This is a genomic window from Acinetobacter sp. ANC 4169 (assembly GCF_002135355.1).
Taxonomy (GTDB): Bacteria; Pseudomonadota; Gammaproteobacteria; order Pseudomonadales; family Moraxellaceae; genus Acinetobacter.
The window spans coordinates 1-57,671 of sequence record NZ_NEGE01000010.1; the positions used below are offsets into that span (position 1 = coordinate 1).

Below are 57,671 nucleotides of genomic sequence, written 5' to 3' on the forward strand. Positions count from 1 at the left end.
AACAGCAATCAATTTTAGCTTTAGCAACATCAATACCAAGATAAAACATAATCTTTACCTGCTTTATTTATTTAATTATTCTTACAGCATAACCACCGTCTTTTCTTGTGAATACAGCATCAAAGTGCTTAGTTACCGTCCAGAGTTGTGCAAGTGGTTAGGGCAAATAGCAGGTTTTATCTCTTTCACAGACTAGAAGTCTTAGGTCTATTACAAACTCTACTATTTGCATATAGTGGAAGCTAATCACTACATGCTCCAAGATACAAGGTCTATTAGTTATTTCGTGCATTGCCATCTTGCTGAATCAGCTCGATTTTGTAACCATCCGGATCTTCAACAAAAGCAATAACCGTTACACCACCTTTCATTGGCCCTGCTTCACGCACCACCTTACCGCCACGTGCCTTGATCTCTTCACAGGCTTTGTAGGCATCATCTACAGCGATAGCAATATGGCCATAAGCATTACCCAGCTCGTAATTCTCTGTGTCCCAGTTATGAGTCAATTCCAGTACCGTATGATCTTTTTCATCGCCATAACCTACAAAAGCTAAAGTGAATCGACCTTGTTCATAATCGCGTTTACGAAGCAAAGTCATACCGAGTACTTCAGTATAGAACTTTAAAGATTGTTCCAGATTGCCTACACGTAACATGGTATGCAGCATGCGCATGATTCATTTTCCTGAGTTTTCAATTTTTACAGACACTATAGGGATTTAGCCTGGAAAATTCAATTTAACAAACTGATTATAACTGTCACTTATTGTGCTACTTCCCCTCATTGTTTATGCATTTTTAAATCGATTCAAAGCTGAGCCGCAGAATTCATCATGATGATGGCGTATTCTTTGCTTAGGCTATTTAAAAAAGTAATACTGAACGCTTGCCTCGACTTTCGTCCAAAGAAAAACCCATTTCATCCGCTAGATAAAATGGGTTATTGATACAGTTTTAAAATGTGGGCTTAGTTGGACTGTTGCTGATGTTCGCGCAATAACTTCGCCACCCAAACCACCAAGATTAAAATTGGAATACCAATCAGCGTAGTCATCAGGAAGAACTTCGGATAACCAATATTGGTCACGATGGTACCCGAATAGCCACCTAAAATCTTCGGCGTTAAAGTCATCAGTGAACTAAAAATAGCATATTGTACGGCTGTGAAAGATACGCTGGTCAAACTGGACAAGAATGCGATGAATGCTGCACCCGCCAAGCCAGAGGCCAGGTTATCGACAATAATGGCAAAATATAGCCACAGTGAACTATAAGGTTTAATCACTTTACCTTTCAGCTCAACCTGACCATGATCCGCAGCCGCTAAATTAATGGGCTGAATATCAATATCAAGCACACCTGCCATATTTGCAGAGGTATTTACCTCATAATCACGCGCTTGACTCGATTGAACCTGCATACCATTTAACAGTTGTGCGGTGACTTTTTTAGACGCAGAAGCCGCCAAATCTTCACCCGGAATCACAGCACTAAAAATCCCTTCTTTATCCAGTTTGGCATCAAATACTTTGCCGTCCAGTAGCACTTGTAACTTTTGACCTTCATTCAATTGCTGAGCAAATTGGCCCCGTATCACTATACTATTTTGGCTTTCATTGGCATTAATTAAATTATCAGCAGTCACAGGTAACAACAGCAGCTCATTTGCAGTCGCTCCGTTCAAATACGGCATGCTGACACTAATCGGCGCTGATGCATCATTTAAATAACTCGCACTGGCCAGAATAGTTTGTTCTGATTTCAAGTTTGCTGTTGGCACACTGACTTTCCAAGCCCCTGTTTCATCAGGATGCACGGTATATTTTTGTCCGCCAGCAGTAACTTCAACCTCACTTAAAGGCTGACCAGATTTGACCAAACCGATAAAGATCAGGTTGGTTGAACTCGCCAGAACCGCACCAACAAACATCAGTTTCATAATGTTCATACGCTGTGCCAGCAAACCACCCAAGAAACCGCCAATCAGACTAAAAATCACCCCGTAAATTTTTACCGCTTCCGCAATCTGCTCTTTGCTAAAGTTTAAATCCTGATAGAACACATTGGAGATGACCCCGGCAATAATATCCGAGATGCGATAAAAACCGATAAGCAATAACAAGACCAAAGCAAGCTTTACGCCATAGCGTTTAAAGAAATCGGCAATCGGATTGATCCAGGTTTCAACCGCCATATGCTTGTTGACTGCACCCATTTTCACCAATAATGTGCCTAGTAATACGGCTACCGCAGCAGATCCAATAAAACGTAAAGCTTCAAAACAGAACAATAACAATGAATCGGTAATTTCAAATTGTGCTTTAACAGATTCGGTTAAATTTCCAGAAAAAATATAGCTCATGACAAAGCCAATTACGGCCACAAAAAACACTGCCACCAGGCGATAATAATCGCTACGTTTATAATCTTTATAGCTACGTTCGACCTGCGGTTCACGAATCACTAAAGTAGTCATGATTCCGACCAGCATGACTGCTGCCATAACCAGATAAGTGATTTTCCAGGCACTATAAATATAGTTTCCCTTGGCTGTTCCCAGTGATGCTGCAAGGAACAATGCACCTGCACCGGCCACAATCATCCCGATGCGATAACCTGCATTGTAAGTCGATGCGAGCACTGTTTGCATTTCAGTTTCTGCAAGCTCAATACGATAGGCATCAATCACAATATCTTGAGTCGCTGCAGAGAAACCCAGTAACACCGCTCCTACGGCCATCTGATACAAATACCCCTGACCGAGTGCCGGATCAGAAAAAGCCATAATGCAGATGGCGCTGATAATTAAAACTTGCGCAATCAGCAACCAGGCCCGACGTCGCCCCAGCGTCTTGGTCAAGAATGGCACCGGCAATTCATCTACCAAAGGCGCCCAGACAAATTTGAATGAATAACCTAGGGCTGCCCAGCTAAAAAATGTCACTGCACTTTTTTCAATGCCCGCTTCACCCAGCCATAAAGACAAACTGGAAAAGATCAAAAGAATGGGGATACCGGCTGAAAAACCTAAAAACAGCATGATCAGTGCACGACGATCGAGAAAAGCAGTAAAGGCAGATTTCCACCCTGTAGATTGTGTTGTCATTGCGTTGTTTTTTTCTGCAAAACTGAATGCTGCTATTCAAACGCTTAATAGGTTCAGTTTCAACAATAATTATGAAATCATTATTTTATTTTATCGATAAAAACGAGCTGCCTGCTTGAATTTTTCAACTAAACCTGTATACCTTTAAATCTCTATTGCAATATTTTAGTTTTGGATTTAAACAGTGCCCCAAAAACTCGATCAAATGAATTCCACATTATCTGCAACCATTACAGTAAATCAACCAGCCCCTATACAAAGCAGCTTAATTTCAGCATTCGATCAACCGGAAATTCAAAACACCCTGACCAAAACACAGCTTCAACCCAAGCAACTGACGCACACGCCTAATCTTGAAAAAATTCCTGCGTCAACACGAAGAATAAAACCGCTCAATGATTTTCTTGGGCAAGACCGCGCACGTGCCTCTGTTGAAGCCGGTATCGCCTTGCCTTACTCGGGCTATAATATTTTTGCAGTAGGTACAGCAGGCTTAGGTAAACGCACCATGATCAAGCGTTTACTGCAACAGCATGCCAAGACCATGCAAACGCCAAATGACTGGGTCTATGTCAATAATTTCAAGTTTCCCCGTCAGCCAATTGCACTTGAACTTCCTGCGGGACAAGGCCCTAAATTTCAGGCCTTACTGCATCAAACCTGGCAAACCATTTTAAAACAACTGGAACGACGCTTTACTGCGGAAACCTATCACAACCGTATTGAAATGATTCGCGAGCAAACTGGCGATGAACAACAATCGGCATTGGTCGAACTAACCAAAGAAGGTGCAGATTTTGATTTAAAACTGATTTCACAAGATGACGAGCACTGCTTCGTACCGGTTCATCTGAAAGACAATGAATATCAGGAAATGTCCAAAGAAGACATTAATGCCCTAAATAGCAAACAGCGCGCAGAAATTGCCTCCAACATTCGTTACATGAATAAAAAACTGGAGCGTTTGGGCTTACATTTAGGTGATCTGGAAGATGATGCACGGGATCAGGTACAACACCTGAACCGTGACATTGCCAAGCAGGTGGTGATGCCACGCATTGATGTGATTCAGAACAAATATCCCGATGTCGATGGCCTAACTGAATATCTGCAATATTATGCTGAAGATATTATCAATAATGTCGAAATTATTCTTGAGCAAGAAGAAGATGACTTTTCTCCAGGAAGCTTCAGCCGCGTACCTTCACGTTATCAAGCCAATATCATCGTTAGCTATAAGCCGAATAGCGGTGCACCAGTCATTTTTGAAGATTTCCCTACCCACTATAACCTGTTGGGTCATGTGGAACAGCTTACCCAGAATGGCACCATCACCACTGACTTTACATTGATCCGTCCAGGTTCACTGCATAGAGCCAATGGCGGTTTTCTTATGCTTGAAGCGGAACAACTGCTGGAACAGCCTTATGCATGGCAAGGTTTAAAACGTGCATTAAAATCTGGAAAATTAAAGCTGTCCTCACTAGAACATATGATAACGCTCACCGGCAGCATCTCCATAGAACCACAGGCGATTCCATTAAATATCAAAGTAATTTTACTGGCAGAACCTGAAATCTATTATGAAATTCTAGAACTGGAACCTGAACTCGGCAGCATATTTAAAATTCGCGCCGATTTCACCGACACATTACAACGTAATGACATTAATGAACAAGCCTATATGCAATTGATTGCAGACTATGTTCAGGCCGATAAATTATTGCCTTTTGACCGTTCTGCGCTGGCTGCATTGCTCACTGATTCAAGCCGTCAGGCTGAAGATCAAAGCTCATTGTCATTACATGCCCTCACTTTGGGTGATCTAATCCGGGAAGCACATCATCATGCGGCCCAAGCCGGTGATAAATCCGTTTCAGAAAAGCATATCAACACCGCACTTGATCATCGCAAATATCGTTTAGGTTATTTACGTGAATTGTACTGGCAAGATTTAACCCGTGGCACTCAGTTAATCGAGACCAAAGGTCACCGCCTAGGTCAGATCAATGCCCTATCGGTGATTCAATATGCCGATGTTGAATTTGGCTTACCTTCACGTTTAACCGCATCGGTGTATCAGGGTGGCGGTGACATTCTGGATATTGAACGTAGTGTTGAACTGGGCGGCTCATTGCATGCCAAAGGCGTATTGCTGATGTCGAGCTTTCTGAAAGCTCACTTTGGCCGTGAACAGATGCTGCATTTCTCTGCTGCCCTGGCCTTTGAACAAAGTTATGGCCAAATTGATGGCGACAGTGCAACCGTAGCTGAACTTTCGGCACTTATTTCTGCGATTAGCCAGTTACCGATTGATCAGTCCTGGGCTATTACCGGCTCTATGAACCAATTGGGTCAGGTTCAACCAATTGGCGGGGTCAATGCCAAAATTGAAGGTTTCTATGATGCCTGCAAGTTACAAGGCCTGACCGGAAAACAAGGGGTGATTATTCCACGTCAAAATATGGAACATCTGATGTTGCGCCATGACGTGATTGAAGCGGTAGCCAAAGGTCAGTTCCATATTCATGCCATTGAAACCATTGACCAGGCTTTAGAACTTTTAATGGCACGCCCTGTAGGAACACTCAATAAAAAAGGTCGTTACAGTAAAGGTTCAATTTATGCTGGAGTCATGGCGCAATTAGAATACTGGCAGGCGCTGGAAGATGGTGCCGAACTTGAAGAAGAACCAAAGAAAAAGAAAAAAAAGAAGAAAGACAAGAAAAAGGCCAAAACTGAAACAACACCTGATGAAACGGTAACAGCAACATCCGTTGAAGCTATAGCAAATGATCAGGACAACAGCTCAAAAGATGCCTGACATTTTCTGAGACATAAAAAAGCGCCCCTTCAAGGCGCTTTTTTATTATTCCATGCTATGTATAATTAAATGAATTAAAAACAGTCAATTAGGATAAATAATGCCTCTTATACCTTGTCGTAGTTGTAATAAACCTCTTAGTCCAGATGCGAAAATTTGTCCAAATTGTGGTGCTAAAAAACCAACAAAGTATAAAAAGCCAACGGATTTCAAAAGATTAGCGAAATTATTTTTAATTTTAATAGCTGTTTATTTTATAGCTTTGTTTCTTTCAAAAGCTTTAAACCTCAACTCTGAAAAAACAAACGCTGCATCAAATGAAAAAAATGAAGAAAATTTGCGTAGTGATAAATGCCTTTCATTAGAGGAGTCACGAGAAATATATTTAAAGATGCAGGAAATGGTTTCTTGGGATGAAAATGCTGCAGAACCTATTATTGCAACTTTTAAATCTAATTATTGGAATGATAGTTTTCCCACTAAAGCATTTGAACGACAGCAACTTATTGATGCTATTGCGAACACTGATTCCTGTCTAAAAAATAGAAAACGTACCATTTATATATTCGATTCAAAAGGCAAAATGGTTGGTCGAGCTTCTCCTAAATTTGGAATTGAATATTTATATCTTCAATAAAATACTTATGTATTCGATGTATTATCTACATAAAAAAAGCGCTTTATAAAAAACGCTTTTTTTAACATCTGAATCATATAAGCTTTTAAATCATCGAATTAAGCTTCAGGCGCTGGGCTATACTGCTCTACCAAAGGTTTTAACTCACCTTTTTGGAACATATCAAGCATGATATCGCTACCACCGATTAATTCGCCATTGATCCACAATTGTGGGAATGTAGGCCAATTTGCAATTTGCGGTAAAGTTGCACGAATGTCCGGGTTTTCCAAAATGTTTACATAAGCAAATGGACGACCAATTTGACTGAGTGCTTCTACCGCACGTGCAGAGAAACCACATTGTGGAAATTGTGGTGTACCTTTCATGTAAAGTAATACTGCATGTTTAGCAATTTGGTCACGAATTAACGCTTCAGTATCGCGTGCTTGTTCAGTCATTGATAAATCCTCAACTAATCTGCCTCGCATTATACCCAAAACTTAGCAAAACAGTATCTCTAAAGCAATAATTCCATTTTTATTTACATTTGGGCTTTTAATCTGCGTTGGATTTTGCTTATATAAACTTTTATTTTTCCTTCCTAACAGATAAGAGTTAGTCATGAATAACATTACCCTTGCTCCTGTGCAAACTGATCAACCATCTCATTTGATGCCGGTATTTGGCCGTCAGCCGATCAGCTTTGTCCGAGGACGAGGTTCTTATCTTTATACTGAAGATGGCACAGAATATTTTGATGCATTAACAGGGATTGCTGTATGTGGTCTGGGTCATTCACACCCTGCGGTGACTGAAGCAATTGCCGAACAAGCCGCTACCCTGATTCATACCAGCAACATTTTTGAAGTGCCTTGGCAAATTGCTGCTGCACAAAAACTTGCTGAAGTTTCTGGCATGGAAGAAATTTTCTTCTCGAATAGTGGTGCAGAATCCAATGAAGGTGCAATTAAAATTGCCCGTAAATTTGGCCATATGCAAGGTATTAAGACACCCAAAATCATTGTCGCAGACCATTCTTTCCACGGCCGTACCCTAGCGACTCTTTCCGCGACCGGTAACAAAAAAGTTCAGGAAGGTTTTGCACCGTTGGTAGAAGGTTTTATCCGTGTGCCATTCGGCGATATTGAAGCGATTGAAGAAGCTGCCATCAACCACCCCGATATCGTGGCAATTCTGGTTGAACCAATTCAGGGTGAAGGTGGTGTCAATACCGCACCTCAAGGTTTTAGCTATCTTGAAGACATTCGCCAAATCTGTAATCAGCATAACTGGTTGATGATGCTGGATGAAGTTCAAACAGGTAATGGCCGTACCGGTAAATACTTTGCTTACCAACATACCAGTATTGTTCCAGATGTACTCACCACTGCCAAAGGTTTAGGTAATGGCTTTCCGATTGGTGCTGTTATGACCCAAGGTCGTGGCGTAGGTGTGTTAACAGCTGGCAACCATGGTTCGACTTATAGTGGTACTGCGCTGGGTTCACGTGTGGTTTATACCGTGATTGATACCATTCAAAAAGAAAATCTGGTTGAAAATTCAGCAAAAATGGGTGCTTATATTGTTGAACAATTCAAACAGCAATTAGCCGATCAAAACGTGACTGTACGTGGTTTTGGTCTCATGATTGGTATTGAATTGCCAAAAGCTTGTGGTGAATTGGTCAATATTGCACGTGATGACTATCATTTGATTATCAATGTGACGGCGGGNTTCAGTTGTACGTTTATTACCGCCGCTAAACATTGACCAACAACAGGCTGATCAATTGATTGAGCGTTTGGTTAAAATGATCACAGCTTTTTTGGCTTAATTATTTTAATCCTGCATAAAAAAGCCGCTCTATGCGGCTTTTTTATTCGCTCATGTTATGAAGCTACTTGATAAATTCTTCCGCCCGGTAATTGGCTAAAGTATTGTTTTAAAGCATCCAAACAACGATGAACTTTCGTTGATTGCTGATCTTTTTTTGCCGTGATGGCATATAAAGTGAAATTTTCCAGTTTCCACTCAGGTAAAACTTCCACCAGCGAGCCATTGACTAAATCTTTTTGTACATCCAGATATAAAATTCGTGCAATACCATGTCCTTGCAAACATAATGACTTTGCAACCAGAACGTTATTGGTACTTAAACGTGATTTCATTTCCAGATTAACTGTTTCACCCAACGCAGCTTGTTGAAATGAAAAATGTTGATAATTTTTCATAATATTGACTGGAATCAGATCATGATTGTTTAGATCTTCAGGTCTTGATACAGGCGCAGACTGATTCAAATAACTCGGTGACGCCACTAAAACCTGCTCCACCAGAGCCAGTGGCACGACATTCAAATTATGATCTTCTATTTTTGGACTCATGCGTAAAGCAATATCAATCCGCCCTTCGATTAAATCAATGTATTGATTATCTGCCTCTATATGTACAGCGAGACCACGGTGTGCCTGCATCCAATGAGACAATGCAGGAATCACATGATTAGCACCAAGTTCCGGGGTTGTGGCAATGCGTAAATCCCCCACCAAGTCATCACGCAACTCGTTGATACGGATTTTCCCGCGCTTAGCAGCGGCAAGCATTTCTTGACAGCTGTGGAAAAAAGCTTGTCCAGCTTCAGTCAGGCTTAATTTTCTAGTAGATCGATGCAGAAGTGTAACTTCCATTTCATTTTCTAATGAACGAATTTGCTGACTCACGGCACTGGTGGTAATTCCTAACTCACGTGCAGCACCGCTAAACGAGCTTTTTTCAACAACACAAGCAAATACACCCATTGCTCGAAGTTGATCTAACATAAATTTCCCTCTGAACTTATGAGTGCTCTTATCTTTTTGATAAAAGCAACTCATTGTATTATACGGTGAAATTTATGTTTTGTATTTGAAATATTTAATTTATTGGTAAAACATTAATCGGATTGATTGGTTTTCCATTTAGGCGCACCTGAAACTCGAGCATGGTGCGATTAGCGCCTGTTGAACCCATTTCAGCAATTTTCTGTCCTGCTGTCACATTCTGACCACTACTCACATTCATTTTACTGTTATGAGCATAAGCAGTAATGTAACCATCGATATGTTTAATCAGAATTAAATTGCCATATTCTTTCAAACCATCTGCTGCATACACCACTTGCCCATCAGCAGCAGCAAAAATTGCATCGCCAGTATTACCGCTATAGCGAATACCCTTCACATTTGCAGCAACATTAAAGTTTGCAATAACTGCGCCATTACTTGGTTTTACCCAGCGCAAGGCAGAAACCTGAGAAGATGCCACAGGTGCAGTCGTGGTGGTTACCGGAGCAGTGCTTGTAGCCGGTGTAGTTGGAAGTTGAACCGTTTGACGTTGAATTGGTGCAGCTTGTGCCACAGCTTGTGTTGTTGTGGTACGGCGTGATCCGGAATTTTTTAAACGCAAAGATTGCCCGACATAAATACGGTACGGGACATCTATATCATTCATCTCGGCAACGCTGAGATAACTTAAACCGTAACGTGCGGCGATCCCGCTTAAGGTATCCCCAGAACGAACCGTATAGTAATCCGGTGCAGTCGCATAACGTGTTGCATTTTGAATTTGCGGCTTTGAAGCACAGCCACTCAAAATAGCAATTGAAACAACAGCTGTAGACAACACAATGGTCTTCAACAATGCTGTAGGCGCAGCAAATAAGCGATATTGTGACACCAAGTGCATTAATCTTCCTCTTTACACATAAATGTATTTATTGATTTGCGCTAAGATTAGCAAAAAAGTACCTGAAAAATATGTCCAATTCTGCTTTTTCACAAAGTTATAACACTATTCGGCACTATTTAGAAAACTGTGCATGTAATGTGTGCAAAATCTCATAATTTGTGGCATCCATTTGAATCGGAGTAATGCTGACATAACCATTTGCCACAGCAAAAAAGTCCGACTCTATTTCAGTTAAACCCTTTTTAGGTTCAGCCACAGCCTCACCGGACAAGCCAATCCAATACACTTGACGTCCCCGCGGGTCTACATGACTAGTGATGGGTTTAGATTGACTGCGACGTCCCTGATAGGTAATTTTTGAACCTTGCAATTCAGATATATCTGGAATATTCACATTAAAAATATGACGTGGAGGTAATGTCGGCAAACCCTGTGCAATAAAATCATGCACCCATTGTGCTGCGACCGCATAATCGTTCGGACTGTCATAAGAACGCACATTTGGCCCTGCCATGGATACGGCAATGGCAGGCTGTTTCATTAAGCGCCCTTCAAATGCTGCGCCGACAGTTCCTGAATAAAGCACATCATCGCCCAGATTTGCCCCGCTATTAATGCCGCTGACCACCAGATCAAATTCAAAATCGAATAAACCATTCATGGACAGATAGACACAATCTGCAGGTGTGCCATTGACGGCCCATACATCGGCTGAAATCTGAATCGGTCGTAAAGGGCGGTCTAAAGTAAGGGCACTGGAAAAACCACTGCGTTCACTTTCAGGGGCAACAATGACGACACGACCAAGAGGAGCCAGGGCTTGAGCCAATGCCTGAAGACCGGGAGCAAAAACGCCATCATCATTGGCAATTAATATATTCACTTAAACATCTCGTAACGGTTAAAAATGACTGATCAGAACATTTGATTGAATTGTATAGAAAATTATATATATTTGACGCTCAACATCCATTCAAAAAGTGTGATTTAAAAATGATTAAAAGCATATCATTTCGTGGCTTATTGGGGTTAGGCATTGCAGCATTGTTATCTTCCACTGTTTTAGCCGATGAAGGTTTAACGCTGGAAGAAGCCAATACTATTGTGAAAGAAGATATTGCTTCAACTCAAGTGATGACAGAAGTATGCCCTGCCATTATTGGTAAAAATGCAAAATTTGATCAAAACATTCAGCTATTGATTCAATCTTATCTACAAGATTATTCAGATAAATCGATGACTTTCGATAAAATTCAGGCAGATACAGAATATAAATCTGTACTGGACGAAGCCCGTCAGGCTGCAAAAGAAACCGCTAAAGACGAACAAAAATCGGTTTGTGAAGATGTTGTAAATTATCAGGTTTAATATACAACTCTTAAATTTATATAGAATACTTATAATATTCAGTATTTTATAATAAAAGGCATAAAGAAAATCCATCTTTATGCCTTTTTTAATACTTCGCTATTTTAAAATACTCTTGATTGATGCCCTCATTTTCAACAGCTTCAATACATTTGTGTACTTACAATTACCAAAAATATGGTTAAGCTTATTTTTATCGTGATGTTTATAAATAGTTTAGGTCTGTTTCAATGAAATTATCTCTGTTCAAATCTGTTTCCTTAGGTCTATTCACCACTGCACTCATGACACTTTCCGTGACCTATGCAGCCACGCAAAAAGATGAAAATATTGAAGTTACTCCGCTACAAAAAGTCACTCAGCAGGAACTGGCAGCTATTTATGTCCTTTCAGAAGTATGCCCAGGATTAGTGAAAGATCATGCTAAATTTGAACAAGGTTATGCAAAGCTGGCACAGGAATATTTACCGGCAGAAAAAAATGCAGTTTCCAGCTTGGCCAAACTGAGTAAAGAGAAAAAATTCAAACCTATTTTAACCGAAGCACGCACAGATGCGAAAAAAGCGGGTGACGCAAAAAACCAGGAAATTTGCCAAGAACTCACCACATATAGCAAATAACACAAATTGGTTACAATACTTTTGAAAATAAGCTGATTTCCCCCATAGAAGTCAGCTTTGCTTTGTCCTAAAATGCAAAGCTCTTTGTGCTTATTATTAAGATATTGGAACCACCCAGAATGACCCACAAAAGCGCCCTTGCTGCATTATTACTATTGCCGAGCTTCACATACGCAGCAACTGTCTTATCTGCACCACCAGAACTCAATAATAAATCTTATGTTTTAATGGATTATGAGACAGGGCAAATCCTCGCATCAAAAAATGAAAACGAAAAATTAGCACCTGCTTCAATGACCAAGATGATGACTAGTTATCTCATCGAGCAAAAGTTATTGAGTGGCGATCTCACTGAAAATGAAAAAGTTCGTATGAACGAATCTGCGTGGTGTCGTGGTAGCAGTACAGAATCATGTATGTATGTACCGCTGAACGGCACTGCAACAGCACTGGAAATGCTGCGCGGAATTATCATTCAGTCGGGTAATGATGCCTCTAAAGCCATGGCAGAACATATTGCCGGCAATGAAGGCACTTTTGCCCACATGATGAATGAAGAAGCAAAACGTATTGGCATGACCAATACCAGCTTTATCAATGCAACAGGTATGCCTGCTGAAGGTCACTACTCTACTGCTAAAGATATGGCGACTCTTGCGCAACATATCATTCATGACAGCTCAAAGTACTATCCAATCTATTCTGAAAAAGAATTCACTTTTAACGGTATTAAGCAAGGTAACCGTAATGCCTTACTTTATACTGACCCAAGTGTGGATGGTTTAAAAACCGGTCATACTGACGAAGCCGGTTATTGCTTAACGACTTCAGCTAAACGTGGTCCAATGCGTTTAATTTCAGTGATTTTTGGTGCACCGAGCATGAACGAGCGTGCATCACAAACACGTGAACTTTTAGCATGGGGTTATGCAAGCTTTGAAACCGTAAAAGTTCAACCTGCAAATCAGGTTTTGGCTAAATCCAAAGTTTGGTATGGTAAAACTAACGATGTTCAAATTGGCTTGGCTGAAAACTTTAACGTGACTATGCCTAAAGGCGAAGCCAATGCCATTAAAACTCAACTGGTTGTACAACCTAAATTGACAGCACCACTTAAAAAAGGTCAAGTGGTTGGTAAATATGTTGCAACTTTAAATGGTAAAGTGATTGCTGAAAAACCACTGGTTGCCCTTCAAGCTGTTGAAGAAGCAGGTTTCTTTGCAAAAATGATTGACCACATCAAGCAATTCTTTAGCAACCTATTCTAAGTTTAGTTTTTTAAGCTTAGACCAAAGCATCCCTACCTCGGTTTGGATGCTTTTTTATTTTATAATGTTTGAAAATTGACAGATTGAAACGTTCACATGGCTAAAAACATTCGCCCTTATTTAGATACCACCCCACAAATTGATGACTCATGTTATGTCGATGACATGTCAGTGGTGATTGGCGATGTGACTTTGGCTGAAAATGTTTCGGTGTGGCCTTTTGCCGTGATTCGTGGCGATGTCAATCATATCCGTATTGGCAAGAACTCCAATGTGCAAGATCATGCCATGCTGCATGTCAGTCATAAAAAAGCCGATAAACCTGAAGGTTCGCCGCTGATTATTGGTGAAGATGTGACTATTGGTCATCATGTGAAATTACATGGATGTACCATTGGTAATCGTGTATTGGTTGGCATCAGCAGCATCGTTTTAGACGATGTCATTATTGAAGATGATGTGATGATTGGCGCAGGCAGCTTGGTACCACCACGCAAGCGTCTGGAAAGTGGTTATTTATATGTCGGTAGCCCTGTACAAAAAGTTCGTCCTTTAACCGATAAAGAAAAAGAATTTTTACCGTATTCAGCTAGGCATTATGTGAAGGTAGCGGGGAATTATAAATAATCCCAAAATCAGGTTTGTCCCTCGATTGAATCTTCTGTATTTTAGGAGGTTAAAAATATCAATAATGAATTCCTATGCAACATACAGAAGATCATCAATGCCCTGATCGAAATGAATTATTAAAACGAACAAAAATCAATATCGAAAAATTTGGCTTGCAGGTGATGTCGATTGATCATACTGATTATTCACCACCTTTTAGCTATAGCATTGGTCTTTATGAAAGTTATGGACATCCTGAAATTATTTGTTTTGGGTTGTCAGTAAAACTCTGTCACACCATCCTCAATCACATTGCTGAAATGATTCAAAGCGGTGAAGTGATTCAATTAGAGCATGAATATTCAGAAATATTTTTTAAAGCTAGTCGCTGTCAATTCTTAAAAGTTGATGCTGAAAATATGAATGATTATTTTGGGATTGCTCAAAGTTATTATACAAATGGCGAATTCCCTGCACTTCAACTGATATGGACAGATCGCAACGATAAGTTTCCATGGGAAGCGGGTTTTCAAGCAGAATTTTTATATGATCAGCCTCTACTCGATCGCAATATGAATTTTAAGTTTCGCGAACCAACCAATTTAGGAATATTTACCACACGACAATGGATTGAATCACAACAGCCCATATTGACCGTACTTCATGAAAAAAATGGCGATTGGCAATTTTTAACTGAAGAACCTTTAGTTGATGATGATTATAAGCTGATTGGCTTAAAGCATTTGATTGATCGAGATCCGACTTTGAATGAAATGTTTGATCTGCAATATGGCCAAGCAGCTGATCGGAAATTTATCGGTGATGAATGGGTGATTACTGAATTGGAAGATGAGGATGAATAAGTTTTTTAAAGGAATAGTACCGAAAAGAAAGCCAGTCCACTGACGAAAAAGGAAAAGCACATATTCTAAAAGCGGACATTTTTACTTTGGAAAAACCGGACATTTCTACTTTGGACTTACAAATGAATTTCGTATAACAGCCATTATGTTAAATAGCCGAGAAATACTGTACTTTAATGGCTGTTCAAAACAGCTATAAGTCATAAAATGAAATGGTCTAAATTAATTGATTTCAATGAACAATATTTACAACGTGGTTATCTTTTAAAATTCAAAGCTCATTATCCATTTGAAGAAGAAGTAATCATGATGGTATGTGAAGGTGGATATTCACAAAAAGGGTTAATAACTATAAGTGGATATAAAGCGGGCATTAATATGTATGTTTTATTCCCTGAAGAGGCAAATCCTGATGGTCTATCAACTGAATGGTTTATAAAGAATTGGACTAAATGGGTTTGGCCAGAAGGTGACGTAAATTCTGTATTAGTACGCCCTGCATTAACTTACGATGAAATATAGTTTAGTTACGCTAAAATTAACATAATACACGTTATACGAAATAATATTTTTTATTCCTTTTAAATCATATTTTTAACGTGTAATAAAAAGCCCAGATCTACCGATCTGGACTTTTTTAATGATTTATCATGTTCCACGCTTATTATTTAAACAATGTTCCACGACTTTGATTAGCTCATATTAATAACGTTTGAGCCAATAAAATCAATATTCAATAATTATAAATTTTTAACAGCAATATAAAGTCATAAACATTTTTTTAAACAATCAAAGAAAAAACTTTCAGCATAGCCACCACGCCCTAAATTTTGTAGAATAGCGGTTTTCCCTCATGGTGCTTTTTTATGACCGCCTGGACTGCTCACGTTACTGTCGCCACCGTTATTGAAAAAAACGGGAAATTCCTGTTTGTTGAAGAACATACAGCAGGTGTAACGCACACGGTCTATAATCAGCCAGCAGGTCATGTCGAGTGTGGGGAAACCTTAATCGATGCGGCTATTCGCGAAACCATGGAAGAAACAGGACATGTCATAGCAGTAGATTCCCTGCTGGGCATTTACACCTATACCCCGCCCATGTTTCCAGACCGTACCTATTTCAGATTTTGCTTTTTAGCACATGTACTGGAATATTTTCCAGAAGCTGAACTGGACAAAGGCATTGTCGGCCCACAATGGATGACACTGGATGAATTGCTCGAAACTGGTCGTGCACGTAGTCCCCTAGTCATTAAAGCCGTCAAAGATGCCCTTTCAGGTCAGAAATATCCTTTATCGCTCGTTTATGAGCACCAAAATTCTCCCTTAATTTCAAATTTGGATGCTTAATCCTATGCAACAACGTGTCATCGTCGGTATGTCTGGTGGTGTAGATTCTTCTGTTTCTGCAGCACTTCTTCTTCAACAGGGTTATCAGGTTGAAGGACTTTTCATGAAAAACTGGGAAGAAGATGACGGCACGGAATACTGCACGGCTATGGAAGATCTGGCCGATGCCCAAGCCGTGTGCGACAAGATTGGAATTAAACTGCATACCGCCAACTTTGCCATGGAATACTGGGATCGTGTATTTGAGCACTTTCTGGCTGAATATGCGGCTGGCCGTACACCAAACCCAGATATTTTATGTAATAAAGAAATCAAATTCCGTGCCTTCTTAGACCATGCCGTGAACTTGGGTGCAGACTTTATTGCAACCGGTCATTACTGCCGTCGTGGTGAAACCATGACCAACTCGCGCGGTGAAGAATACGCGCCTTTGTTACGTGGTTTTGACAATAACAAAGACCAAACTTATTTCCTGCATGCAGTCCATGGTCGTGAAATTAACAAAACCTTGTTCCCTGTGGGTGAAATTGAAAAACCTGAAGTTCGTCGTATTGCTGAAGAATTAGGTCTGGCGACTGCAAAGAAAAAAGACTCCACCGGGATCTGTTTTATTGGTGAACGTCGTTTTAATGACTTCTTAAAGCAATATTTGCCTGCTCAACCTGGAAAAATCCTGCTAGATAATGGTAAAGAGGTTGGTGAACATCACGGCTTAATGTACTATACGCTCGGTCAACGCGGTGGTATCGGTTTGGGTGGCCTTAAAGGTGCAGCCGAAGGTGCCTGGTTTGTGCTTTATAAAGATATTGAAAACAACCGCCTTGTTATTGGTCAGGGTCATGAACATCCACTGATGCAAAGTACTATACTTTGGAGTGAAGCGATTGACTGGGTGGCGGGTGAGCAGGATATTCCGGAAACAGGTTTCCGTTGTACCGCCAAAACCCGTTATCGCCAGCCCGATCAAGCTTGTGTCATTTATAAAGACAGCGATATGCCAAATGGTGTACGGGTTGAATTTGACGAACCGCAACGTGCGGTGACTCCAGGACAAAGTGTAGTGTTCTACGCAGATGAAGTTTGTTTAGGTGGTGGTGTGATTCATCATACCAATGCCCCTAAACCTGATTTTATTTAAAAGGAAGCGACAGGCATGGCTGAATTACCCTTTCAACAGCCTCAGACTTTGAATGTACGTCAGAACCGTGCTTTGGCGTTGGCAGCTGTGTTTCAATCGACACAGCTGACCCATATGACGGCCATGTCTGGGCAGCAGAGTATTGGCGAAAATGGGAGCTTCTATCTGGAGCAACTGATTAAAGCCAGCCTGAACATCCGCCCTACCGCCAATGAATCCTGTCAAACCTTAGACTTCTTTAATCAACTTGCCGATATCTCCCTCGGTTTAAAAACCTTAGAAAGCAGTATTACCCAGCCCTTTAATAGCTCTCCCAAATCCCGCTTACCCAAACTCTCGAACGCCAAGCTGCCGATGAGCTATGCCATGGCATTGTTACAATTAGAGAAAAAAGTCTATAGTAATCCCAAATTTGTTGAAATCATTGAACAATCACAACAAAAAATTCTAAAACAGCTGTCTTTTTTCGATAATAACTATCTGCATCCCAGCATTATTGCCAACCTTGCCCAAACCTATATCGACACCGCGGGACAAATTAACCCCCGCATTATGGTCAAGGGCAATGCCGAAGCTTTTAAAGATAGTGCCCATACCAACCGAATTCGCGCTTCCCTGTTTACTGGCCTGCAACTGGCGCACTTGTGGCGTCAGCTCGGAGGTAGCTCATGGGGTATGATTTTCAGTAAGCGTAAGCTACTCCAGGATATTCAAGATCTTGCTCGTTTACAGTATCAGGTGGTTTAACCTGATTATGAGTGAGTTCATATTTTTTCGCTTTACGTTTAATTCCAAAGTTTAAGGAATCGCTATGAACGCTTTAACCGCACTTTCTCCATTAGATGGACGTTACGCTAGCAAATGTGATGCTCTACGTCCTTTCCTCTCTGAGTTTGGTTTGATCCATGCTCGTGTGACTGTTGAAGTGCGTTGGTTACAAGCGCTTGCAAACCGTCCTGAAATCACTGAAGTTCCAGCGTTTAGCGCAGAAACAAATGCAGCGCTTGATGCGATTGTTGCAAACTTCTCTGAAGACAATGCAAACCGTATTAAAGAAATTGAACGTACGACTAACCACGATGTAAAAGCGGTTGAGTACTTCCTGAAAGAACAAATTGCTCACATTGATGAACTTAAAAATGCTGGTGAATTCATTCACTTTGCATGTACGTCTGAAGACATCAACAACTTGTCTCATGCATTAATGTTGAAAAATGGTCGTGAAGTTTTAGTTGCAGCTATGCAACAAATCATCGATTCAATCGTTGCACTTGCTGAACAACACGCAGAACAACCAATGTTGTCTCGTACTCACGGTCAAACTGCAAGCCCAACCACTTTGGGTAAAGAAATGGCAAACGTGGCTTACCGCCTTGCACGCCAAATCAAGCAATTCAAACAAGTTGAGCTGCTAGGCAAAATCAACGGTGCTGTAGGTAACTACAACGCGCACTACTCTGCTTACCCAGAAATCAACTGGCCTGCGCATTCACAAGCATTTGTTGAATCTTTAGGTTTAACTTTTAACCCGTACACCACTCAAATCGAACCACATGACTACATGGCGGAACTTTTTGATGCGTTACGTCGTTTCAACACAATTTTGATCGACTTTAACCGTGACGTTTGGGGTTATATCTCTCTTGGTTTCTTCAAACAACGTTTGAAAGAAGGTGAAGTTGGCTCTTCAACTATGCCGCATAAAGTTAACCCGATCGACTTCGAAAACTCTGAAGGTAACTTGGGTATTGCAAATGCAGTATTGGCTCACTTGGGCGAAAAACTTCCTGTATCTCGCTGGCAGCGTGACTTAACTGACTCTACTGTGCTTCGTAACATGGGTGTTGGTTTTGCGCAAAGCTTGATTGCTTTTGAAGCTTGCTCTAAAGGTATTGGGAAACTTGAATTGAATGCTGCACGCATTCTTGAAGATCTTGACCATGCTCAAGAAGTTCTTGCTGAGCCAATTCAAACGGTTATGCGTCGTTATGCAGTTGAAAAACCATACGAAAAATTAAAAGCCCTGACTCGTGGCCAAGCAATGACTCGTGAGATGATGGTTGATTTCGTAAACGGTAACGAGCTTGAAGCTGTTCCTGCTGCTGATCGTGCACGTCTTGCGACAATGACACCTGCAACTTATACAGGTAATGCTTCAACTCAAGCGAAACAAATTAAAGATTTGATTGCTAAAATCTAAGCTTTTTATGTAAGGCTTCTTCCATCATCTTTCTAGTTTCTCCCTCTGGGAGAAATACAAAGAGGGTGTAAAAATGGAAGAAGCCCAATATAAGCTAGATTATAAAAAAGCGAAGCCTAGTGCTTCGCTTTTTTAATTCTATAATTATGCTTACTCAGCCAATGGACAATAACGTGCCCAATCGTCTTTCATTTTTTCTAATTCTGCACCAGTTAATATATCGCTAAAATAAATATAGTAAGTGGTGTCTGGATATTGAATTTCATGACGGTACAACATGCCGCGCAAAGACACAGTAAGCTCTTCCGGAAAATCATCTGCTAGATACAATTCTTCAAAGTCATAATTAAAATAGCAATTCTGTTTTGCTTCGAATGCTTCTGCAACAGCCATGTACACTACCTAGAAATCATCAAATATATAAATGCAGTTTAACGGATTCACGCATGAAAAGCCTTTGCATATAATCAAATCATGATTCATAAATTTAAAATTGATTTAAAAAATAACCATGAGCATTAAACTTTTTTAACTGCCAATTCCGCCAACTGAATAGCCACGCAATCCCATAGCAAACACATCATTGCAAATAAGCACATCAAAGATGGCATTGCTTAAATCTCATTTGCCATTACACTTAAACAGCAAAGCTTCTGCCTCACCTTTTGCCTTATTGATATCTAGATTGAACATAATAAATGATTGAAACACAGCTTAGCCTTAAACATTGGATTTGCCTTGCCGTACTCTTACTGGCTGTCGCAATCGCCAGCATCCACCCGCTCGAGTTTGAGTCCTATTTACTGCATCAAGCTGGCACCGCATTTATGCTCGTGGCACTTTTGTGCTGCCAAAAAAAGATTGGCTTCACTTTTTACAGTTTTGCCTTATATATTGGTTTTCTGCTCATTCATATTTTAGGCGCGCATTATCTATATTCTTATGTGCCTTATAATGAATGGCTAATTCAGTATTTTCATTTTGATTTAAATCAAACTATGGGCTGGCCGCGCAACATGTACGACCGGCTGGTGCATCTGGCTTCAGGCTTATTGCTCTACCCAGTCTTTCTACGGCTGTTTCAAGTGTGGCTGCCATCAGTGAAACCCTTTTCGTTATTTCTTCTAGTCATTCAATTTGTCATGGCGACCGGCCTAATCTATGAATGGATTGAATGGTGGATTGCCATGGGCTTATCACCAGAAGATGCAGAAAATTATAATGGTCAGCAAGGTGATATTTGGGATGCGCATATGGATATGCTATTAGCGACCCTTGCAGCAATCATTGCAGGCTCCATTTGTTTACTCAAAGCGCCGAAGTAAACAGTGCCAATTCAATCAAGCCATTTGATGATTTTAGAATCATTCATTTGAGGATTAAGCTTTCGGTCATAAAACTGGAAACAGACATGCTTGCCTGTATCTTTTTTAATGAGATTACCATCAATGCGTAAATGCCGTGAATATTTTGCGCCATCAAACAATAACTCTACCCGCTCAAACGGCTTTCTTTTATGTACATTCCCTGCCGTCATATATGTTTGATAAGCTTGTACAACACCACAGGCTTTAGAATGACTATCCTTCTGCTGAACAGAAAACATCAAGTAAATGCCTAACAAAATTGAAGCCGGTGACAAAAGCATCATGTATAACTTAAAGGCATTTGTATTTTGTTTTTGATAATGTAATAAATAGATCAAAGGCCAAACAACCAAACACAGTAAAGCAGCTAGAATAAATAATAATTTAAACATCCCTTAGATCCTACCTACAGGATAACTATGGCGAATCGCGATCATTCATTGATCCATTTCAATATTTTAGATTCAGACAATTGCTTGTTTTTACTGCGATCATGAAACTCAAAGCATACATACTCGCCTTTTTGCTTTCGCGCTAGCTTTTCATCAAAACGAAAATGACGAAAATATTTTGAATCATCTAATTGCAAGGTTATACGCTCAAAGTAGTGATGACTATAACGTCTGCCTGTCGAATAGCTTTTATAATATTGCACGGTTCCACACGCTTGATAAACATCAATCGGTTTTTGAGTGTATAAATGAAAGCCAATGCCCACCATCACAAAACCCGGTATGGCTAACAACATCGGTGCAGCTGCTTTCCAATCTTGCGGATCTACACGCGGGACAATATACAGGACGGCCAGCATCGGCAGCACTACAGTCAGAATTAACCCAAAGATAACAAGAAAATTTGCCATTATTTCTATTTATATTGTTGATATTTCAAGCGTTATATTAACACCAATCTTATTCTGAATATCTGAAAATAAAAAAACGTGCCGAAGCACGTTTTAAAAATCATTGAGGAAGTCAAATCAAAGCTTTGGATCACGCAGCTGCACCAGACTTGCATTGGCTTTAGTCAATGATTCCATCACCTTATTCATCACAGCAGGCACTAGACCATCGGCCATTTGTGCTGCCTGCAAGCCTAACTTTTCACCCAAAGTCGGTTTACGGCGGGTTTCAATTACAAATACTTCATGCTGCGCTAATAAACCCAATAGATATTCATCTGAGGTTTGCAGTTTATCGACCAAGTTGAGTTCAAGCGCATCTTTACCATACCAATGCTCGCCTGTTGCCACTTTTTCAATGTTAAGTTGTGGACGGTATTTTTCCACAAAGTGCTTAAACAATTCATGAGTTTGCTGTAACTCTTCTTCAAACTTGGCTTTACCTTCTGCGGTATTTTCACCAAACATGGTCACGGTACGTTTAAACTGACCTGCAGTATAAAGTTCAAAGTCGATATGCTTTTCTTTAAGCAAGCGGTTAAAGTTTGGCACTTGCGCAACCACGCCAATTGATCCGACCACAGCAAAAGGTGCAGAGACAATTTCATTGGCAATACAGGCCATCATATAACCGCCACTGGCTGCAACCTTATCGACACAAATGGTCAGATTAAAACCAGCATCTCGCAAACGCACCAGTTGTGCCGCAGCCAGACCATAACCATGTACCATGCCACCCGGACTTTCCAGACGCACCACTACGCGATCGCGGCCTGCTTTTGCAGTGGACAAGATCAGGGTAATTTCTTCACGTAAATTTTCTACTGCAGATGCAGCAGTATCGCCCTTAAAGTCGAGTACATAAATTTTTTGATTATTTTTTTTACGTAACCGTGCTTCTTTGGAAAGCTGTTGAGTCAGTTGCAATAGTTCAAATTTAGATGCCGTGGCTTGTGCAATTTTTTTACGTTGTTCGTTTACACGGGCATTTAAATGGCTGATACGGATTTCAGCAGGCAATTTGGGGTTGTGAAATAACATACAGATATAAGCTCATTTAATTCATATTTATATTGAATAAGATGTGGGCATTGATGCAAAAATTCAATTTATATTTTGCAAATAATTATCATTGATTAAAAATGACAATGAAATAGCTCTAGCTGTATAAATCCATACTTCAGTGTAACCATAAAAAAAGAGCCTGACGGCCCTTTTTATGCACATAAAGATTAACCAAAGCGACCGGTAATATAAGCTTCAGTCAATTGATGATCCGGCTGAGTGAAGACTTTTTCAGTCGAGTTCACTTCAATCAGATCACCTAAATGGAAGTATGCGGTACGGTCAGATACACGCGCTGCCTGTTGCATCGAGTGAGTGACAATCGCAATGGTGTACTGAGTAGAAAGCTCAGAAATCAGTTCTTCAATTTTTGCTGTTGCAATCGGATCCAGTGCGGAACATGGTTCATCCATCAAGATGACTTCCGGACTCACCGCAATGGTACGCGCAATACATAAACGCTGCTGCTGACCACCTGAAAGACCTGTACCCGGCTGGTTTAAACGGTCTTTGACTTCATCCCAAAGTCCGGCTTTATGCAGGCTATTTTCCACAATTTCTTCCAGATCGTATTTATCGCGTGCCAGGCCATGCAGCTTTGGACCATACGCCACGTTGTCAAAAATGGATTTCGGAAAAGGGTTTGGCTTTTGGAATACCATGCCAACCTGAGCACGGAGCAATACCACATCCAGATTCGGGTCATAGATATCCTGATTATCCAACATAACCTTACCGGTTACCCGGCAGCTATCAATCGTGTCATTCATACGGTTTAAGGTACGCAGGAAAGTCGATTTACCACAGCCCGATGGACCAATAAAGGCGATCACTTCATTTTCATAAATCTTCAGGTCAATGCCTTTAATGGCTTCTGCTTCACCATAATAAACATGCACATCCGAAGTACTCAGTTTCACATTCGACGTTTCATTTTCTTTCTTTGTAGAGGTGTGAGTGTCGAATTGAGAAACAAAAGCAGTACCTGAACGCTTTTGCTCTATTTCAGGAGAGGTAAATTGTTTCTGTTCTGGATTCACGGATTCATCCTGTTCTAATGAATTTGTTGTTGCTGTAGCTGTTACTGTATTCATATATTGTCCTCACTTACCAGCGCACTTCGAATTTCTTACGTAACCAGATGGCCAGGCTATTCAAACCCACCATCATGACAAGTAAGACAATAATTGCTGCAGCGGTACGTCCTTCAAAGAAGTTACGTAATTCATTGCCCTGCCATAAGAAAATTTGTACAGGTAATGCTGTGGATTGATCAAATGGCGTAGTCGGTACACTGGCAACAAAGGCACTCATACCAATCAGTAGTAACGGTGCGGTTTCACCCAAGGCCTGTGCCACACCAATAATAGCACCGGTCAAAATACCCGGGATTGCCAGCGGCAAGACATGGTGAAATACCGTTTGTACACGAGAAGCACCCAATCCCAACGCTGCCTGACGAATTGACGGTGGCACGGCTTTGAGTGATGCACGGGTAGTAATAATGACCGTAGGTAGTGTCATCAGGCTTAAAACCAGACCACCAACCAAGGGTGCAGAAATTGGCAAATGCATCCAGCCAATAAAAATGGCAGCACCGAGCAAACCAAACACAATCGAAGGCACGGCTGCGAGGTTATTGATATTCACTTCAACAACATCTGTAATCCAGTTTTTAGGTGCAAATTCTTCAAGATAGATGGCTGATGCCACACCAATTGGAATCGAGATAAAAATCACGATCAGCATCATGAACAATGAGCCCATGAATGCACCTGCCAAACCGGAAGTCGCTGGAGAGCTGCGCGAGTCTGGATTGGTAAAGATATTGGTATTGAATGTATTTTCAAGCACGCCTTTGGCTTTAAGCTGATCGGCAAGCTGACGAATTTCAGGGCTAAGCTGTTGCTGATCATCAGGCAAACTGCGATCAATATTGCCTGCCAGCCAGACATCGACATTGGCATCCGCCAAAATATTCATCTCTTTTTTCTGACCGATGAGTGCCGGATCTGCAAGCACCATATCACGTAAGCGGTAGGCTTCAGAACTGGTATACAAGCTGCCAAGCTCGTCTCGTTTTGCGGCAACGCTTGGATCTTTGGCAATGAGACCATTTACGATTAAAGCATCCCAATCCACCATGCCCATTTCAGTTTGCCAGGCAACATAACGCTCTTGAAAATGCGCCGGAGATTCGTCTGCTTTTTTAACCGGCTTCGCGCCCACATTAATTACAGTTGGATCAAAATAAACTGGAACAGTCATGCTGCTTTGCCAGAATGCCGGCAAGCCTTTCGCCAGAATGCTGCCAAATAACAGCACGACAAAAAACAGACCGGTAATGACCGCAGAAAAACCAAAAATGCGGAAGGTTTTTTCTTTACGATGTCGCTTTGCCAAAGAGCTGCTGATCTTTTGTTTACGTTTTTCACGTAATTCCGCGGCAACGCGTGGATCAAGTACCTGATCCATGGAAGATGTCTTAGAAGTACTCATTCGTATTGCTCGCGATATTTACGCACGATATACAGTGCAACAATGTTCAGACCTAAAGTAATCACAAACAGGGTCAGACCTAAGGCAAATGCCACCAAAGCCTGTGGGCTGGCAAAGTCGGTATCCCCTGTCAGCTGATTGACAATGGTAATGGTCACGGTTGAAATGGCTTCAAGCGGATTGACATGCAGTAATGGACTGTTGCCTGCAGCCAAAACCACAATCATGGTTTCACCAATGGCACGTGAAGCGGCAAGTAAGAATGCACCAATGATCCCCGGCAATGCTGCGGGTAAAACCACTTGGCGAATGGTTTCCGACTTGGTCGCACCTAGCCCTAAAGAACCATCACGCAGCGCACGAGGCACCTGGGTAATAATGTCATCTGAAAGTGATGAAACAAACGGGATAATCATAATCCCCATCACAAAACCGGCTGTTAAGGCACTGGTCGCATTAATTTCCAAACCTACCGCGGCACCCAGCATTTTAAAAAACGGGCCAATCACCATCAGGGCAAATACGCCATACACAATCGTAGGAATACCGGCCAACACTTCAATCGTGGGTTTTGCCCAAGAGCGAAAGCCAGAGGATGCATATTCAGCCAGATAGATGGCAATCATCAGTCCTACAGGCACTGCGACCAAGAGTGCAATACCACTGACCATGAGCGTGCCCCAGAGCAGTGGCAGCAAACCATAACTTCCTTCGGCATTTCCTGATGTACTAAAACCGGGATTCCATTCTGTACCCAAGAAGAAATCGAGTGGGCTGACGAAGTGAAAGAAGCGCATCGCTTCACTAAACATCGACATGACAATACCGATGGTGGTTAAAATTGCCACCCCAGAACACAGAGCCAAGGCCACATTGATGGTTTTTTCAACCTGATTACGGGCGCGATATTGTTGGGATACCCGTTTTTTGGCCCATACCAGCCCTATTAAGGCTGCGCAAATCACTACTGCCAATTTGGCAAAAGCACTAATGCTCTCAATTTTGGATAATTGTTGTGCAGCTGCAAGCTCATAGGCTGCTGCCTGATCACTGACACCAAAACCAGAGGCAATGTCTTGTACCCGGTCAATTAAAACTTCTACTCCGGCCTGGTCTAATGTAGCTGCAATATTTGCAGGGACATTACTTAATACCACGTGCCGCAAGATATTCGGTTCGACAATGTTCCAAACAAGTAAAATTAAAAGCGCAGGGATACCACACCATAAAGCCACCAATGCACCGTAATATCCCGGACGAGAGTGCAGATTCGCGGTATTGTTGCCCTTACCTGCCAGCTTACGACTTTTAGATAATCCGATTTGATAAGCTACGGCAATCAAGGCCAATAACACACCTATGAGTAGCAGATTCATGTATTCTCCGGCATTTTTTCAATTTTCATGTTTTGAAAAATCCTTGTCTTTGCAAAAAGACTGATGCTAGGAATCATCCTAGCACCAGCTTCTATCATTATGATTACTTAACCGCTTTACCAGCTTTTAATGCTGCAAGAACTTTTGCACGTTCTTTATCAGACATTGAAATTAGGCCAGCTTTTTCTAGCTTAGAACCTTTACCAGATACTTTTTTATTGATGAAGTATTCAGAGTACTGTTGTAAACCTTTGATTGATTTAAGGTGTTCACCTTTCACATAGAAGAACAATGGACGTGATACCGGATAAGAACCATTAAGAATGGTTTTCTCTGATGGAATTACATTGTTCACGCTAGCTACACGTAATTTGTCGCGGTTCTGGTCATAGAAACCTAAACCGAATACGCCAATGGCACTTGGAGAGGTCTTTAAGCGGGCAAGCGTTTCAGTATAATCACCTGCGATTTCAATCACTTTACCGTCTTTACGGAAATTAGCGCATGCTTTCTTCTGTGCATCTTTGTCTAAATTCTTGAAATATTCATAAGATTCACAACCGGCTTCAACCATTTTTTCCTGGAACACTTCACGCGTACCATGGTTAGAAGCTGGAATCACCAAAGTAATCGGTTCATTTGGCAGTGCTTTATCAATCTGGTTCCAACGTGTATAAGGGTTGGCTACCAATTTACCATTCGATGGCAATTCTGCTGCCAGTGCTGCAAACACATGTTGTGGACGTAATTTATAGGTCGCCTTCTTCGCATTAGATGCGAATACAATACCGTCATAACCTACTTTAACTTCAATCACCTGATTCACACCGGCTTTTTTACATGCAGCCAATTCAGAATCTTTAATCTTGCGTGATGCATTGGCGATGTCGATGGTATTATCACCTACACCCTGACAGAATTGTTTCAGACCGCCTGAGGTACCACCTGAACCAACAACTGGTGTTTTAAACTGCGGGAAAGTGTTGCCAAACTCTTCAGCTACAATACTTGCGTATGGTAAAACGGTTGAAGAACCAGCGATTTGGATCGTGTCACGAGCTGCATTTGCTGTGGTTGCTACAGCTGCCCCTGAAACTGCTAAAGCAAGTGCGATGTGATTTAAGCGCATTCTTTTCTCTCTTCATTAGATGCAATTTTGAAGTACGCCACTTTTTATTCAGTTTTGTACTTATTTCGTCCATTGCATTTTGATTTTAGAATATGACAAAGAAGTTACAGCATTGTGACGCTTTGATGATAATTGTTCTATCCACTTTGATTTATAAAATTTTCCTTTAAATTCAATATGTAAAATATTCTTTCAAAGATAATAAAAGTGGGTGTTTTGACGACGAATTTGTAATAATTCTTATATCTGTCATTTTTGTATGATCTAAACCCTGTATGTTTTTTTAGAAAATCCTGAATTTGAACATACATACACAAAAAAAAGGAGATCCATAGATCTCCTTTTTCAATACTCAATACAACTACATCGATTAATCAATCGCAGGTGTATATGTACCATCAGCAATTGCATCTTTAATACGGTCAGCTTCTGCAAGCACAAGTGCAAGCAAGTTCTTCACGTTTTCAAGTGTTGCTACCGGGCTTAAAGTGGTCATTTTCAATGATTGAACATCACCCACTTTAGTTACACCAATATTCGCTTCACCACGTGCAAACAACTCGTCTGCAACGTTCTGGTTGAGTGTATCTAACAATTCAGCTGGATAGCCTGCTGGTACCACACGGAACAATACAGAAGCAAATTGTGGATCAACCAGCATCTCTAAACCAGCAGTTGCATTGATGTAGTCAGCCACTTCACGCGTCAACTTCACACCATGGTCGATCATCGAACCATAAAGCTCTTCACCCAATGCTTCAACTGTCATCCACAATTTCAACGCATCAAAACGACGCGTGGTTTGTAATGACTTAGACACCAGGTTCGGCACACCATGTTCTTCATCATAAGCAGAGTTTAAGTACTCAGCTTCATAATGCATGAAACGGTAGTTCGCTTCGTCTTTCAACAAGAACGCGCCACAAGAAATGGTTTGGAAGTAATGTTTGTGGAAATCGAGTGTCACAGAATCAGACAATTCAATACCATCAAGCATAGAACGATAGTCATTTGACAGAATCAGTGCACCACCCCATGCCGCATCGATATGCATCCACGCACCATATTTGTTGGTGATTGCACGGATTTGTTTCAATGGGTCAATCGCACCGGCATCGGTCGTACCTGCAGTTGCAACCACACATGCCACGATCTTGCCTTCAGCCTGAAGCTGAGCCATGGTTTTTTCCAGTGCGTCTACATCCATCTGTGCATTGTTGTTCACAGGAACAGTGACCACAGACTGGAAGCCCATGCCCATCATCGCCATGTTCTTTTGCACAGAGAAGTGTGCATTTTCAGAACAGATGACTTTGACATTACGCATAGCATCTGCAGGGATACCATCACGCTGAACTGACCACGGATTACCGTTTTCGTCTTTCCAGTTTTTCGCGACACACGCATCACGTGCCAGCAGCACACCCATCAAGTTAGACTGGGTACCACCAGAAGTGAACACACCTGCCTGACCTGAACCGTAGCCGACTTTTTGACGTAGCCAGTCAATCAGCTGAACTTCCATCAATGAACCGGCAGGGCTTTGATCCCATGAGTCCATCGACTGGTTGGTTGCATTAATCAGCACTTCTGCAATTTGGCTCGCCACCATGGTCGGGCAATGCAAATGTGCTAACGAGTGCGGATGATGTACTTTCAAGCTTTTGTTTAAGAAAAGCTCAACCATACGCTCAAGAGATTTATGTAAACCCATGCCTTCTTTTGAAGGATGAAATGCAATCGCACTGCGTAGCTCTTTAATGCTACCGCCGGTGTACATTTTGTCGTTTTGCAACCATGCTGAAACGGCTTTTACCGCTTCATCCATTGCCGACTGATAGTCAGCAATAGACTGTGCATCATTGCAGAATAACGCTTTACGATGTTCTGCAAAATCAACCATGATTACGCGCCTCGAGTTGCAACAAGTGCTTCAGCAAGAGCTTTTTTGAAGCGGACAATAACTTCTTCACATTCAGCTTGATTGATAATCAATGGGCAAAGTAAACGAATTACTGTACCGTTACGACCGCCTTTCTCTAACAAAAGTTTGTTGTCGAAACATGCTGCCTGGATTGCCGCTGCCAATTGACCATCACCGGGTAATGAACCCATGTGATCTGCCGCTTGACGTTCGTCAACAATTTCAACACCAATCATTAAGCCACGACCACGTACGTTGCCGATACATGGGAATTCTACCGCTAATTTTTTAATTTCAGCTTGGAGGAAGTCACCACGCTCTTGAGCATTTTGCGCAAGATTTTGTTCTTTGATGGTTTTGATGGTCGCAAGACCTGTACCCATCGCCAACTGGTTACCACGGAAAGTACCGGTGTGACCCGCTGGCTGCCAAGCATCAAACTTACGTTTAATACCCAGTACTGCAAGTGGCAAGCTACCACCCACCGCCTTAGACATCACGATCACGTCAGGTTCAATACCTGCGTGTTCGAATGCGAACATTTTGCCTGAACGCGCAAAGCCTGCTTGAACTTCGTCAAGAATCAACACGATGTTGTGTTTTTCAGTCACTTCACGGATTTTTTTCAACCATTTTACAGGTGCAGTCACCACACCGCCTTCACCTTGAATCGCTTCAAGAATCACCGCTGCTGGCTTGGTTACACCACTTTCTACATCTTCAATGAAGTTTTCGAAATAATAAGTCAAGGCATCAACACCCGCTTCACCACCAATACCCAATGGGCAACGGTATTCATGCGGATATGGCATAAACTGTACGCCTGGCATTAAGCCATTCACTGAATTCTTCGCAGACAGGTTACCCGTCATTGCCAAAGAACCGTGAGTCATACCGTGATAGCCACCTGAGAAGCTGATCACTGAGCTACGACCGGTATAGGTTTTTGCTAATTTAATTGCTGCTTCTGTACCGTCTGCACCAGACGGACCACAGAACTGTAGGCAATACTCTTCCTTCCCACCAGGGAGCTGTTCAAGTAATGCTTCAGTAAATGCATCTTTTAAAGGTGTCGTTAAATCTAAAGTATGTAATGGCAAACCACTCGCAAGAGTGTCCTGAATACTTTGAATTACCGCAGGATGATTATGGCCCAAAGCCAATGTTCCTGCCCCAGCTAAACAATCGAGGTACTCTGTACCTTCAACATCAGTAACCCAACAACCTAAGGCTTTTGCTATCGCTAACGGCAATTTACGTGGATAGCTACGAACATTGGATTCCATCTGGCTTTGGCGAGTCAAATAGTATTCGTTAGTAGACTTAGTGGCAGGATTTACAGAAGAAACGCTCATATCGAATTACCATCTCTGATATGGGTTGAAAGAAATAAGTCGGGTGACTTGTGGTCCTTTGACTCGGTGCTTTATAGAATCTAGTTTGATGACTTGATTTATACATCATAACTAAACGGCGGATGATACAGAATTTTTCAATAAAATAAACAAGTTTTATGACTTTATCTGTCCAAAACCGATCGAAAAAATATATCAAGCCAAATCTTAGATTGAATTATCATCTTACAGTGTGACAGGCTAAAGAAAACCTTATTTTTATACTTTTTTTATGCAAAAGATTGGATTAACGTAATTACTTAAACTAAAGCACTTTAAGTATTTAATTTTTAAATGTTTTATTTACAAGTACTTTTTTGAAATAAAAATAAAATCGATTACAATCTTGACACAAAGTCTACAAAAAATCCTCATGAAGTAGCGATACCATGCATACTAAAAGCTGAACCTTTCTTTACAAAAAACAGGTAAAAATAATGCGATATTTAACTCTCTCCTCTCTGGTACTTGCTGGCGTACTTTCAACGACTGCTTTTGCGCAGCAAACAGAACAGCTGAACTATAATTTAGTCAATGTGCAAGCTGAAGCAACACGTCAAATTTCCAATGATGAAATGCATGCGGTTTTATATATTGAAAGAAGCAAGAAACAGCCAGCCGAACTTTCTGCACTCATCACACAATTAATGAACCAAGCCATAGCAGCATCAAAAAAATATCCGCAAGTAAAAGTCGAAACGGGTGCTCAGAGCACTTATCCTGTTTATGACAATGACAGCCAAAAATTGAAAGAATGGCGTGGTCGGGCAGAAATTCGTTTAGAAAGTACCGACTTTAAAGCCGTTAGCCAGTTGATCAGCGAATTGCAGCAGAACTTCCAGACTCAGTCGATTAACTTTACTGTTTCTGATACACAACGTAAAAAAGTAGAAAATGAATTGATGGTGGAAGCCTCTAAAAACTTTCAGCAACGTGCACAAATGTTGACTTCGGCATGGAATAAATCAGGTTATCAATTGGTCAATTTAAATCTGAATACCAATAACTATTATCCGCAACCGGTGATGATGCGTGCCAATATGGCGAAATTTGCAGGTGCTGAAGCCGCCGATGCGCAAAATGTCGCCGCTGGTGAATCTAAAATTACTGTGAATGCCAATGGTTCAATTCAGTTTAAATAATTAAATGCTGATTTAAATAAAAACCGTGTACATACACGGTTTTTTTATGAGCAAATTAGGGTACTTACAACAATATAGCGACAATCCTATTACGAGTTTCATTTTATTTTTCTTGTAAAATCACCCCATCTTTCAGCTTTTATCTCCCCCTCACTACCACATGTCCATTGAAAATTTAAATCTTGATCTGTTTAGCATCCTGAACGTACCTGAACAGGCCTCTCCTTTGATGATGCACTTTGCCACTTTTGTCGCCCATGACTTAGTCTTTCTTCTGGTTATCTGCTTTGCCTTGTTTTGGCTTTATGGGAGTCAAAATTCAAAAACCCTGATTCTAAAAGCCTTTATATTTTGTTGCATTGCCCTTTCCATCAGCGAAGTAGCATCTTACCTGTTCAATACTCCCCGTCCTTTTGTAAGGCATGTCGGTCAGACTTTAATTACACACGAAGCAACAGGATCATTTCCCAGCAATCACATGACCATTTTTAGCAGTATTGCCTTTGCTTATTATTTCTCGGCACGACGGGATATTGGCAGATTTTTGCTGGCAGTTGCATGGTTGGTGGCATGGTCACGGGTTTATGTGGGTGTGCATTTCCCGATTGATATGCTGGGTGCCTTTGTCTTGTCGTGGGTGGTAAATCTTGCAGGGTTAAAACTATGGAACTGCTATCAGGCAAAACTGATGTCTGGGGTGATGTGGATGTATCAAAAGTTGTTTAATCCGCTGATTCAAAAAGGCCTGATTAAATAACTCAACCACTATACATAAAAGACATAAAAAATCCCGCTCTAAAGCGGGATTTTTTAATCTCTAAACTTGAATCTAAATGACTTAATAAATCGCCATATGGTTACGATGAATCATCTCAAGGGAACGCGCTTCACCCAAAACCTGATGCACTTTATCCGATGCCAAACCTTTGACAATTTCAGCAGAACGCGAACTGAAGTTGACGCGACCAACAGCAATGCGATGGCCCTCTTGGTCCACACATTCAACCACATCACCACGTTCAAAGTGACCTTCCACAGCTTTCACCCCTACAGGTAACAGACTGCGATGGTTTTCTTTAATCGCTTTGACTGCACCATCATCCAGCACCAAACGGCCAGCCGTTTGTAAGTGTGCCGCCAACCATTGCTGATGCGCGGTAATACGGTCATTATCGGTAATGAACAAAGTTCCTAACAATTCGCCCGACATTAAGCGAGCAAGCACATTGTCACTTTCACCACTGGCAATCAGCGTTGGACAACCCGATTTTGCCGCCAAACGTGCAGCACGAACTTTGGTCAGCATACCGCCACGGCCAAATTTACCGCCACCACCTGCCATGTCAAACAGGCTTTCATCCAATGCACGCACGGTATGGAACAGTTTGGCATCCGGATTTGAACGCGGGTCAGAATCAAACATGCCTTGCTGATCAGTCAGGATAATCAGCAAATCGGCATGCACCTGACCTGCCACCATAGCAGCCAGGGTATCGTTATCACCAAAGCGGATTTCATCGGTCGATACTGTGTCATTTTCATTGATCACAGGTACCACATGCCAGTCAATCAGGTTCTGTAAGGCATCACATGAATTAAGATAACGACGACGGTCTGCCAGGTCATCATGGGTTAATAAAACCTGAGCCGTTTGAATGGAATGCTTTTCCAATACACTTGACCAGGTCTGAATCAGCCCCATTTGACCAATGGCAGCACAGGCCTGAAGACTGGGTAGATCGGTGGGTCGATTCTCAAGTTTCATTCGAACCATACCTTCAGCCACAGCACCGGAAGACACCAGAATAATCTCATGTCCTGCATTGTGCAGATCTGCAATCTGTTTCGCCCAATGCGAAATTGCATCCAGATCTAACCCTGTTCCGTTTGCTGTGAGTAAAGATGATCCGATTTTAACAACGATTCGTTTACAAGCCTTGAGCTGACGTTGCCCATCTACCACTTCTATCATCTTGTCCTCAGTTACTCATATTTCAGAGCTTAACGTACGTAGTACACTTCCATTTCGCCATCATCACCGTCTTCATCATCATCGTCATCGCCCAATATGCCGGCAAGACGTTGTTGACGACGCATCTCGCGATACGCTTCTTTTGCTGCGATGGTTTGTTCACGTGTTTCAGCTTCAAGCTGGTCACGGAATGCTTTTACTTGTGCTGCGTATTCTGGATCTTCAGTTTCGAGTTCACGTTGTTTCTCGATTTCATCCATCAGGTAATACACAACATCTTTGGTCCCTTCAGACATTAGGCCCGAAGTTTTGAATACAGGACCATTCCACTGCATTTCTTCAAGAAGATGGTTACACCATTCTTCACGCGTGTCTTCGGCCAACTGGTCAACCTTGTTCAGCACCAGTACCACTGGCAATTTAGAAAGTGTTGGGGAGAATTTTTTCAACTCATTCAAAATTGCTTTGGCATTGTGCGCAGGGTCTGAACCGTCAATCGGCTGAACATCGACAATGTGCAACAAAATACGGGTACGTGCCAAATGTTTCAGGAAACGAATACCCAGACCTGCACCTTCAGCTGCACCTTCAATCAGTCCTGGAATATCCGCCATCACAAATGAGCGATGGCTATCGGCATCCACCACACCCAAATTTGGCACCATGGTCGTAAATGGATAATCTGCAACTTTTGGTTTTGCAGCAGAAACTGCACGAATAAAGGTCGATTTACCTGCGTTAGGCATCCCTAGCAAGCCAACATCCGCCAATACTTTAAGTTCTAAACGTACTTCACGGTATTCACCTTTGGCGCCGTGGGTACATTTACGCGGTGAACGGTTGGTAGAAGATTTGAAGTGAGTATTACCCAAACCACCTTCACCACCTGCTGCCACCATTACACGCTGACCATTAGAGACCAAGTCACTGATAATATCGCCAGACTCAGTATCTACAATGGTGGTTCCAACTGGAACCAATAATACGGTGTCTTCACCGCCACGGCCTGCACAGTTTGCACCGCGACCATTTTTTGCACGTTCTGCACGGAATTTACGTGTATAACGATAATCTACAAGGGTGCTTGTATTGTCGTCGGCTTGAATATAAATGCTGCCGCCACGACCACCATCACCACCATCTGGACCACCAAATGGCACGAACTTTTCACGGCGAAAACTGGCTACGCCATTGCCACCGTCGCCAGCCTCTACGGTAATGACTGCTTCATCAACAAAGCGCATGCTGCCAATCCTCTAAAAACTTTAAAACCCCATATTCTGCCATATTTTAAAGGATTTCTCGAATAGAATTATTCAGCAATACTATAAATTTCGTTCAGCTTATTGTTTTTCTAAAAGAATAGTTTAACTCTATAGATAAAATTGAGGAACATCAGTGCATTTATAAAATTGAGTGATCGTTACTATTGAGATCACCCAAATTAAATAGCGGGCATCCCAATTTCATTGACAGCAGCCTAGCCAAAACCCCAGTTAACTTATTTTGCCACGCGTTGCTGATTCTCCAAAATCTCAGGCAAACTTTTTTCAATCCAGCCAATCAGATAATTCATTTTTTCTGCAGCTTGCGAACCTAAAATGGTCAACTGATATTCCACTTTGGGTGGCACCACCGGATAGACCGTACGTAAAATAAAACCATCCTGTTCCAGCATTTTCAGCGTTTGTGACAACATCTTTTCACTCACCCCTTCAATCCGCTGTTTCAGTTCACTAAAACGATGTACCCCATCACTTAAACAGCGTAAAACCAATACCGACCATTTGTTCGCGAGATGTTCCAATATTTCTCGTGATGGACATTCAGTGGATAAAACTTGACCTAATAATTTACTGGTTGCGTAGGCTGTCATCAATTCTCTCCTGGGGGTAATAAGCTTACTTTTTAGTACGTACTTACATTTAGTAAGTTAACAGATTAAGATTTAGCCATCAAGTACATTTATTCAGCAAAATCCAGAGGTTCATGTTATGAAAATTGCAGTTACAGGTGCAACAGGTCAGCTTGGTCAACTCGTCATTGAGTTTTTATTAAAAAATACCCCTGCACAAAATATTGTCGCCTTGGTTCGTACACCCTCCAAAGCCCGGGCTTTGACAGATCAAGGGGTTGAAGTACGTCATTTTGATTATGATCAGCCAGAAACATTAGCACCGGCTTTACATGGCATCGATAAACTTTTACTGATTTCAGCCAATGAAATTGGCCGCCGCACCCCACAGCATCAAGCCGTGATTGAAGCAGCGAAACAAGCAGACGTTCCTTATATTGCCTATACCAGTCTACTCAATGCAGATACTTCTCCTTTAGGTTTAGCACAGGAACACCGTGAAACCGAAAGCCTGATTAAGGCGAGCGGTTTAAACTATACTTTTTTACGCAATAACTGGTATAGCGAAAACTACCTGGCTGGCTTAGCCCATACCATTGAAACCGGAACTTTATTCGGCGCAGCACAAAACGGTTTAATCAGTTCCGCAGCACGGGCAGACTATGCAGAGGCAGCAGCCAAAGTATTAACAGGTTCAGGGCATGAAAACAAAACCTATGAACTTTCAGGCTCAAGCAGTTTTAGCCTTGCGGATTTAGCAGGCTATATTTCGGTAGCCTCGGGTAAAACGGTAAACTACCAAAGCCTCAGCGCTGAAGAATATACACAAGCCCTGATTCAGGCTGGTTTGCCCGCAGGCTTGGTCGAAGTGATTGTAGATGCAGATGTACAAACCGCAAAAGGTGCAATGTTTAGCGATCGCAAAGATTTGGAACAGCTGATCAACCATCCAACAACGCCAATACAAGCTTCAGTTAGGGCAATGCTTTAAATTTCACGGCCCTTTATCTTTATCCCTCTGTATGCTCAGGGGGATTTTTTATAATAATGTCGAGATGCCTTATAAATATTCGGCAAAGAAAAGTATCTGCCAATTTTTTTAATGCAAAAAAAGAGCCTCAAATAAGGCTCTTTTTCGTACTACTTTACAAATTATGCATTTGTTTCAGTAGGAATCTTAGGATAGCTTACGCCGCCCATTTGTTCAGCAATACGTAATACCTGACAGCTATAACCTACTTCGTTATCGTACCAAACGTAGCAAGTTAAACGGTTGCCTGAAGTGATTGTTGCTTGCGCATCAAATACACCTGCAGTACGTGAACCGATAAAGTCAGAAGACACAACTTCAGTCGAGTTGGTATAACCGATTTGACCTTGAAGGTTTGAGTTGATCGAGATTTGACGAATGTATTCGTTCACTTCTTCACGATCTACTTCTTTCTCAAGGGTCAAGTTAAGAATAGCCAATGAAACGTTTGGTGTAGGAACGCGTACAGAGTTACCAGTCAACTTGCCTTTAAGCGCAGGAAGTGCTTTAGCAACCGCTTTAGCAGCACCTGTTTCCGTAATAACCATGTTCAAAGTAGCAGCACGGCCACGACGGTCAGCTTTATGGTAGTTGTCGATCAGGTTCTGGTCGTTAGTGAACGAGTGAACTGTTTCAACGTGACCATTCAGTACTTTGTATTTGTCTTCTAACACTTTAAGTGTTGGCGTGATGGCGTTAGTGGTACAGCTTGCAGCAGAGATAATAGTATCTTCATCAAGAATGTCGGCCTGGTTCACACCGTATACAACGTTCTTCATGTCACCTTTACCAGGTGCAGTCAAGATTACGCGTGCAGCGCCCGGGCATTGAAGATGTTGAGCAAGACCTTCAGCATCACGCCATTTACCAGTGTTATCAATCACCAGTGCATTGTTAATACCGTAAGCAGTGTAGTCCACTTCAGATGGGCTAGATGCATAGATCACTTTAATGAAGTTACCATTTGCAATAATAGCTTCGTTTTCTTCATCAACTGAAATTGTGCCTTGGAACGGACCATGGATAGAGTCACGACGCAGTAATGAAGCACGTTTTTCCAAATCACCATCAGATGATTTACGCACCACAATCGCTTTAAGATTTAAACCACGACCCAAACCTGATTGGCCAATGATTAAACGCGCAAGAATACGACCAATACGACCAAAACCGTAAAGAACAACATCTTTGCCTTCTACAACCTTCGCATTACCTGCTAAAGATTTCACTACGTCAGCAACAAAAGCGTCTACGTCACCGCCTTTTTCCTTGAATTCAACAGCAAGTTTACCTAGATCAATTTCTGCTGAACCAATATTTTCAATTTTAGCTAAAGCTTCTAAAATCGGGAAAGTGTTAACGACTGAAAGCTCAACATCCATAACACGTGTACGGCGATGCGCTTTTAAAATCTGGATTACTGAACGGTTAACTAAAGAACGACCGTATACAGAAGTCACGATATTTTTCTCACGATATAATTGACCAATCAGGGCAATCATACGTTCCGCGATTTCTTCACGGTTTTTCCAGCGACCTTGGTGCTCTGCATGTAGGGCGATGATAGTGTCTTTGCTCACAGCTACGTCCTCTAATTAATTGTATATCTAGGCATAAATTTCAAACCCGACAATTGTAAAGGAATTATCAGCAACTTTGAATCAAAAGCTGAATGTTCAACGTGCTTTTTACGATATATTCACTATAAATTTATAAAATAGTTGTAATTATTTTCATGATTTTACTGTTAAAAGATCAGAAAGCGATTTAAAAAGTAAAAGTATACTTTTTTGTTAAATGTTGCTTAATCAAACAACCTGAGTTTTTACCCAGTTTACCGAATGCAGTCTATTTCAAACGATCCTGATAGTTTTCCACATTTTGATTCAGTGCACGCTGTTTATGCTTTTGTTTGATGATATGAATTGTACCTTCAATGACCAGCAATAAAACGGCAATCCAGATGGGAATATAAGTCAGCCATTCTCCTGTCTCAACCCGTTCCCCCAACACAATAGAAGCAAAGGCCAAAAGCACGGGTTCCAGATAACTGAGTAGTCCAAAAATGACAAATGGCAAATATCGGCTGGCCAAAATATAACTACCCAACCCCAGTGCACTTAAAAAACCCAGACCAATCACGGCCCAGATTAAATGCGGGAAAGATCCCATCACACCCAAGGTGTCACTATGAATAAAGCCCAAATAAAAAGCCACTGGCAGAATTAAAAACAAATCCCACCAAAAACCACCCAAATGATCTGTACCAAAACGACGACGCAAGAAAAAATACAAGGGATAAGCCAAAGCGACATACACGGTTTCCCAGGCAATACTGCCTATACGCCAGATTTCATGTCCTACCCCTAAAATGGCCAAGATCACAGCCGCCAGCTGCCATTTCGATAGTTTTTCTTTATACAGTACACAACCGACCAGCACCATCACCAAAGGCAATAAGAAATAACCCAGTGAAACTTGCAAGCCACGACCATTGATGGGCCCCCATAGAAACAGCCATAACTGTGTGGTACACAAAATGGAACTAAAAATCAGCCAGATCAGAAACACAGGCTGTTTAACCATACGTTTAAAAATCTGGGAAATATGCTGTAAATCACCAGACCAGTACATAAACAGGGTTAAAAAAGGCAGCGTCGCCAGCATCCGCCAGGCAAAAGTTTGTTCGCTATCAAAAGGTTTCAAAAACTGGCTATAAAAATACAATACCCCAAAAGTAACAGATGCCAATACCGACAAAGCCAAGCCTTTATACATCTTTTACCTCAAGGATATTATCCATTTCATGCGCATACGTAATGATCCCAAAATAATCGATCATTCATCTTTTTTTTAAGTCAGGCTATAGTAGCAAATAAAAAACCATGCCTAAGCATGGTTTTGAACTTTTGTTAAATATTCAGTCTACTATTTCACTGTCTGCTTGGTATGAATCACATCGCCCAAGTCATAGCCCACCGATTGTGCATATTCTAAATACTCTTTAACAACGGCCTGATCGGGTTGCGGGCTACGTGACAATACCCACATGTATTTGCGTCGCGGCTCACCGACCAATACAGTTTGATAATCGTCATCTATTTTAAGTACCCAATAATCGCCACGACCCACAGGCAACCAGCGAATTGCATCAGGCAAGAAACTGACTTTTAATTTCGTATTAAAAGGCGCATTTTGCACAAAAGCCTCACCAACCGACTGGGTGAGTTTGCCATCTTTGGTATAGCAGCGGTTATCTACGCCCACATTGCCATTCTCATTCAAGGTATATGTGGCAGAAACATCATGATCACATTTATTTTGAAAGTACATGGGTTTACGTGCCACTTCATACCAGACGCCCAGATATTTATCCAGCTCGACCTTTTCCACTGTTTGTAATGGTTTGGTTTGTGCATAGGCCATAGTCGCCATACCCAACCCCAATAATACCGCTCCACCTATGGCAATTTTTGCCATTTTATAGCCCGCTTTTGGAAGATCATTTGTTGTCATAAAAATACCTTTCAGTCAATTTTTTAAATTCTTAAAGTGCTTACGCATTTAAAAATAACGACTCCGACCAAATCATACTGTAGCGTTATGTAATGATTTTGCAATAAAAATCATCCAACTAACTGAGCATCTGTGCCTTCAGGCGTACAATCTCATCCCGTAGTCGTGCTGCCTGTTCAAACTGCAATTCTTTCGAGGCTTTGAGCATCTCTTTTTCCAGTTTGGACAAATGTTTGGCCAGCAATTTAGGGTCTGCCAAAATGTGGCGTTCATCGGCACTTAAAGCACGAGCCTGATCCGAGATTTTCTCGTCAATTTGATCATCATTCAGCACTTCACCAGTATCGATATCCTGGTTATTTTGACGCTTGGTACTTCGTGGTGTAATGCCATGCAATTTATTGAACTCAATCTGTTTGGCACGGCGTCGCTCGGTTTCATCAATCGCCTTTTGCATGGAATCAGTGATCCGGTCGGCATACAAAATCGCTTTACCTTTCACATTACGTGCGGCACGACCAATGGTTTGAATCAGTGAACGTTCCGAACGCAAGAAACCTTCTTTATCGGCATCCAAAATCGCCACCAGTGACACTTCCGGCATATCCAAACCTTCACGCAGAAGGTTAATACCGACCAGTACATCATGTACACCGCTACGCAGCTCATGAATAATTTTGGTACGTTCCACCGTATCAATGTCTGAATGCAGATAGGCCACCTTGACCCCGTATTCTTTTAAATATGAGGTTAAATCTTCCGCCATCCGTTTGGTCAAGGTCGTCACCAGAACGCGTTCATCGAGTTCCTTGCGGATATTGATTTCCGAAAGCACGTCATCGACCTGAGTCAGCACGGGGCGAATTTCAATTTCAGGATCCAACAGCCCAGTTGGGCGAACCACCTGCTCGGCAATCTGCTCGGATTTTTCAAGTTCGTATTTTGCCGGGGTTGCACTGACATAAATCGTTGATGGAATAATGCGTTCCCATTCTTCAAATTGCATTGGACGGTTATCTAAAGCACTCGGCAGACGGAAACCATAGTTGACCAGATTTTCCTTACGCGAACGGTCGCCCTTATACATGGCACCAATTTGCGGAACCGTCACATGCGATTCATCGATAATCAGCAAGGCATCATCGGGAATATAGTCAAATAATGTCGGTGGTGCTTCACCTGCCGGCCGACCGGATAAATGTCGTGAATAGTTTTCGATACCGTTGGTATAGCCCAACTGTTGCATCATTTCCAGATCATAGCGGGTACGCTGTTCAATGCGCTGTGCTTCCAGCAATTTGTCATTGGCACGAAAGAAACCTAAACGCTCATGAAGTTCTTCGCGAATGGTGCCAATGGCACGGGTCAGATTGTCTTTTGGGGTAACATAATGACTTTTAGGATAAATCGTGACACGCGGCACTTTACGCACCATTTTTCCAGTTAAAGGATCAAACCAGCGAATGGAATCGACTTCATCATCAAAAAGTTCAATCCGAATGGCGTCCTGATCCGACTCGGCCGGGAAAATATCAATAATTTCGCCACGGATACGGTAGGTACCGCGCAAGAACTCCAGCTCGTTACGAGTATATTGCATTTCCACCAGACGGCGAATGATGTCATCACGACTGATTCGGTCACCCTGCACAATATGCAGCAACATGCTCATGTAGGCATTCGGATCACCCAGACCATAAATTGCAGAAACCGAAGCCACGATAATGGCATCACGGCGTTCTAATAATGAACGTGTTGCTGAAAGCCGCATCTGGTCAATGTGATCATTAATGGCTGAATCTTTTTCAATAAAGGTATCGGAAGAAGGCACATAAGCTTCAGGCTGATAATAGTCATAATAACTGACAAAATATTCAACTGCATTATTGGGGAAAAACGACTTGAATTCACCATACAGCTGTGCAGCCAGGGTCTTGTTATGCGCCATAACAATGGTTGGGCGCTGTAACTGGGAAATCACATTGGCCATGGTATAAGTTTTACCCGAACCGGTTACCCCAAGCAACAACTGGTCGTGATAGCCTTTTTGAATACCCTTGACTAATTTTTCAATGGCTTGTGGCTGATCACCCGCGGGTTGATAACTGGTCACTAATTCAAAAGGTTGATGACTATCCGACATATTATTCAGCTTCTATACTTAAATGCAGTTTCAATAATATGAGGGTTAAAGCTCAACATTCAATATCAATGTTCCGATATTTGGTGCTGTCCTTATATTGAGAAAATTGCAGCAATTTTGTCTTGACCGCATGCGCATTCAATAGCAACATGAAACAAAGCATCCTGATCACAATAAAGCCTATGACTTACCATTACCATGACGAAAGTATTGTCAAAAATCTACCGGAAGATAGCGTTTTTGTTTTTGGCAGCAACATGGCAGGAAACCATGCAGGTGGGGCTGCGCGTACAGCACTGCAACACTTTGGTGCCGTACAAGGCGTAGGTCGCGGCTGGGCGGGTCAAAGTTATGCCATTCCGACCATGAATGAGCATTTGCAGCAAATGCCCTTGTCGCAGATTCAGCACTATATAGATGACTTTAAAATCTATACCAAAAACCATCCGAAAATGACCTATTTCATTACTTCCATTGGTTGCGGTATTGCCGGCTATAAAACTGAAGAAATTGCACCGATGTTCAAGGGCATTTCTCATAATGTTATTTTCCCTATTTCTTTCCGTCCTTTTGTAGAAAGAGCCTTACCCAAACTGACCCGTCATTTTCTCAGAACAGTGTTTAACGATGAGGTTATTTTTTCTACCCATGATGAAGAAATCATTACTCAGCTCGACTTATCCGAAAATGAAAAAAGTGCGGCGCGAATTATTTTAAATACCCAAATGTATCCAACTGACAGCAATGGTCGGGATCGCAATTTTGAAATTTCAGATATTTTGCATGTGTTAAACGGAAAAATTTTCGAATGGCAAAGTCATTCAGAAGGCTCAATGATATTTGGCAGTGTGATTTTGGCTTTACTTGAACTTTACAATATTAATGAAAAAGATTTTATGGACGTTTGGCAAGGTGAACGTGAAATTTCTCCGCCCAAACCAGAAAATAAGGCCCGTAGAAAACCGCGTTAATTCTTAATTTCAACGCCTTAAAGCCAATTCCTGAATTGGCTTTTTTTAAATCGGCAGTTTTGTGATGTAAAACACATTAATAAATCATAATATTTTACTTATCACGTTATTTTAAAATAATTTTTTTATCTTTATACTGCTCATTTAAAGTTAAATAAAAATGATGAGCGCCTTGAATGGACATGCTAGATTCTCCTTTTTTTGAAATCTCCCCTATTGCCATGTGGCTTGAAGACTATAGTGAAGTCAAAAAACAATTTGATCTCTGGCGCAATCAGGGTGTTCAGGACTTATTCGCTTTTCTACAGCAAGATCAATCGCGTATTCTAGACTGTGCAAGAAAAATTAAAATCTTGCGTGTTAATGCTAAAACACTGGAACTTTATCAGGCCAAAGATCTGGATCAGCTGTGCCAAAATCTGGAACTGGTCTTTAAAGCAGATATGACTAAAACCCATATCCATGAACTGGTCGCCTTATGGAATGGTGAAACTCATTTTTCCCATTCTGCCGTGAATTACACCCTCACAGGCAAACGTCTGGATATTCAACTGAAAGGGATTGTGCTGCCGCAACATGAACAGGATTTGTCCTTAGTCTTAATTACCACGGAAGATATCACTGCTTATACCGAAGCCTGCCGTCTGGAAGAGCAAAGCCGTCATCTGGCAGAAGCTCGCTTTGATTATTCCCCGACCTCGCTTTGGGTAGAGGATTTTAGCCAGATCAAAATAAAATTAGATCAGCTCCGGGCGTTAGGCATTGAAGACTTTGCAACTTTTCTCGATGTACATCCTGATTTTGTGCAGGAATGTATTAAGGAGATGGTGATTATTGATGTCAATCAGGCCACTCTGGATTTATTCGGTGCCTCGAGTAAAGAGGTTTTATTTAAAAACCTGCATAAAGTTTTTGCTGCAGAAATGGTACAAACCTTTAGAGAACAACTAATTGAACTATGGAAGGGTAATCTTCATCATCAGCGTGAAGCTGTAAATTACGCGATTGATGGCAGTATTCGTCATGTACTGCTGCAATTTACCGTATTTCCAGATTACCTTCAGGACTGGGGCATTGTACAGGTTGCCCTGACCGATATTACCGCACGCAAAAAAGCTGAAAATTATCTTGAATATTTAGGCAAGCATGATGTGCTGACCAAACTGTATAACCGGGCTTTTTATATAGCTGAACTCAATCGCCTTGAACGTAATATATTACGTCCGGTGTCCTGTATTTTTATAGATTTAAATGGACTAAAACAGCTGAATGACAGCATGGGGCATGATGCAGGCGACAGTCTATTACGGCGTATGGGCAACATTCTTAACCAGCTGATTCAGCATACCCCCTATTCAGCCTCACGCATTGGCGGAGATGAGTTTGTAGTCCTTTTACCGGGTGCAGATGAAGCAGCCTTACAAAATTGTTTGCAAAGTCTGCATGAGCTTTTATTGGTCGATAATCAATTTTACGCCAATCAACCGATAAGCCTGTCTATAGGTCATGCGACAAATCTTGAGCAAGAACGGATTGAAGATATGCTTAAGCGTGCTGACTTGGAGATGTATCATCAAAAAAAGAATTACTATCAGAACCATGATAGACGAAGCTAGCTTTCCAGCTCTGATTAAAAATTCATAACACCGGGTTATACAGCAATAAAAAAGCCATGGTCAGACCATGGCTTTTTTTATGAAAAACTTAACGCTTGCCCATGGAACGGCGTGTACCACGTGGCGGCATCCAGGTACGGTCAGCATAGCGCTGTGGTTTAGGGCGCAAATCTTCTAATACTTCATCGGAAGAATTTTCATCTGCCTTTTTCATTGGAAAAGGCAAATTCACAAGTGGCTTTTTCTTGGGAGTATTTTGGGTGCTCATATGATTCACTCAAGGATTTCTGCGACATATTGTACGGAAAAATACCTCGCAGTGCGAGGATTGGATTTTAGCGCATTGCGCAAGCACTTTATTCATGCCAGCAATCAGCGATTTTTAACCGCAGATTGAAAGCAATTGAGCATTTCAAATCCACATATCACTGCTATGAAAGCGTTAAAAATATATAAATATCTTCTCACTTCTAGATTATTTTAACCTCGCTAAAATCTCATCAAACAGTAAAAATAACATGTTACATAAAATTATTTTTCTCCATGTTATTGAAACAAAAAAGCTAAATTTTTACATGAATACTACCAGATTAATATTTTTAATAACAAAATGATTTTTCTCTAAACATAGAATAAGAAAAGTGAACGAATAAAACGAATAAACGCAAAATGGACATGGAGTCCCTGAATGAAAAAAACCTTACTTTGTATGATGTCGTCTCTTGCTGCCCTACCTGCCCTGAGCCATGCCGATTCCCCGTATTTTAGTTTAAAAGATGGTGATGGCTTTAAGCGCTTTTCTATTTCGATGGGTGCACTGCATGTTATGCCTCAAGGCAAAGCTCAGCCTTTTCAGGTCAATACTGCGGTTAAAAATGGCGAAGTTGCCAAGAATGGTAATATTCAAGTCGATACCGTATTAAACAATCTCAATCCGAATGTGAATCAGACTGCACTCGCAGCAGCATTAAAAGGATTAGGCTATCTGAGTGGCGGTCAGCTCAGTAGTGGGCTAAGCGGCAGTTCAAAGATTCAGGGCTTGGAACAATGGAACAATCCGGGTACAGGGCTGGAGGCAGATGATGTCACTACACTGGGGATTATGACCAATTACTTCTTTACCGATCATGTTTCCTTTGAAATGAAGGCAGGCATTCCTCCAAAAGTGGACTTACAGGGCAAAGGGAAAATTTATGCGCCCTTCTCTGCTGTGGCAACACCGCAAATTGGCAACTTGCCTTTAGAATTCCTGAATATTGACCTGAAAAATGATATTTTTATTACCGATTTAGAAGCATATGGACCTACTGCATCGGCACGTGCCTGGACGCCTGCCTTTGAATTCCAATATCACTTTGGTAAAACTGGAGTCAACAAATTCCGTCCTTATGTCGGTTTAGGTGTGATGTATGCTTATTTTAATGAACTGGAAATTAACCCGCGTACTGAACAGGATTTGATTGCAGCCGGTCATATGATTGCAAATATCAAAGAAGGCAATGCAGGAGCTTCACTGGAAGGCAAACCAAGTAAAGCCAATCCTAAAGTAGACCTCGAAGCCACCGATGCTTTTGCTCCAATTGCGACTGTCGGTTTTACCTATGATTTTAATGAACGTTGGTTTGCGGTGGGTTCAGTGTCTTATGCACATCTTAAAAATGAAACCACCATTACCGTATCTGATGACAGGCTAGGTGAATTAATTACCTCTAAAGCGGATATTGAAGTCAACCCGATCCTAGCTTATGCAGGAGTAGGTATTCGCTTTTAAGTATGACCTGCATAAAAAGACGACTTTTTGTCGTCTTTTTTGTATTTATAAAATTTTCTATAACTTAATTTTATCTTTTGTTTAAATTTTATTTAATCGCCTCGCCTTGAAGAATCGAATAACATAGCCGCACCACAAACCAGCATGGATGAATTATGTCAGACACCCGTTTTTCCAAACCTCTGATTTATATGTTAATTGGAAGTGCCATTATTCTGGCTTTGTCATTGGGTGTTCGTCATGCATTTGGCTTGTATCTGGTTCCCATGAGTGATGAATTTGGCTGGGGACATAATGTTTTTAGTCTTGCTATCGCCATGCAAAACCTGATTTGGGGTGCGGTACAACCGATTACCGGTGTTTTTGCCGATAAATATGGCAGTAAAATTGTGGTTGCTGTTGGGGGCGCGCTCTATACCCTGGGCTTGTTGCTTATGGCTGTCAGCTCAACCGGCCTGCTGCTGAACTTAAGTGTCGGTTTAATTCTGGGTCTGGCACTTTCTGCAACTTCTTTTCCTGTGCTGCTTTCTGCCGTGGGGCGTGCCGCACATCCGGAAAAGCGTAGTCTTGCCATGGGTATTGCCAGTGCAGCAGGTTCTTTTGGCCAATTTATTATGCTGCCGTCCACCCTGCTCCTTTTACAGAGTGTAGGCTGGTCAGCGGCATTAATCGTCAGTGCTATTTTAATTGCTTTAATTATTCCATTGGCATGGACATTAAAAGCGCCTGCGTATACCCCTCCGAATGCCTTAGCAGCTATTCATAAACCTGCATTGAGCATCAAAGAAATTCTGGTGATTGCTAAAAATCATAAACCGTTCTGGTTTTTGTCTTTAGGCTTTTTTGTCTGTGGTTTTCAGGTGGTGTTTATTGGTATTCATTTACCGGGTTACCTGATTGATCATGGCTTTAATGCCACCACAGGTACGGTTTTCCTGGCCTTAGTCGGTTTATTTAATATTGTCGGAACCTATACCGCAGGCTGGCTGGGCGGAAAATATTCAAAGCCTTATTTGCTTATGGGTTTATATGGCCTGCGTGGCATTGCCATTATTGGTTTTTTATTGCTGCCTTTGAGTACCTGGACAATTTACAGCTTCGGCATCATCATGGGTTTATTGTGGTTATCGACCGTACCACTAACCAATGGCATTGTGGCGAATATGTTTGGGATAAAATACCTCAGCATGCTTAGTGGCATCGTGTTCTTTACCCATCAGGTCGGTTCATTCTTTGGCGGATGGCTGGGTGGTGTCAATCATGACATGACCGGCAACTATAATATGGTGTGGATCTTTTCCATTCTACTCAGCATACTTGGTGTGTTGGTGCATTTCTTTGTCAATGAGGAGCATGTGGTTCATGACTGATTCTACGCTTGGATTAAGACTGGCGATTACAGCTGCCTTATTGCTTTTATTCGCCTTGGCAATCTTCTTATGGCTCAAGACACCTGAACTGTTTGAGTATTTCAATCAGACCTTCTGTGCCCACTAAACTGCTGATTTTCAAACACAGCAACAGCTATTTTTAAACTAAAAAATACAGTTTTTATTAAAAGCTGTATTTTCAACATATTAGTTAAATTTATTCAATTTTTCATAAACTTAGAATAATTTCTGATTTTTCAGCCAGTGTATTTTTTCTTAGATTGAGTGATAACAAAAAACAGTCTGAGCAATAACCATGACCGCATTAACCCAACTTTCACAAGCCATTCATGATGCACCACGCTGGCATCCGGCAGAGCAATTTCAAAACCCGCAGGAAATTAGCATTGAGCCTTTAGCAGATCAGGCGCTAGGTGCAGTAATATGGGGTTTAGATGCACGCAAAGCCCAATCTGGCGAAACCATCTACCGTCTCAAACAGGCATTGGCAGAACACTTAATTTTAATCTTTAAAAATCAAAGTTTAGATGACCTTCAATACCTGGCTTTTGCCAGCTACTTTGGCTCAATCTTCCATCCCAGCTCAGATACCCCAGTACTGGCAACCCAAGATGATACAGGTACTCCGCCAGACGTGGTTCCGGTCTCAAATGCGGTAGGTCAAGGCGACTATACCGGTCATGGCGAACTGGCTGCGCATGCAGATCACCAATGGACACCACTGCCTTCATTTGGCTCATTGCTCTATGCCATTGAACTACCACAAGATGGCGGACAAACCTCCTGGTTTAATACCATCAAGGCATATCAAGCACTGGATGAAAATACCCGAAAACATTTAGACCAATTGCAATTAATTACCTATAACCCATTTGTCCGGGCAAAAAATAACAAAGGCAGCACCGGTTATGGCAAAACACCGCTTTATCGCTTTAAAGATCAACCTATTCTTGGACATGCTTATCCACATCCCTTAGTTCGCACCCATCCTGAATCCGGTCGTAAAGGCTTATGGCTCAATGAACGCTCTGAAGTGGAGTTGGTGAATTATGATGATCAGGCCGGCAGTAAACTGATTGCTTCACTGCGCGAGCATATTTTAAAGCCTGAATTCCGCTATGAGCATCAATGGCAACCAGGTGACATTGTGTTCTGGGATAACCAAGCCACGCTGCACTCTCGTCGTCCTTTCCCATCTGATCAGCGTCGTTTATTAAAACGCATCAGTCTGGCAGGTGGCCGACCTTATTAATAGATTTTATCAAACTTGAAATAATAAAAATAAAAGAAGCGTCATAAAATTACTCCACAGCATCATGACCAAACATACATTTACGCATACTCAAAATCGTAAATAAAATAAAAAATGCGTCATGATGCTGCAATTTTTTACTTATCGACCCGCATAGATTGACCCAAACAAGCTGTACATTTTCAGTGCTAAAACATTGAATGAAGCATTTGTTGTAGATGATCCATTCGCCTCATAAATAACGACAATGAAATTCATCAGATCGTGCATTATTTTCAAGCTGGTCATCTTTTTTAAATATTTGCAGGTTAAATTAAAAAATAAAAGCCCATCAAAAGTAATCACTTGGGATGGGCTTTTTCATGTTAGAAATATGCATAGCAGGAAAACTCTATAGCAAAGCAATTCTGGCCTGTTAAATGGCTCAGGCTAAAACTCAAATATTTTTGGATCATTATGTTGCCTTCTGTTCCCATGCTTTCAAATTTCAGCTTATTTAAAATATTCCTTAAATTAGGCTGTACGGCATTTGGCGGCCCGGCAGCTCATCTGGTGTTTTTTTATCGGCGTTTTGTGCAACAGCTGCAATATCTGGATGAGCAACAATATGCCCACCTCTTGGCCTTGGCACAAATTTTACCCGGCCCGACCAGTAGCCAAATGGGCATCGCGATTGGCTATCAGCTGAAAGGTTATCCTGGGGCGCTGCTGGCATGGCTAGGCTTTACTCTACCTTCCGCCCTGCTCATGACCCTTGCTGCCATGATCGGCATTCAATTTTTCAACGCTCTTTCTGCCGATTTTTTTCATGTGATTCAGCTGATTGTGTTTAGTGTAGTGGCATGGGCTTTTTGGCAAATGTTGACGACCTTTTGCAAATCCAAATGGCAATATATCTTAATGTTTTTGGCCGGACTGCTGGTTTATTTTGTACCACTCGGGATTAATCAGGTTTTAGCCATTCTATTTGGTGCATTCGCAGGACTGATGTATCACCATTATTTTCCGCAACAAAATACGCCTAAACCTGTTGCTCAACTATCAATCACAAAACATAAATCTTTTGCCTATCTCTGGCTGATTTTATTTGCCTTACCCTTTGTACTGGTACCGCCATTACAACATTTTTTCCCCAGTCTCTGGTTAGAAACTTTTTCGGGTCTATACCGCACCGCATCTTTAGTCTTTGGGGGTGGTCATATTATCTTGCCCTTTTTACAGCAGGATTTTGTCGCATCGAACTTAGTGTCTCAGCAGCACTTTGATCTCGGCTATGCCATTGCCCAGCTGATGCCCGGACCATTATTTAGTTTTGCCAGTTACTTAGGTGCTTTATTACCTTTAAGCTCATCGACAGTACTGAATGCGGCTTTTGCTACCATGGTGATTTTTTTACCTTCTTTTTTACTCATATTTGGTGCTTTACCGTACTGGTCACGTTTAATGCAATTGCCACGCTTATATCATGCTTTGGCAGGAATTAATGCAGCAGTGGTTGGCTTGTTATTGTGTTTGGTGGTGCAGATGGGGCAAAAATATTTACTCTCTGGCTTAGATATTGTTTTTGTTATTGGTGTCATTACATTACTTAAAAGCAAAATTCCAGCCTGGCTCAGCATGATTGGCAGTTTCTTGGCTTATTATGCGCTGTTGCTTTTCTTGAACCATTCTTTCTATTCAACAATCATGTAAACAAACATGCCTTTTGGGCATTTAAAACAACAATCACCCTTCATATATTCAGGCAGAATCAATTTTATATTCCGATCTTACTGAAACAGGACACTTTTTACTTTTAATCACTGAATGTCGCTATTGTATTTTCCCATTTCTGTTTAGCGTATTAAAAATTGCAATAACAATATGCGTATAAAGGAGAAATGAATGAATGAAATTCAGTTTTCGGATTGTGTTCAGGCATGTATGACTTGCTCGCTAGCCTGTAGCCACTGTGCCAGCTCCTGCTTAAAAGAACAGGATCTGGAAATGATGCGGGAATGTATACAACGTTGTCTGGACTGTACAGATCTCTGTCAGCTCTGTGCCCGCATGGTACAAAAGCAATCTCCGTTTATTAAAGAAATCTGTGAGCTTTGTGCTCAGGCTTGCGAATATTGTGTAGAAGAATGCGGTCATCATGAGCATGAACATTGTCAGCAATGTGCTGAAGCCTGCCGCCGCTGTGCTGCCGAGTGCCGAAAGATGGCTGCCTAGAAGCAATAAGTAATCAACCCTACCCAGGCATGATGTTTTTATTCCTCCCATAAACAAAAACCCGCAAGTTTTCACTCACGGGTTTCGCATCTAAAATTTATAAAATCTTAGAACAAACGGTTCATACCATTTAATGTTGCTACACGGTACGCTTCCGCCATGGTCGGATAGTTAAAGGTAGTTTCCACAAAATATTTGATGGTATTGTTTGGACTGTTCATGACTGCCTGACCAATGTGGATAATCTCAGAGGCATTGTTACCAAAACAATGCACACCTAAAATTTCCAGAGTGTCACGGTGGAACAGAATCTTCAATTCACCCACGGTGTCACCGGTAATCTGTGCACGCGCCAAATGACGGAAAGATGCCTGCCCAACTTCATAAGGAATTTTTTCTTCAGTCAACTGCTGTTCAGTCTTACCAATGGAAGAAATTTCCGGAATGGTGTAAATACCTGTCGGAATATCCGTTACAGGTTTAACGTTCTCTTCACCACTCATGTTTGAACCAGCGCAACGACCCTGGTCGTAGGCAGCAGAAGCCAATGATGGCCAACCAATCACGTCACCGGCAGCGTAGATATTTTCCACTTCAGTCTGGTACTGATCATTCACTGTAAGCTGACCACGGCTGTTTGGTGTAATACCCACATTTTCCAGACCTAAACCGTCAGTATTTCCCGAACGACCATTACACCACAAAATGGCATCGGCTTTAATTTTCTTGCCGCTTTGTAAATACATCACCACATGATCATCAAATGTTTCCAGATGATCTAGTTGTTCATTATGACGAATCAATACACCCTGCTCACGTAAACGGTAAGACAAGGCATCAGAAATTTCATCATCCAGGTAGCTGAGCAATTTAGGCTGGGTATTGATCAAATCGACTTTATGGTCCAGACCAATGAAAATGGATGCATATTCACAACCAATTACACCAGCACCGTAAATAATGATTTTTTGAATTGAGAAATCCAGATCCAGAATTTTGTCTGAATCGAATACACGTGGATGACTAAAATCAAGCGCCGCTGGACGGTATGGACGTGAACCCGTCGCAATCACCAATTGCTGGAAAACGATCGTTTCTGTTATGCCTTCAGGGCTGAATATCAATACGGTATTTTTATCTTGGATGTAGGCACGACCGTGATAAATATCAATTTTATTGCGATCATAGAAACGGGAGTGCGTTTCAACCTGTTGTTGAATCACTTTATGGGCATTACGCAGCACCTGTTTCATGGTGAACTGTTTCCAGTCGCCCACTTTCTGGAACATCGGGTCACGCTGGTAACGCAAAATGCTTGATACGGTCTGACGCAATGCTTTACTTGGAATGGTTCCTACATGTGTACAGTTACCACCTAACTGTTCACGCACATCAATAATTGCAACACGCTTGCCAGATTTGGCAAGTTTCATTGCCGCGCCTTCACCCGCAGGGCCTGAACCGAGAACTACCGCATCGTACTTGACGAAAGTTCCACTAACGACCTCTTTCTTACGTGGCATTCAACGCTCCTATATTTAATCCTGATCTATCTTCATTATATTATGACGTAATTAGTAGCAATTTGCTGTATTTACCTCACATATATTAAGTGATGACTACATTTATTAAATGAATATCGTTTTTGCCCCATTTAGATTCAAGTCCGTTATAATAAAACCACTAATATATCTAGTATCTCCCCCGTCAAAAACAGTGGAAAAGTTGAATATGTCTGAAAACCGTAAACCTGAACAGGGTGTCAAACTTCGTGGCGCAGAGAAGGTCGCTCGTATTCCTGTAAAAGTTGTACCTACGGTTGAAACGCCACGTAAACCGGATTGGATTCGTGTGAAAATGGCGGCTCCAGATGAAGTTCAACGCATCAAAACCACCTTACGTGCACAAAAACTGCATACCGTATGTGAAGAAGCTGCCTGTCCGAACTTGCCAGAATGTTTTGGTGGCGGTACTGCAACCTTTATGATTATGGGTGATATTTGTACCCGTCGCTGCCCTTTCTGCGACGTGGCCCATGGCCGTCCAAACGCACTTGACCCTGACGAACCGCGTCACATGGCAGAAACCATTGCCAATCTGGGTTTAAAATATGCCGTGATTACCTCGGTTGACCGTGATGACTTAAGAGATGGCGGTGCCCAGCATTTCGTTGATTGTATTAAAGAAGCTCGCAGCTTAAGCCCAAAAACATTATTAGAAATTCTGGTTCCCGATTTTCGTGGCCGTATGGATGTGGCACTTCGCATTATGACCGAATGCCCACCAGACGTTTTTAACCATAATATTGAAACTGTGCCGCGTTTGTATAAAGCCATGCGTCCAGGTTCAGATTACCAGCACTCTTTAAACCTGCTGAAAATGTTTAAAGAATATTGCCCGGATGTTCCAACCAAATGTGGTTTGATGGTTGGTATTGGTGAAACTGAAGAAGAAGTGATTGCACTGCTGGATGACTTGCATGAACATGGCGTGGACTATGTAACCATTGGTCAATACCTACAACCTTCTAAAGAACATGCACCGATTGACCGCTTCGTCACTCCTGAAGAATTCGAACGTTATACCACACATGGCCAAAAACTGGGTTTCAGAAATATCTGGGCTGCACCGATGGTTCGTTCAAGCTACTTTGCCGACCGTCAATACTATGGCGAACCTGTTCCGGCTGTACGCCGTAAAGCCGATCCTGCCAAGAAAATTGCAGTACAAACCATTGAAGCTTAATTTATCTTGAATAAAAATTTAGTCTGATTGAATGATGCCAATCTAATCCATTTAGATTGGCATTTTTGTTTATCTCTTTTTATTAGTCCAAAGAGATAAAAAATCCCCTATTCAAATAGAGGATTTTTAAAACAGAAAAACCATTAAGCCGCTTTATTAGGTACACCGCTATGAAAGCGGAATAAATCATCCGGACTTAAAATCAGGTTTTTTTCAACTTCACGAAAGTGTGCAATACGCTGCTGAATATCTTCTTTAGGATTTTTTAACTTCGAGGTTTGAGCAACATCCAATGCCAAAGCCAAATAATCCTCAAAATGCCGCGATTCAGACTTCAGCAGATAGCGGTAGTATTTACCCAAATTTTCATCTACAAGCGGTGCAAGCGCATAAAAACGCTCACATGAGCGTGCCTCAACAAAAGCACCAATAATCATAATGTCGATTAAAGCTTCAGGCTCATACGTGCGCACTTCTTTACGTAAGCCACCTGCATAACGACCGGCACTAATCGATTGCCACTCCTGACCGCGCGTGGTCATCAGTTCAAGTACTTGTTCATAGTGCAGCATTTCTTCACGCACCAACTGTGCCAACTTAACCTGTAAATCGGTAAAGAAAGTGTAGCGAAACATCAGGTTCATGGCCGTACCTGCTGCTTTTTTTTCACAATTGGCATGATCTTGCATGAGTAACTCGAGGTTATTCATGGCTTCATCTAACCATGCTTTTGGCGTTTCACATCCCAAGAAGCCCAAAACGGGCTTCATAAGATCATCATAATTTATTAACGACATAATTCTAAAAACTTATCTTGCTGATTTAATGACAGCTTTCATTTGTTGAACCGCTTGGGCTAAACCGACAAATACAGCATCGGCAATAATAGAATGACCAATATTGAGTTCATGAATTTGCGGAATTTGAGCAATCGGCGTGACATTTTCAAGGTTTAAACCATGTCCTGCATTGACCACTAAACCTTTAGATGCCGCATATTCTGCACCTTTGACAATGCGTTCTAATTCAAGCTGCTGAGCTTCTTCAGTTTCGGCATCGGCATAGGCACCTGTATGTAACTCAATGGTTGGAGCACCACAAGCCACTGCTGCATCAATCTGGGCAAAATCGGCATCAATAAACAACGAAACCTCACAACCAATGGCAGACAGGGCCTGGGTGGCGGCTTTCACATCTTCAAAATGACCGACCACATCCAGACCACCTTCAGTGGTCACTTCCTGACGTTTTTCTGGCACAAAACAGACATGATGCGGCTTGATTTCCTTAGCAAATTCAACCATTTCAGGAGTCACTGCCATTTCCAGATTCATGTGCGTTTTGAGTACTGGACGCATGCGGCGGACATCGTCATCCTGAATATGGCGACGATCTTCACGTAAATGCAGGGTAATGCCTTCTGCACCAGCCTGTTCACAAATCAGTGCAGCATTTACCGGGTCTGGATAAGTGGTTCCGCGCGCCTGTCGCAATGTCGCCACATGGTCAATATTTACACCAAGCAATGCAGCCATAACAATTTCCTAACTAGGTTCTAAATTAAGATCGAGATTGAGTATTCTGAATCCACAATTGACGGCTTTTCAGCGGTCGGTCTCCCAAAAGAGAGGTGATCATTTGCCGATACAGTTGTGACAATAATTGTAACTGCTCAGGATTAAAATCCCTACCCTTTTCATAATCACGCATCGACAGAATTTGCTGCCCCAATAAAGTCGAGCGTGATTGTTGTGCGATGGCAATAAAACCATCGTTAAGTTGGAATATATAATGCTGGTTTTCCTGAATTTCCTGTTGATGAGCATCTACTGTAAAATCCAGTGCGTAGCCTAACTCTTCCAGCAGCACATGTTCAAACTGTCGCAAAATTTGCCTTAAAAAAAGATTGGGCTGTTCATGCTGTGCCAATTGCTGAAGCTGTTGTAAAGTTTGATGATATTGCACAAAGGTTTGCGGCATTTCGACTTCGACCGGACATAAGCGCAGGATAATTTCATTTAAATAGAAGCCAGAAAAGAAGGCATCGCCAAAAAAGAAAACCGGCTGATTGACAATTTCCAGCTTGGTAAAATTTTTAAGCTCAGATTTACCCGAAGCCTGCAAGCAAATGGGTTGATATTGCGGAGGTGGAGTTTGCCTTAAGATTCCATCAACGCGGCCATACTCCTGGGTAAACAGATGCACAATGTGACTGCGCTCCCGGTATTTACGATGATGGATTAAATAACCATGCAAGAGTTCATTACGCATGACAAATTAAATCTAGTCTTTGTTCTTTTTGTTATCAGTATCACCTTCTTCGTCATCCCCATCTGGAATGACTGCCCCCACAACGGCAGTGGTACCTTTGACCACGCCTTTAGTGGTTTTATAAGCCACTTTGACAGGAACCGTAACTACCTTATAAATACAGCCTTGCAGAAACAATATACAGGTGACTACAGACAGTACTTTAATCATTACAGTTCCTTTCAAGTGTAAACTTAGATCTTAGATATCACTATAACCTAAGCTTTTTAGTGCACGTTCATCATCAGACCATCCGCCTTTGACTTTCACCCAAAGGGTCAGCATGATTTTTTGTTCGAACATTTTTTCCATATCGGTACGGGCATCCATACCAATTTTCTTCAATTTTGAACCTTTTTCACCAATCACGATCGCCTTTTGCCCTGGACGAT

Annotated in this window: 56 protein-coding genes and 1 pseudogene (1 of these 57 running past the window's edge); 27 read left to right on the forward strand and 30 right to left on the reverse strand. The window is 41.6% G+C overall.

What is annotated here, in order from left to right:
- Positions 1 to 196: hypothetical protein (locus tag B9T26_RS15715; protein ID WP_205666412.1), on the forward strand; the 196-nt coding region annotated here is incomplete at its 5' end.
- Between the two features lie 79 nt (positions 197 to 275).
- Here the strand turns inward: B9T26_RS15715 and gloA are convergent.
- Positions 276 to 677, reverse strand: a complete 402-nt coding sequence (gloA, locus tag B9T26_RS08770) for a lactoylglutathione lyase (RefSeq protein WP_086199330.1) — start codon at positions 675 to 677, stop codon at positions 276 to 278.
- A 293-nt stretch (positions 678 to 970) separates the two neighbouring features.
- Positions 971 to 3,109 (reverse strand): AmpG family muropeptide MFS transporter, encoded by a 2,139-nt coding sequence (locus B9T26_RS08775; RefSeq protein WP_086199331.1) that lies wholly within the window; start codon positions 3,107 to 3,109, stop codon positions 971 to 973.
- Positions 3,110 to 3,314: 205 nt separating this feature from the next.
- Here B9T26_RS08775 and B9T26_RS08780 point away from each other — a divergent pair, with 205 nt between their 5' ends.
- Positions 3,315 to 5,933, forward strand: a complete 2,619-nt coding sequence (locus B9T26_RS08780; RefSeq protein WP_413772764.1) for a Lon protease family protein — start codon at positions 3,315 to 3,317, stop codon at positions 5,931 to 5,933.
- Positions 5,934 to 6,033: 100 nt separating this feature from the next.
- Complete coding sequence (locus tag B9T26_RS08785; protein WP_086199333.1) at positions 6,034 to 6,570, forward strand: zinc ribbon domain-containing protein; 537 nt, start codon at positions 6,034 to 6,036, stop codon at positions 6,568 to 6,570.
- 98 nt (positions 6,571 to 6,668) lie between these two features.
- On the opposite strand, the gene grxD is transcribed toward B9T26_RS08785, so the two are convergent.
- Positions 6,669 to 7,010, reverse strand: coding sequence for a Grx4 family monothiol glutaredoxin (gene grxD / locus B9T26_RS08790; protein ID WP_086199334.1), 342 nt, complete (start codon positions 7,008 to 7,010; stop codon positions 6,669 to 6,671).
- Positions 7,011 to 7,173: 163 nt separating this feature from the next.
- On the opposite strand from grxD, the pseudogene B9T26_RS08795 reads away from it, so the two are divergent.
- Positions 7,174 to 8,386: pseudogene (locus tag B9T26_RS08795) on the forward strand (aspartate aminotransferase family protein).
- A gap of 55 nt (positions 8,387 to 8,441) precedes the next feature.
- Here the strand turns inward: B9T26_RS08795 and B9T26_RS08800 are convergent.
- The 3 genes from B9T26_RS08800 to surE all read right to left on the reverse strand — a co-directional run bounded on the left by B9T26_RS08800 (position 8,442) and on the right by surE (position 11,161).
- Complete coding sequence (locus tag B9T26_RS08800; protein WP_086199335.1) at positions 8,442 to 9,371, reverse strand: LysR family transcriptional regulator; 930 nt, start codon at positions 9,369 to 9,371, stop codon at positions 8,442 to 8,444.
- 94 nt (positions 9,372 to 9,465) lie between these two features.
- Positions 9,466 to 10,275, reverse strand: coding sequence for a peptidoglycan DD-metalloendopeptidase family protein (locus B9T26_RS08805; protein ID WP_086199336.1), 810 nt, complete (start codon positions 10,273 to 10,275; stop codon positions 9,466 to 9,468).
- A gap of 115 nt (positions 10,276 to 10,390) precedes the next feature.
- Complete coding sequence (gene surE, locus B9T26_RS08810; protein WP_086199337.1) at positions 10,391 to 11,161, reverse strand: 5'/3'-nucleotidase SurE; 771 nt, start codon at positions 11,159 to 11,161, stop codon at positions 10,391 to 10,393.
- A gap of 110 nt (positions 11,162 to 11,271) precedes the next feature.
- Here surE and B9T26_RS08815 point away from each other — a divergent pair, with 110 nt between their 5' ends.
- The 10 genes from B9T26_RS08815 to purB all read left to right on the forward strand — a co-directional run bounded on the left by B9T26_RS08815 (position 11,272) and on the right by purB (position 19,696).
- Positions 11,272 to 11,646 carry an MCR_0457 family protein gene (locus B9T26_RS08815; protein ID WP_086199338.1) on the forward strand — a complete coding sequence of 125 codons (375 nt, stop codon included), beginning with the start codon at positions 11,272 to 11,274 and terminating at the stop codon, positions 11,644 to 11,646.
- 230 nt (positions 11,647 to 11,876) lie between these two features.
- Positions 11,877 to 12,266 carry an MCR_0457 family protein gene (locus tag B9T26_RS08820; RefSeq protein ID WP_143223011.1) on the forward strand — a complete coding sequence of 130 codons (390 nt, stop codon included), beginning with the start codon at positions 11,877 to 11,879 and terminating at the stop codon, positions 12,264 to 12,266.
- Between the two features lie 119 nt (positions 12,267 to 12,385).
- Positions 12,386 to 13,534 (forward strand): D-alanyl-D-alanine carboxypeptidase PBP5/6, encoded by a 1,149-nt coding sequence (gene dacC, locus B9T26_RS08825; RefSeq protein ID WP_086199339.1) that lies wholly within the window; start codon positions 12,386 to 12,388, stop codon positions 13,532 to 13,534.
- A gap of 96 nt (positions 13,535 to 13,630) precedes the next feature.
- Positions 13,631 to 14,161, forward strand: coding sequence for a gamma carbonic anhydrase family protein (locus B9T26_RS08830; RefSeq protein ID WP_086199340.1), 531 nt, complete (start codon positions 13,631 to 13,633; stop codon positions 14,159 to 14,161).
- Between the two features lie 74 nt (positions 14,162 to 14,235).
- Positions 14,236 to 15,006, forward strand: coding sequence for a DUF4262 domain-containing protein (locus tag B9T26_RS08835; RefSeq protein ID WP_086199341.1), 771 nt, complete (start codon positions 14,236 to 14,238; stop codon positions 15,004 to 15,006).
- Between the two features lie 207 nt (positions 15,007 to 15,213).
- Positions 15,214 to 15,528, forward strand: a complete 315-nt coding sequence (gene imm45, locus B9T26_RS08840) for an Imm45 family immunity protein (protein ID WP_086199342.1) — start codon at positions 15,214 to 15,216, stop codon at positions 15,526 to 15,528.
- A 344-nt stretch (positions 15,529 to 15,872) separates the two neighbouring features.
- Positions 15,873 to 16,358, forward strand: coding sequence for an NUDIX hydrolase (locus B9T26_RS08845; RefSeq protein WP_086199343.1), 486 nt, complete (start codon positions 15,873 to 15,875; stop codon positions 16,356 to 16,358).
- A 4-nt stretch (positions 16,359 to 16,362) separates the two neighbouring features.
- Complete coding sequence (mnmA, locus tag B9T26_RS08850) at positions 16,363 to 17,496, forward strand: tRNA 2-thiouridine(34) synthase MnmA (RefSeq protein ID WP_086199460.1); 1,134 nt, start codon at positions 16,363 to 16,365, stop codon at positions 17,494 to 17,496.
- A 15-nt stretch (positions 17,497 to 17,511) separates the two neighbouring features.
- Positions 17,512 to 18,243, forward strand: coding sequence for a high frequency lysogenization protein HflD (hflD, locus tag B9T26_RS08855; protein ID WP_086175520.1), 732 nt, complete (start codon positions 17,512 to 17,514; stop codon positions 18,241 to 18,243).
- A 64-nt stretch (positions 18,244 to 18,307) separates the two neighbouring features.
- Positions 18,308 to 19,696 carry an adenylosuccinate lyase gene (purB, locus tag B9T26_RS08860; RefSeq protein ID WP_086199344.1) on the forward strand — a complete coding sequence of 463 codons (1,389 nt, stop codon included), beginning with the start codon at positions 18,308 to 18,310 and terminating at the stop codon, positions 19,694 to 19,696.
- A 150-nt stretch (positions 19,697 to 19,846) separates the two neighbouring features.
- On the opposite strand, the gene B9T26_RS08865 is transcribed toward purB, so the two are convergent.
- Positions 19,847 to 20,089, reverse strand: a complete 243-nt coding sequence (locus B9T26_RS08865) for a hypothetical protein (RefSeq protein WP_086199345.1) — start codon at positions 20,087 to 20,089, stop codon at positions 19,847 to 19,849.
- Positions 20,090 to 20,394: 305 nt separating this feature from the next.
- Here B9T26_RS08865 and B9T26_RS08870 point away from each other — a divergent pair, with 305 nt between their 5' ends.
- Positions 20,395 to 21,021, forward strand: a complete 627-nt coding sequence (locus tag B9T26_RS08870; protein ID WP_086199346.1) for a DUF2238 domain-containing protein — start codon at positions 20,395 to 20,397, stop codon at positions 21,019 to 21,021.
- Positions 21,022 to 21,032: 11 nt separating this feature from the next.
- Here B9T26_RS08870 and B9T26_RS08875 read toward each other — a convergent pair whose 3' ends face one another.
- The 9 genes from B9T26_RS08875 to B9T26_RS08915 all read right to left on the reverse strand — a co-directional run bounded on the left by B9T26_RS08875 (position 21,033) and on the right by B9T26_RS08915 (position 31,312).
- Positions 21,033 to 21,455: a hypothetical protein gene (locus tag B9T26_RS08875; protein ID WP_086199347.1), complete on the reverse strand. Its 423-nt coding sequence runs from the start codon at positions 21,453 to 21,455 to the stop codon at positions 21,033 to 21,035.
- Positions 21,456 to 21,496: 41 nt separating this feature from the next.
- A complete protein-coding gene (locus B9T26_RS08880) occupies positions 21,497 to 21,925 on the reverse strand; it encodes a hypothetical protein (protein ID WP_086199348.1) in 429 nt (142 codons plus the stop codon).
- Positions 21,926 to 22,042: 117 nt separating this feature from the next.
- Complete coding sequence (gene sohB / locus B9T26_RS08885) at positions 22,043 to 23,005, reverse strand: protease SohB (protein WP_086199349.1); 963 nt, start codon at positions 23,003 to 23,005, stop codon at positions 22,043 to 22,045.
- 191 nt (positions 23,006 to 23,196) lie between these two features.
- Positions 23,197 to 24,123, reverse strand: a complete 927-nt coding sequence (gene pstB, locus B9T26_RS08890; RefSeq protein ID WP_086199350.1) for a phosphate ABC transporter ATP-binding protein PstB — start codon at positions 24,121 to 24,123, stop codon at positions 23,197 to 23,199.
- Between the two features lie 13 nt (positions 24,124 to 24,136).
- Positions 24,137 to 25,528: a phosphate ABC transporter permease PstA gene (gene pstA / locus B9T26_RS08895; RefSeq protein ID WP_086199351.1), complete on the reverse strand. Its 1,392-nt coding sequence runs from the start codon at positions 25,526 to 25,528 to the stop codon at positions 24,137 to 24,139.
- Complete coding sequence (gene pstC, locus B9T26_RS08900; protein ID WP_086199352.1) at positions 25,525 to 26,904, reverse strand: phosphate ABC transporter permease subunit PstC; 1,380 nt, start codon at positions 26,902 to 26,904, stop codon at positions 25,525 to 25,527. The genes pstA and pstC overlap by 4 nt, the downstream gene beginning before the upstream one ends.
- A gap of 103 nt (positions 26,905 to 27,007) precedes the next feature.
- Positions 27,008 to 28,033 (reverse strand): substrate-binding domain-containing protein, encoded by a 1,026-nt coding sequence (locus tag B9T26_RS08905; RefSeq protein ID WP_086199353.1) that lies wholly within the window; start codon positions 28,031 to 28,033, stop codon positions 27,008 to 27,010.
- Positions 28,034 to 28,403: 370 nt separating this feature from the next.
- On the reverse strand, positions 28,404 to 29,936 hold the full coding sequence (locus tag B9T26_RS08910; protein ID WP_086199354.1) for a pyridoxal phosphate-dependent decarboxylase family protein: 1,533 nt from the start codon (positions 29,934 to 29,936) through the stop codon (positions 28,404 to 28,406).
- A 2-nt stretch (positions 29,937 to 29,938) separates the two neighbouring features.
- A complete protein-coding gene (locus B9T26_RS08915) occupies positions 29,939 to 31,312 on the reverse strand; it encodes a diaminobutyrate--2-oxoglutarate transaminase (protein WP_086199355.1) in 1,374 nt (457 codons plus the stop codon).
- A gap of 476 nt (positions 31,313 to 31,788) precedes the next feature.
- Here B9T26_RS08915 and B9T26_RS08920 point away from each other — a divergent pair, with 476 nt between their 5' ends.
- Both B9T26_RS08920 and B9T26_RS08925 read left to right on the forward strand, forming a co-directional pair.
- Positions 31,789 to 32,493, forward strand: a complete 705-nt coding sequence (locus tag B9T26_RS08920) for an SIMPL domain-containing protein (protein ID WP_086199356.1) — start codon at positions 31,789 to 31,791, stop codon at positions 32,491 to 32,493.
- Between the two features lie 160 nt (positions 32,494 to 32,653).
- Positions 32,654 to 33,250, forward strand: coding sequence for a phosphatase PAP2 family protein (locus tag B9T26_RS08925; protein ID WP_086199357.1), 597 nt, complete (start codon positions 32,654 to 32,656; stop codon positions 33,248 to 33,250).
- 81 nt (positions 33,251 to 33,331) lie between these two features.
- Here the strand turns inward: B9T26_RS08925 and proB are convergent, their stop codons facing one another.
- The 3 genes from proB to B9T26_RS08940 all read right to left on the reverse strand — a co-directional run bounded on the left by proB (position 33,332) and on the right by B9T26_RS08940 (position 36,341).
- Entirely contained in the window at positions 33,332 to 34,465 is a 1,134-nt protein-coding gene (proB, locus tag B9T26_RS08930; protein WP_086199358.1) for a glutamate 5-kinase, read from the reverse strand.
- Positions 34,466 to 34,494: 29 nt separating this feature from the next.
- Positions 34,495 to 35,709: an Obg family GTPase CgtA gene (gene cgtA, locus B9T26_RS08935; protein WP_086199359.1), complete on the reverse strand. Its 1,215-nt coding sequence runs from the start codon at positions 35,707 to 35,709 to the stop codon at positions 34,495 to 34,497.
- 257 nt (positions 35,710 to 35,966) lie between these two features.
- Entirely contained in the window at positions 35,967 to 36,341 is a 375-nt protein-coding gene (locus B9T26_RS08940) for a winged helix-turn-helix transcriptional regulator (RefSeq protein WP_086199360.1), read from the reverse strand.
- 118 nt (positions 36,342 to 36,459) lie between these two features.
- Here B9T26_RS08940 and B9T26_RS08945 point away from each other — a divergent pair, with 118 nt between their 5' ends.
- On the forward strand, positions 36,460 to 37,311 hold the full coding sequence (locus B9T26_RS08945; RefSeq protein ID WP_086199361.1) for an SDR family oxidoreductase: 852 nt from the start codon (positions 36,460 to 36,462) through the stop codon (positions 37,309 to 37,311).
- Between the two features lie 161 nt (positions 37,312 to 37,472).
- Here B9T26_RS08945 and B9T26_RS08950 read toward each other — a convergent pair whose 3' ends face one another.
- From B9T26_RS08950 to uvrB, 4 genes are all read right to left on the reverse strand, one after another.
- Entirely contained in the window at positions 37,473 to 38,930 is a 1,458-nt protein-coding gene (locus tag B9T26_RS08950) for a glyceraldehyde-3-phosphate dehydrogenase (RefSeq protein ID WP_086199362.1), read from the reverse strand.
- Positions 38,931 to 39,198: 268 nt separating this feature from the next.
- Positions 39,199 to 40,128, reverse strand: a complete 930-nt coding sequence (gene rarD / locus B9T26_RS08955; RefSeq protein ID WP_086199363.1) for an EamA family transporter RarD — start codon at positions 40,126 to 40,128, stop codon at positions 39,199 to 39,201.
- Between the two features lie 150 nt (positions 40,129 to 40,278).
- Positions 40,279 to 40,866: a lipocalin family protein gene (locus B9T26_RS08960; protein ID WP_086199364.1), complete on the reverse strand. Its 588-nt coding sequence runs from the start codon at positions 40,864 to 40,866 to the stop codon at positions 40,279 to 40,281.
- Positions 40,867 to 40,984: 118 nt separating this feature from the next.
- Positions 40,985 to 43,009: an excinuclease ABC subunit UvrB gene (uvrB, locus tag B9T26_RS08965; RefSeq protein ID WP_086199365.1), complete on the reverse strand. Its 2,025-nt coding sequence runs from the start codon at positions 43,007 to 43,009 to the stop codon at positions 40,985 to 40,987.
- Positions 43,010 to 43,191: 182 nt separating this feature from the next.
- Here uvrB and B9T26_RS08970 point away from each other — a divergent pair, with 182 nt between their 5' ends.
- The gene (locus B9T26_RS08970; RefSeq protein WP_086199461.1) at positions 43,192 to 43,980 is read left to right on the forward strand and encodes a hypothetical protein; all 789 of its coding nucleotides are present in this window, start codon (positions 43,192 to 43,194) and stop codon (positions 43,978 to 43,980) included.
- A gap of 176 nt (positions 43,981 to 44,156) precedes the next feature.
- Positions 44,157 to 45,596: a sensor domain-containing diguanylate cyclase gene (locus B9T26_RS08975; protein ID WP_086199366.1), complete on the forward strand. Its 1,440-nt coding sequence runs from the start codon at positions 44,157 to 44,159 to the stop codon at positions 45,594 to 45,596.
- A gap of 88 nt (positions 45,597 to 45,684) precedes the next feature.
- Here B9T26_RS08975 and B9T26_RS08980 read toward each other — a convergent pair whose 3' ends face one another.
- Positions 45,685 to 45,864, reverse strand: coding sequence for a hypothetical protein (locus tag B9T26_RS08980; RefSeq protein ID WP_086199367.1), 180 nt, complete (start codon positions 45,862 to 45,864; stop codon positions 45,685 to 45,687).
- Between the two features lie 420 nt (positions 45,865 to 46,284).
- Here B9T26_RS08980 and B9T26_RS08985 point away from each other — a divergent pair, with 420 nt between their 5' ends.
- The 6 genes from B9T26_RS08985 (at position 46,285) to B9T26_RS09005 (ending at position 52,224) form a co-directional block, all read left to right on the forward strand.
- The gene (locus B9T26_RS08985; protein ID WP_086199368.1) at positions 46,285 to 47,367 is read left to right on the forward strand and encodes an OmpW/AlkL family protein; all 1,083 of its coding nucleotides are present in this window, start codon (positions 46,285 to 46,287) and stop codon (positions 47,365 to 47,367) included.
- A gap of 155 nt (positions 47,368 to 47,522) precedes the next feature.
- Complete coding sequence (locus tag B9T26_RS08990; RefSeq protein WP_086199369.1) at positions 47,523 to 48,737, forward strand: MFS transporter; 1,215 nt, start codon at positions 47,523 to 47,525, stop codon at positions 48,735 to 48,737.
- The gene (locus B9T26_RS15890) at positions 48,730 to 48,864 is read left to right on the forward strand and encodes a hypothetical protein (RefSeq protein ID WP_264754449.1); all 135 of its coding nucleotides are present in this window, start codon (positions 48,730 to 48,732) and stop codon (positions 48,862 to 48,864) included. The genes B9T26_RS08990 and B9T26_RS15890 overlap by 8 nt, the downstream gene beginning before the upstream one ends.
- 189 nt (positions 48,865 to 49,053) lie before the next feature.
- Positions 49,054 to 50,010 (forward strand): TauD/TfdA dioxygenase family protein, encoded by a 957-nt coding sequence (locus tag B9T26_RS08995; protein ID WP_086199370.1) that lies wholly within the window; start codon positions 49,054 to 49,056, stop codon positions 50,008 to 50,010.
- Positions 50,011 to 50,466: 456 nt separating this feature from the next.
- The gene (chrA, locus tag B9T26_RS09000; RefSeq protein ID WP_171262969.1) at positions 50,467 to 51,702 is read left to right on the forward strand and encodes a chromate efflux transporter; all 1,236 of its coding nucleotides are present in this window, start codon (positions 50,467 to 50,469) and stop codon (positions 51,700 to 51,702) included.
- A 192-nt stretch (positions 51,703 to 51,894) separates the two neighbouring features.
- The gene (locus B9T26_RS09005; protein ID WP_086199371.1) at positions 51,895 to 52,224 is read left to right on the forward strand and encodes a four-helix bundle copper-binding protein; all 330 of its coding nucleotides are present in this window, start codon (positions 51,895 to 51,897) and stop codon (positions 52,222 to 52,224) included.
- A 107-nt stretch (positions 52,225 to 52,331) separates the two neighbouring features.
- Here the strand turns inward: B9T26_RS09005 and sthA are convergent, their stop codons facing one another.
- Positions 52,332 to 53,747, reverse strand: coding sequence for a Si-specific NAD(P)(+) transhydrogenase (sthA, locus tag B9T26_RS09010; protein ID WP_086199372.1), 1,416 nt, complete (start codon positions 53,745 to 53,747; stop codon positions 52,332 to 52,334).
- A 208-nt stretch (positions 53,748 to 53,955) separates the two neighbouring features.
- On the opposite strand from sthA, the gene lipA reads away from it, so the two are divergent.
- The gene (lipA, locus tag B9T26_RS09015; protein ID WP_086199373.1) at positions 53,956 to 54,969 is read left to right on the forward strand and encodes a lipoyl synthase; all 1,014 of its coding nucleotides are present in this window, start codon (positions 53,956 to 53,958) and stop codon (positions 54,967 to 54,969) included.
- Positions 54,970 to 55,112: 143 nt separating this feature from the next.
- Here the strand turns inward: lipA and B9T26_RS09020 are convergent, their stop codons facing one another.
- The 5 genes in view from B9T26_RS09020 to era are tightly spaced (at most 30 nt apart) and all read right to left on the reverse strand, a layout consistent with a single transcriptional unit that may run on beyond the window.
- A complete protein-coding gene (locus B9T26_RS09020) occupies positions 55,113 to 55,766 on the reverse strand; it encodes a tRNA-(ms[2]io[6]A)-hydroxylase (RefSeq protein WP_086199374.1) in 654 nt (217 codons plus the stop codon).
- A gap of 12 nt (positions 55,767 to 55,778) precedes the next feature.
- The gene (pdxJ, locus tag B9T26_RS09025; protein WP_086199375.1) at positions 55,779 to 56,504 is read right to left on the reverse strand and encodes a pyridoxine 5'-phosphate synthase; all 726 of its coding nucleotides are present in this window, start codon (positions 56,502 to 56,504) and stop codon (positions 55,779 to 55,781) included.
- A 25-nt stretch (positions 56,505 to 56,529) separates the two neighbouring features.
- Positions 56,530 to 57,240 (reverse strand): DNA repair protein RecO, encoded by a 711-nt coding sequence (recO, locus tag B9T26_RS09030; protein ID WP_086199376.1) that lies wholly within the window; start codon positions 57,238 to 57,240, stop codon positions 56,530 to 56,532.
- Positions 57,241 to 57,252: 12 nt separating this feature from the next.
- Entirely contained in the window at positions 57,253 to 57,450 is a 198-nt protein-coding gene (locus tag B9T26_RS09035; protein WP_086199377.1) for an NF038104 family lipoprotein, read from the reverse strand.
- Between the two features lie 30 nt (positions 57,451 to 57,480).
- On the reverse strand, positions 57,481 to 57,671 hold the 3' portion of the coding sequence (era, locus tag B9T26_RS09040; protein WP_086199378.1) for a GTPase Era. 838 nt of this gene lie beyond the right edge of the window; the window shows 191 of its 1,029 coding nt (coding positions 839–1,029); the start codon falls outside the window, past its right edge; the stop codon is at positions 57,481 to 57,483.

Coding starts and splice junctions, on each gene's coding strand:
- B9T26_RS15890 (WP_264754449.1), top strand. CDS start 48,730: ATGACTGATTCTACGCTTGGATTAAGACTGGCGATTACAGCTGCCTTA.
- B9T26_RS08870 (WP_086199346.1), top strand. CDS start 20,395: ATGATTGAAACACAGCTTAGCCTTAAACATTGGATTTGCCTTGCCGTA.
- sthA (WP_086199372.1), bottom strand. CDS start 53,747: ATGCCACGTAAGAAAGAGGTCGTTAGTGGAACTTTCGTCAAGTACGAT.
- B9T26_RS08975 (WP_086199366.1), top strand. CDS start 44,157: ATGGACATGCTAGATTCTCCTTTTTTTGAAATCTCCCCTATTGCCATG.
- gloA (WP_086199330.1), bottom strand. CDS start 677: ATGCGCATGCTGCATACCATGTTACGTGTAGGCAATCTGGAACAATCT.
- chrA (WP_171262969.1), top strand. CDS start 50,467: ATGTTGCCTTCTGTTCCCATGCTTTCAAATTTCAGCTTATTTAAAATA.
- B9T26_RS08915 (WP_086199355.1), bottom strand. CDS start 31,312: ATGAGCGTTTCTTCTGTAAATCCTGCCACTAAGTCTACTAACGAATAC.
- B9T26_RS08880 (WP_086199348.1), bottom strand. CDS start 21,925: ATGGCAAATTTTCTTGTTATCTTTGGGTTAATTCTGACTGTAGTGCTG.
- B9T26_RS08800 (WP_086199335.1), bottom strand. CDS start 9,371: ATGTTAGATCAACTTCGAGCAATGGGTGTATTTGCTTGTGTTGTTGAA.
- B9T26_RS09005 (WP_086199371.1), top strand. CDS start 51,895: ATGAATGAAATTCAGTTTTCGGATTGTGTTCAGGCATGTATGACTTGC.
- imm45 (WP_086199342.1), top strand. CDS start 15,214: ATGAAATGGTCTAAATTAATTGATTTCAATGAACAATATTTACAACGT.
- purB (WP_086199344.1), top strand. CDS start 18,308: ATGAACGCTTTAACCGCACTTTCTCCATTAGATGGACGTTACGCTAGC.
- B9T26_RS08775 (WP_086199331.1), bottom strand. CDS start 3,109: ATGACAACACAATCTACAGGGTGGAAATCTGCCTTTACTGCTTTTCTC.
- rarD (WP_086199363.1), bottom strand. CDS start 40,128: ATGTATAAAGGCTTGGCTTTGTCGGTATTGGCATCTGTTACTTTTGGG.
- proB (WP_086199358.1), bottom strand. CDS start 34,465: ATGATAGAAGTGGTAGATGGGCAACGTCAGCTCAAGGCTTGTAAACGA.
- B9T26_RS08960 (WP_086199364.1), bottom strand. CDS start 40,866: ATGACAACAAATGATCTTCCAAAAGCGGGCTATAAAATGGCAAAAATT.
- pstB (WP_086199350.1), bottom strand. CDS start 24,123: ATGAATACAGTAACAGCTACAGCAACAACAAATTCATTAGAACAGGAT.
- B9T26_RS08980 (WP_086199367.1), bottom strand. CDS start 45,864: ATGAGCACCCAAAATACTCCCAAGAAAAAGCCACTTGTGAATTTGCCT.
- B9T26_RS09020 (WP_086199374.1), bottom strand. CDS start 55,766: ATGTCGTTAATAAATTATGATGATCTTATGAAGCCCGTTTTGGGCTTC.
- B9T26_RS08835 (WP_086199341.1), top strand. CDS start 14,236: ATGCAACATACAGAAGATCATCAATGCCCTGATCGAAATGAATTATTA.
- B9T26_RS08805 (WP_086199336.1), bottom strand. CDS start 10,275: ATGCACTTGGTGTCACAATATCGCTTATTTGCTGCGCCTACAGCATTG.
- B9T26_RS08970 (WP_086199461.1), top strand. CDS start 43,192: ATGACTTACCATTACCATGACGAAAGTATTGTCAAAAATCTACCGGAA.
- grxD (WP_086199334.1), bottom strand. CDS start 7,010: ATGACTGAACAAGCACGCGATACTGAAGCGTTAATTCGTGACCAAATT.
- lipA (WP_086199373.1), top strand. CDS start 53,956: ATGTCTGAAAACCGTAAACCTGAACAGGGTGTCAAACTTCGTGGCGCA.
- B9T26_RS08815 (WP_086199338.1), top strand. CDS start 11,272: ATGATTAAAAGCATATCATTTCGTGGCTTATTGGGGTTAGGCATTGCA.
- sohB (WP_086199349.1), bottom strand. CDS start 23,005: ATGTTATTTCACAACCCCAAATTGCCTGCTGAAATCCGTATCAGCCAT.
- cgtA (WP_086199359.1), bottom strand. CDS start 35,709: ATGCGCTTTGTTGATGAAGCAGTCATTACCGTAGAGGCTGGCGACGGT.
- B9T26_RS08820 (WP_143223011.1), top strand. CDS start 11,877: ATGAAATTATCTCTGTTCAAATCTGTTTCCTTAGGTCTATTCACCACT.
- B9T26_RS08995 (WP_086199370.1), top strand. CDS start 49,054: ATGACCGCATTAACCCAACTTTCACAAGCCATTCATGATGCACCACGC.
- B9T26_RS08910 (WP_086199354.1), bottom strand. CDS start 29,936: ATGGTTGATTTTGCAGAACATCGTAAAGCGTTATTCTGCAATGATGCA.
- pstA (WP_086199351.1), bottom strand. CDS start 25,528: ATGAGTACTTCTAAGACATCTTCCATGGATCAGGTACTTGATCCACGC.
- B9T26_RS08920 (WP_086199356.1), top strand. CDS start 31,789: ATGCGATATTTAACTCTCTCCTCTCTGGTACTTGCTGGCGTACTTTCA.
- B9T26_RS08990 (WP_086199369.1), top strand. CDS start 47,523: ATGTCAGACACCCGTTTTTCCAAACCTCTGATTTATATGTTAATTGGA.
- B9T26_RS08875 (WP_086199347.1), bottom strand. CDS start 21,455: ATGTTTAAATTATTATTTATTCTAGCTGCTTTACTGTGTTTGGTTGTT.
- pdxJ (WP_086199375.1), bottom strand. CDS start 56,504: ATGGCTGCATTGCTTGGTGTAAATATTGACCATGTGGCGACATTGCGA.
- B9T26_RS08780 (WP_413772764.1), top strand. CDS start 3,315: ATGAATTCCACATTATCTGCAACCATTACAGTAAATCAACCAGCCCCT.
- uvrB (WP_086199365.1), bottom strand. CDS start 43,009: ATGTCGGATAGTCATCAACCTTTTGAATTAGTGACCAGTTATCAACCC.
- recO (WP_086199376.1), bottom strand. CDS start 57,240: ATGCGTAATGAACTCTTGCATGGTTATTTAATCCATCATCGTAAATAC.
- pstC (WP_086199352.1), bottom strand. CDS start 26,904: ATGAATCTGCTACTCATAGGTGTGTTATTGGCCTTGATTGCCGTAGCT.
- B9T26_RS08785 (WP_086199333.1), top strand. CDS start 6,034: ATGCCTCTTATACCTTGTCGTAGTTGTAATAAACCTCTTAGTCCAGAT.
- B9T26_RS08985 (WP_086199368.1), top strand. CDS start 46,285: ATGAAAAAAACCTTACTTTGTATGATGTCGTCTCTTGCTGCCCTACCT.
- B9T26_RS08905 (WP_086199353.1), bottom strand. CDS start 28,033: ATGCGCTTAAATCACATCGCACTTGCTTTAGCAGTTTCAGGGGCAGCT.
- mnmA (WP_086199460.1), top strand. CDS start 16,363: ATGCAACAACGTGTCATCGTCGGTATGTCTGGTGGTGTAGATTCTTCT.
- B9T26_RS09035 (WP_086199377.1), bottom strand. CDS start 57,450: ATGATTAAAGTACTGTCTGTAGTCACCTGTATATTGTTTCTGCAAGGC.
- hflD (WP_086175520.1), top strand. CDS start 17,512: ATGGCTGAATTACCCTTTCAACAGCCTCAGACTTTGAATGTACGTCAG.
- B9T26_RS08845 (WP_086199343.1), top strand. CDS start 15,873: ATGACCGCCTGGACTGCTCACGTTACTGTCGCCACCGTTATTGAAAAA.
- dacC (WP_086199339.1), top strand. CDS start 12,386: ATGACCCACAAAAGCGCCCTTGCTGCATTATTACTATTGCCGAGCTTC.
- B9T26_RS08940 (WP_086199360.1), bottom strand. CDS start 36,341: ATGACAGCCTACGCAACCAGTAAATTATTAGGTCAAGTTTTATCCACT.
- B9T26_RS08830 (WP_086199340.1), top strand. CDS start 13,631: ATGGCTAAAAACATTCGCCCTTATTTAGATACCACCCCACAAATTGAT.
- B9T26_RS08865 (WP_086199345.1), bottom strand. CDS start 20,089: ATGGCTGTTGCAGAAGCATTCGAAGCAAAACAGAATTGCTATTTTAAT.
- B9T26_RS08945 (WP_086199361.1), top strand. CDS start 36,460: ATGAAAATTGCAGTTACAGGTGCAACAGGTCAGCTTGGTCAACTCGTC.
- B9T26_RS08925 (WP_086199357.1), top strand. CDS start 32,654: ATGTCCATTGAAAATTTAAATCTTGATCTGTTTAGCATCCTGAACGTA.